General features: G+C 42.6%; 52 protein-coding genes and 1 riboswitch (2 of these 53 only partly in view). Of the genes, 18 read left to right on the plus strand and 34 right to left on the minus strand.

Going from position 1 to position 57,671, the window contains the following annotated elements:
- The 12 genes from BLR84_RS03820 to BLR84_RS03875 form a co-directional block, all read right to left on the minus strand.
- Positions 1-26: the 5' end (the start) of a helix-turn-helix domain-containing protein gene (locus BLR84_RS03820; protein ID WP_176851940.1), read on the minus strand. The gene continues 778 nt to the left of window position 1, outside the view; 26 of the gene's 804 nt are visible here — the first part of the coding sequence; its start codon is at positions 24-26; the stop codon falls past the left edge of the window.
- Between the two features lie 19 nt (positions 27-45).
- Positions 46-858 carry an oxidoreductase gene (locus BLR84_RS03825; RefSeq protein ID WP_090464539.1) on the minus strand — a complete coding sequence of 271 codons (813 nt, stop codon included), beginning with the start codon at positions 856-858 and terminating at the stop codon, positions 46-48.
- Positions 859-1,218: 360 nt separating this feature from the next.
- Positions 1,219-1,617 carry a response regulator gene (locus BLR84_RS03830; protein WP_090464542.1) on the minus strand — a complete coding sequence of 133 codons (399 nt, stop codon included), beginning with the start codon at positions 1,615-1,617 and terminating at the stop codon, positions 1,219-1,221.
- Between the two features lie 80 nt (positions 1,618-1,697).
- Entirely contained in the window at positions 1,698-2,306 is a 609-nt protein-coding gene (locus tag BLR84_RS03835; RefSeq protein ID WP_090464546.1) for a TetR/AcrR family transcriptional regulator, read from the minus strand.
- A 149-nt stretch (positions 2,307-2,455) separates the two neighbouring features.
- Entirely contained in the window at positions 2,456-3,202 is a 747-nt protein-coding gene (locus tag BLR84_RS03840) for an SDR family oxidoreductase (protein WP_090464549.1), read from the minus strand.
- A gap of 126 nt (positions 3,203-3,328) precedes the next feature.
- Entirely contained in the window at positions 3,329-3,994 is a 666-nt protein-coding gene (locus BLR84_RS03845) for a porin family protein (protein ID WP_090464551.1), read from the minus strand.
- Positions 3,995-4,052: 58 nt separating this feature from the next.
- Positions 4,053-4,646, minus strand: a complete 594-nt coding sequence (locus tag BLR84_RS03850) for a LutC/YkgG family protein (protein WP_176851941.1) — start codon at positions 4,644-4,646, stop codon at positions 4,053-4,055.
- Positions 4,643-6,028, minus strand: a complete 1,386-nt coding sequence (locus tag BLR84_RS03855; protein WP_090464557.1) for a lactate utilization protein B — start codon at positions 6,026-6,028, stop codon at positions 4,643-4,645. The genes BLR84_RS03850 and BLR84_RS03855 overlap by 4 nt, the downstream gene beginning before the upstream one ends.
- Positions 6,021-6,764, minus strand: a complete 744-nt coding sequence (locus BLR84_RS03860) for a (Fe-S)-binding protein (protein ID WP_090464559.1) — start codon at positions 6,762-6,764, stop codon at positions 6,021-6,023. The genes BLR84_RS03855 and BLR84_RS03860 overlap by 8 nt, the downstream gene beginning before the upstream one ends.
- Positions 6,765-6,989: 225 nt before the next feature.
- Positions 6,990-7,640: an START domain-containing protein gene (locus tag BLR84_RS03865; RefSeq protein WP_090464562.1), complete on the minus strand. Its 651-nt coding sequence runs from the start codon at positions 7,638-7,640 to the stop codon at positions 6,990-6,992.
- A gap of 131 nt (positions 7,641-7,771) precedes the next feature.
- Positions 7,772-10,450: an alpha-L-rhamnosidase gene (locus BLR84_RS03870; protein ID WP_090464565.1), complete on the minus strand. Its 2,679-nt coding sequence runs from the start codon at positions 10,448-10,450 to the stop codon at positions 7,772-7,774.
- A 471-nt stretch (positions 10,451-10,921) separates the two neighbouring features.
- The gene (locus BLR84_RS03875; protein WP_090464568.1) at positions 10,922-11,131 is read right to left on the minus strand and encodes a hypothetical protein; all 210 of its coding nucleotides are present in this window, start codon (positions 11,129-11,131) and stop codon (positions 10,922-10,924) included.
- A gap of 467 nt (positions 11,132-11,598) precedes the next feature.
- Here BLR84_RS03875 and BLR84_RS03880 point away from each other — a divergent pair, with 467 nt between their 5' ends.
- The 5 genes from BLR84_RS03880 (at position 11,599) to BLR84_RS03900 (ending at position 15,992) form a co-directional block, all read left to right on the plus strand.
- Positions 11,599-12,354 (plus strand): YdcF family protein, encoded by a 756-nt coding sequence (locus BLR84_RS03880; protein WP_090464571.1) that lies wholly within the window; start codon positions 11,599-11,601, stop codon positions 12,352-12,354.
- A 43-nt stretch (positions 12,355-12,397) separates the two neighbouring features.
- Positions 12,398-13,099, plus strand: a complete 702-nt coding sequence (locus BLR84_RS03885; RefSeq protein ID WP_090464574.1) for a response regulator transcription factor — start codon at positions 12,398-12,400, stop codon at positions 13,097-13,099.
- Positions 13,083-14,450: a HAMP domain-containing sensor histidine kinase gene (locus tag BLR84_RS03890; RefSeq protein WP_090464577.1), complete on the plus strand. Its 1,368-nt coding sequence runs from the start codon at positions 13,083-13,085 to the stop codon at positions 14,448-14,450. Before BLR84_RS03885 ends, BLR84_RS03890 begins: the two co-directional genes overlap by 17 nt.
- A 104-nt stretch (positions 14,451-14,554) precedes the next feature.
- Positions 14,555-15,034 carry a hypothetical protein gene (locus tag BLR84_RS03895; protein ID WP_090464580.1) on the plus strand — a complete coding sequence of 160 codons (480 nt, stop codon included), beginning with the start codon at positions 14,555-14,557 and terminating at the stop codon, positions 15,032-15,034.
- A 25-nt stretch (positions 15,035-15,059) separates the two neighbouring features.
- Positions 15,060-15,992, plus strand: coding sequence for a bestrophin family protein (locus tag BLR84_RS03900; protein ID WP_090464583.1), 933 nt, complete (start codon positions 15,060-15,062; stop codon positions 15,990-15,992).
- A gap of 164 nt (positions 15,993-16,156) precedes the next feature.
- On the opposite strand, the gene BLR84_RS03905 is transcribed toward BLR84_RS03900, so the two are convergent.
- A complete protein-coding gene (locus BLR84_RS03905) occupies positions 16,157-17,245 on the minus strand; it encodes an acyltransferase family protein (RefSeq protein ID WP_090464587.1) in 1,089 nt (362 codons plus the stop codon).
- A gap of 334 nt (positions 17,246-17,579) precedes the next feature.
- On the opposite strand from BLR84_RS03905, the gene BLR84_RS03910 reads away from it, so the two are divergent.
- The 6 genes from BLR84_RS03910 (at position 17,580) to BLR84_RS03935 (ending at position 24,272) form a co-directional block, all read left to right on the plus strand.
- On the plus strand, positions 17,580-18,431 hold the full coding sequence (locus BLR84_RS03910) for a proteasome-type protease (protein WP_255366846.1): 852 nt from the start codon (positions 17,580-17,582) through the stop codon (positions 18,429-18,431).
- 280 nt (positions 18,432-18,711) lie between these two features.
- On the plus strand, positions 18,712-19,560 hold the full coding sequence (locus BLR84_RS03915; RefSeq protein ID WP_090464590.1) for a transglutaminase-like domain-containing protein: 849 nt from the start codon (positions 18,712-18,714) through the stop codon (positions 19,558-19,560).
- A 240-nt stretch (positions 19,561-19,800) separates the two neighbouring features.
- On the plus strand, positions 19,801-21,222 hold the full coding sequence (locus BLR84_RS03920; RefSeq protein WP_090464593.1) for a DUF3943 domain-containing protein: 1,422 nt from the start codon (positions 19,801-19,803) through the stop codon (positions 21,220-21,222).
- Between the two features lie 141 nt (positions 21,223-21,363).
- A riboswitch (SAM riboswitch) is annotated at positions 21,364-21,472 on the minus strand.
- Positions 21,473-21,741: 269 nt separating this feature from the next.
- Complete coding sequence (argH, locus tag BLR84_RS03925) at positions 21,742-23,076, plus strand: argininosuccinate lyase (RefSeq protein ID WP_090464596.1); 1,335 nt, start codon at positions 21,742-21,744, stop codon at positions 23,074-23,076.
- Between the two features lie 150 nt (positions 23,077-23,226).
- Complete coding sequence (locus tag BLR84_RS03930) at positions 23,227-23,427, plus strand: YwbE family protein (protein ID WP_090464599.1); 201 nt, start codon at positions 23,227-23,229, stop codon at positions 23,425-23,427.
- Positions 23,428-23,576: 149 nt separating this feature from the next.
- Positions 23,577-24,272, plus strand: coding sequence for a DUF1345 domain-containing protein (locus BLR84_RS03935; protein WP_090464602.1), 696 nt, complete (start codon positions 23,577-23,579; stop codon positions 24,270-24,272).
- On the opposite strand, the gene BLR84_RS03940 is transcribed toward BLR84_RS03935, so the two are convergent.
- Positions 24,269-25,195 (minus strand): DUF72 domain-containing protein, encoded by a 927-nt coding sequence (locus BLR84_RS03940; protein ID WP_090464605.1) that lies wholly within the window; start codon positions 25,193-25,195, stop codon positions 24,269-24,271. The genes BLR84_RS03935 and BLR84_RS03940 overlap by 4 nt on opposite strands.
- A 302-nt stretch (positions 25,196-25,497) precedes the next feature.
- Here BLR84_RS03940 and BLR84_RS03945 point away from each other — a divergent pair, with 302 nt between their 5' ends.
- Positions 25,498-26,184 (plus strand): DUF6345 domain-containing protein, encoded by a 687-nt coding sequence (locus BLR84_RS03945; protein WP_143013822.1) that lies wholly within the window; start codon positions 25,498-25,500, stop codon positions 26,182-26,184.
- A gap of 90 nt (positions 26,185-26,274) precedes the next feature.
- Positions 26,275-27,342 carry a hypothetical protein gene (locus BLR84_RS03950; RefSeq protein ID WP_143013823.1) on the plus strand — a complete coding sequence of 356 codons (1,068 nt, stop codon included), beginning with the start codon at positions 26,275-26,277 and terminating at the stop codon, positions 27,340-27,342.
- Between the two features lie 238 nt (positions 27,343-27,580).
- Here BLR84_RS03950 and BLR84_RS03955 read toward each other — a convergent pair whose 3' ends face one another.
- The 7 genes from BLR84_RS03955 to BLR84_RS03985 form a co-directional block, all read right to left on the minus strand.
- On the minus strand, positions 27,581-28,339 hold the full coding sequence (locus BLR84_RS03955; protein ID WP_090464619.1) for an SDR family NAD(P)-dependent oxidoreductase: 759 nt from the start codon (positions 28,337-28,339) through the stop codon (positions 27,581-27,583).
- Between the two features lie 315 nt (positions 28,340-28,654).
- Entirely contained in the window at positions 28,655-29,059 is a 405-nt protein-coding gene (locus BLR84_RS03960) for a helix-turn-helix domain-containing protein (protein WP_090464622.1), read from the minus strand.
- 10 nt (positions 29,060-29,069) lie between these two features.
- A complete protein-coding gene (locus BLR84_RS03965; RefSeq protein WP_090464625.1) occupies positions 29,070-30,695 on the minus strand; it encodes an amidase in 1,626 nt (541 codons plus the stop codon).
- 136 nt (positions 30,696-30,831) lie between these two features.
- Positions 30,832-31,374, minus strand: a complete 543-nt coding sequence (locus BLR84_RS03970) for a YbhB/YbcL family Raf kinase inhibitor-like protein (protein ID WP_090464628.1) — start codon at positions 31,372-31,374, stop codon at positions 30,832-30,834.
- Positions 31,375-31,550: 176 nt separating this feature from the next.
- Complete coding sequence (locus BLR84_RS03975) at positions 31,551-32,396, minus strand: helix-turn-helix domain-containing protein (RefSeq protein WP_090464632.1); 846 nt, start codon at positions 32,394-32,396, stop codon at positions 31,551-31,553.
- An 18-nt stretch (positions 32,397-32,414) separates the two neighbouring features.
- Positions 32,415-33,683 (minus strand): alkaline phosphatase family protein, encoded by a 1,269-nt coding sequence (locus BLR84_RS03980; protein WP_090464636.1) that lies wholly within the window; start codon positions 33,681-33,683, stop codon positions 32,415-32,417.
- 102 nt (positions 33,684-33,785) lie between these two features.
- On the minus strand, positions 33,786-35,366 hold the full coding sequence (locus BLR84_RS03985) for a GDSL-type esterase/lipase family protein (RefSeq protein WP_090464639.1): 1,581 nt from the start codon (positions 35,364-35,366) through the stop codon (positions 33,786-33,788).
- A gap of 184 nt (positions 35,367-35,550) precedes the next feature.
- Between BLR84_RS03985 and BLR84_RS03990 the strand changes: the two genes are divergently transcribed.
- Positions 35,551-36,012 (plus strand): hypothetical protein, encoded by a 462-nt coding sequence (locus BLR84_RS03990; protein WP_090464641.1) that lies wholly within the window; start codon positions 35,551-35,553, stop codon positions 36,010-36,012.
- Between the two features lie 174 nt (positions 36,013-36,186).
- Here the strand turns inward: BLR84_RS03990 and BLR84_RS03995 are convergent, their stop codons facing one another.
- From BLR84_RS03995 to BLR84_RS04055, 13 genes are all read right to left on the minus strand, one after another.
- Positions 36,187-36,609: a BLUF domain-containing protein gene (locus BLR84_RS03995; protein ID WP_090464644.1), complete on the minus strand. Its 423-nt coding sequence runs from the start codon at positions 36,607-36,609 to the stop codon at positions 36,187-36,189.
- 146 nt (positions 36,610-36,755) lie between these two features.
- Positions 36,756-37,517: an MBL fold metallo-hydrolase gene (locus BLR84_RS04000; protein ID WP_090464646.1), complete on the minus strand. Its 762-nt coding sequence runs from the start codon at positions 37,515-37,517 to the stop codon at positions 36,756-36,758.
- The gene (locus BLR84_RS30330; protein ID WP_255366847.1) at positions 37,514-37,951 is read right to left on the minus strand and encodes a hypothetical protein; all 438 of its coding nucleotides are present in this window, start codon (positions 37,949-37,951) and stop codon (positions 37,514-37,516) included. Before BLR84_RS30330 ends, BLR84_RS04000 begins: the two co-directional genes overlap by 4 nt.
- Before the next feature lie 49 nt (positions 37,952-38,000).
- A complete protein-coding gene (locus BLR84_RS04010; RefSeq protein ID WP_090464649.1) occupies positions 38,001-38,567 on the minus strand; it encodes a CAP domain-containing protein in 567 nt (188 codons plus the stop codon).
- Positions 38,568-38,736: 169 nt separating this feature from the next.
- Positions 38,737-39,507 carry a hypothetical protein gene (locus BLR84_RS04015; protein ID WP_090464651.1) on the minus strand — a complete coding sequence of 257 codons (771 nt, stop codon included), beginning with the start codon at positions 39,505-39,507 and terminating at the stop codon, positions 38,737-38,739.
- A gap of 218 nt (positions 39,508-39,725) precedes the next feature.
- Positions 39,726-40,634 (minus strand): phosphatase PAP2 family protein, encoded by a 909-nt coding sequence (locus BLR84_RS04020; protein ID WP_090465804.1) that lies wholly within the window; start codon positions 40,632-40,634, stop codon positions 39,726-39,728.
- 29 nt (positions 40,635-40,663) lie between these two features.
- A complete protein-coding gene (locus BLR84_RS04025) occupies positions 40,664-41,290 on the minus strand; it encodes a sterol desaturase family protein (RefSeq protein WP_090464654.1) in 627 nt (208 codons plus the stop codon).
- A gap of 230 nt (positions 41,291-41,520) precedes the next feature.
- Positions 41,521-42,237: a CDP-alcohol phosphatidyltransferase family protein gene (locus BLR84_RS04030; RefSeq protein WP_076373710.1), complete on the minus strand. Its 717-nt coding sequence runs from the start codon at positions 42,235-42,237 to the stop codon at positions 41,521-41,523.
- A 29-nt stretch (positions 42,238-42,266) separates the two neighbouring features.
- Positions 42,267-44,828, minus strand: a complete 2,562-nt coding sequence (locus tag BLR84_RS04035) for a DUF5686 and carboxypeptidase-like regulatory domain-containing protein (RefSeq protein ID WP_090464657.1) — start codon at positions 44,826-44,828, stop codon at positions 42,267-42,269.
- A 652-nt stretch (positions 44,829-45,480) separates the two neighbouring features.
- A complete protein-coding gene (locus BLR84_RS04040) occupies positions 45,481-46,797 on the minus strand; it encodes an inositol-3-phosphate synthase (RefSeq protein WP_255366848.1) in 1,317 nt (438 codons plus the stop codon).
- A 244-nt stretch (positions 46,798-47,041) separates the two neighbouring features.
- Entirely contained in the window at positions 47,042-48,028 is a 987-nt protein-coding gene (locus BLR84_RS04045; RefSeq protein ID WP_090464664.1) for an NAD-dependent epimerase/dehydratase family protein, read from the minus strand.
- Complete coding sequence (locus BLR84_RS04050; RefSeq protein ID WP_090464667.1) at positions 48,025-49,143, minus strand: hypothetical protein; 1,119 nt, start codon at positions 49,141-49,143, stop codon at positions 48,025-48,027. The genes BLR84_RS04045 and BLR84_RS04050 overlap by 4 nt, the downstream gene beginning before the upstream one ends.
- 94 nt (positions 49,144-49,237) lie before the next feature.
- Positions 49,238-50,449: a serine palmitoyltransferase gene (locus BLR84_RS04055; protein WP_090464670.1), complete on the minus strand. Its 1,212-nt coding sequence runs from the start codon at positions 50,447-50,449 to the stop codon at positions 49,238-49,240.
- Positions 50,450-50,816: 367 nt separating this feature from the next.
- Between BLR84_RS04055 and BLR84_RS04060 the strand changes: the two genes are divergently transcribed.
- From BLR84_RS04060 to BLR84_RS04075, 4 genes are all read left to right on the plus strand, one after another.
- Entirely contained in the window at positions 50,817-52,169 is a 1,353-nt protein-coding gene (locus BLR84_RS04060) for a TolC family protein (protein ID WP_090464673.1), read from the plus strand.
- Positions 52,170-52,370: 201 nt separating this feature from the next.
- Positions 52,371-53,573 (plus strand): efflux RND transporter periplasmic adaptor subunit, encoded by a 1,203-nt coding sequence (locus BLR84_RS04065; protein ID WP_090464676.1) that lies wholly within the window; start codon positions 52,371-52,373, stop codon positions 53,571-53,573.
- Positions 53,574-53,600: 27 nt separating this feature from the next.
- Positions 53,601-56,780 (plus strand): efflux RND transporter permease subunit, encoded by a 3,180-nt coding sequence (locus BLR84_RS04070; RefSeq protein ID WP_090464679.1) that lies wholly within the window; start codon positions 53,601-53,603, stop codon positions 56,778-56,780.
- Positions 56,781-57,234: 454 nt separating this feature from the next.
- Positions 57,235-57,671, plus strand: the 5' portion of a protein-coding gene (locus BLR84_RS04075) for a hypothetical protein (RefSeq protein WP_143013824.1). It continues 115 nt past the right edge of the window; the window shows 437 of its 552 coding nt (coding positions 1-437); the start codon lies at positions 57,235-57,237; the stop codon falls past the right edge of the window.

Below are 57,671 nucleotides of genomic sequence, written 5' to 3' on the forward strand. Positions count from 1 at the left end.
AACAATACGTGGCTTTTATTTTCCATGGTCAATTTAAATATACAACTACTTCAGCTGAGCCAGTAGTATTTTATCAAATGTACGGTCGGATAGTATTTTGCGCATGAATAATATCAGGCCAGCCATATAGCCGCCATGATAACGGGTTTTAGGCTGTTTGGCGGCTATAGCTTTCCTCACCAGGTCAACAATAACTATCGGCTCAGCATTTTTTTCGCTAATTTTTATTACGCTATCGGAAAATTTTTGGGCTAAAGGACTATAGGGTGTATTTCCCGAAATTTTAAGCAGATTATCCATCGCGATGCTTCCCCATTCAGATTTTACGCCGCCAGGTTCAATTACCACCACGTCAATACCAAACCGCTTTACTTCATTGCGCAGGCTATCGCTCAGGGCCTCGAGCGCGAATTTGCTGGCATGATACCACCCACCAAGTGCCATAGCAAACTTACCACCAACAGATGATATATTAATGATTGTACCAGAGCCCTGTTTACGCATGTGCGGTAATACCAATTGGGTTAAATGTGCTGCGCCAAAAACATTTACTTCCATTTGGTAACGTGCATCGGCAATGGGTACATCCTCAATAGCTCCATATGAACCAAATCCGGCATTATTGATCAATACGTCAATACCGCCTTCGGCTTTTACTATAGTTTCAACACCGGCAATCATAGAAACTTCGTCAGTTACATCCATGGCCAATACCCTTACGCCAAACTGTTTAAGGTCGGCCATTTTCTCCACACGACGGGCTGCGCCATATACGATATGACCATCCTGTGCCAGGTGCCTGGCCATTTCTTTACCCATACCGGCAGATGCACCGGTTATTAATATGATCTTTTTCATTTTTCTTTGCTCTGTTAATTACAAAACAAAGATGGGTGTAAAAGCAGGGGCGCAGGTTTGCTGAGTAGCTCAACTTTACTTTGGTGTGAAGCTCAAAAAAGAGGCAAGAGCAAAGAAGTTTGATGTAAGGACCTGGATATTCAATAGATTATTTGTTCCCGGGGATATGACGTATTGCAGAAGCTGTATATAAAAACGGCCTGTCAGTCTGAGCTTGTCGAAGACTCGCGCGCAGAGGCCTGCCCACCATGGTTCGACGGGGCTCACCATGACACCCTGTTTTATCCTTAAGGATATTATTTTTCCTGTAGAGTTTCGTGGAATTTATCTCTCAGGGTGACAAATTATATAGTTGATCGGCTAAAAATCGCAATCGGCATGTTCTACGTCATTGCCGGCTTTAAGGAAACAAGTTTTGATGGTATCCGTTATATCGGAAAGATTGAAGGGTTTGGCTATAAAAGCATCGGAACCATAGTTTCCTAAGGACTCCAGTACCCTGGGATAGGCCGACACCATGATCACGGGTATATGGCATGTTTCGGATGTGGTTTTAAGCAGGTGGCAAAGTTCACCACCGTTTATTCCGAATAATATATAGTCCAGGATAACCATGTCGGCATTGAAACTGATAGCTGCCTTGCATATGTCATCGGTAAAGTTAATTCCCTGAACTTCGTAGCCCTCCATCTCGAGCGCTTCTTTCATCACGTCAAGTACATCCTCGCTATCATCAAGGATTAAGATTTTTTTAGGCATATTATTAAATTGGTACTCTTTATAACGTTGAGTTAACAACTTTTGTTTTTAGCCCTCAAATTATTGCTGTAATAATTAGGTTACAAGCTGGTTTTAAGCTGCGTGATGATAGCATCTACTGTTTTTAATATCTTATCCAGGCTGGCAGGGGTATTGGTTACCTTAGCTATCATGATGCCCCCTTCGATCAGGGCGATAATGGACAGGGCAGTTTGGGCAATGTCGATGCCTGGTTTAAATTCTCCCGCGGCTATACCTCCCTGTATCAGATCTTCAATTCTTTTCTTCCAGTTAATAACCACTTGGGCAGCTTTTTCCTTTAGCACCGGATTGGTATCGTCGGCATCAACAGCCGTATTTAAGATAGGGCAACCCCCTTCCGGGAAACTGATGGCGTTAAATCTATGGTAAACCTGGGCATATACCATCAACTTATCATGATAGGTAGATGCCTGATCAATAAGCTGCCTGGTTTGCTTGCGTACTTTTGCGGTGTTATACTCAAATGCAGCTACGGCAACTTCTTCTTTGTTTTTAAAATTACCGTATATACTACCCTTGGTAAGCCCCGTTGCTTCGGTAAGGTCCGATAACGAAGTACCCGCATATCCTTTTTTATTAAAGATACCCGCAGTTTTTTCTACAATAAACTGGCGTGTTCTTGCAGCTTTTGATAATTCCGTTTCCATTACACAAATGTACCAATTGGTATTTTAATATTATAATTTGATGAATGATGATGAGGTAAAGGGGGCTTTATTAAGGTTTGTAAAGAGGAACGAAGCAGAAGATCCGCCTCGTTCCCCGTAAAAATGACTCGCGTTTTTAGTTTTATGAATTAACTGGCCCGGCCATGTAATACTTTTAATGCTTCGGCAGGTGATGACAGGTATAGTTGGTAAAATTGCTCGGTACCGGCTACCCTGATCTCATAGTTGTCGGTTTCCAGCCCGGCTAAAAACTCATCAGCAACCTGCGATGGTTTGATGCCCAGATGACCGTTAATTTCTGTAGAGAATTCCGTATCAACTAATGGCGGCATCAATTCAAACACCTTAACGCTTGTGTCTTCTAATGCAACCCTTAAGGCCTGGGTATAAGAGTGCAACGCGGCTTTACTGGCAGAATAAGTAGCGGTTACCTTACCTGGTAAAAAAGCTACTATTGATGATACGTTTACGATAGCTGCCTCTGCTTGTTTTTTAAGTAATGGCAATAATTTTTCGTTAAGCCTGATAACAGACAAGTAGTTGGTATGCATTTCAACACTTGCTCTTTCAAAAGTATCTGTATTGTTAAGCAGATCACTTAAACCTGCCGCGGCACCTGCATTATTGATCACGATATTAAGCTTTGGAAAGTCGCTGAATAATTTGGCAACAAGCGATTCCACATCGGCAGCGTCTGATATATCAGCGCTGATAGCGGTAACATTTTGTAATTGGGCGGCAGCTTTTTGCAAACGCTCGGGGTTACGGCCAATAATAATAACGTGATTGTTTTTGGCTGATAGTTGTTTGGCTACTTCAAAGCCTATACCAGCGCTTCCGCCGGTTATGAGTACAGTGTTCTGTGAGGTTTTCATTTTGTTTTAATGTTGATGATTAATTTCAACAAGACAAAAATATACCAATTGGTATATTTTTACAATAGGCAAAACTCATCCTTGTGTCATCATTGTAAATGACACTGGTTTTAAGCTAAATAAGGCCTATAAAAATTCGTACCCCACAGAAATGCTGAGTACTTTGTTTTTAGCGGTTGCGCCCGAACGATAAAGGTTGGTGAAGCCAAAGCCATAACCCACATTGAATGATATGTTATTTTTAAGACGGAGGCCTAATAAGGTATTGATTCCATAATCCGGGTTTCTATAGCCACTTTTATCAAACCGGACATCTCCCTGTATTTCGCCCCCCTGGGTATTTTGCCCGGAGCTTATATAATAGTTTGATCGGTAACGGCCCGAAAGACCAAATGCAGCGTACGGCCCTCCGCCAACGAATATTTTACCCACACTCACCGGAATATTATACAGGATGTTTACCGGTATCTCCAGGTAGTTTAAGGTGGTTTTTTGATAATAACTTTGAGAACTGGAGGCTGTTGTTGCCTGGTATTTATTTTCGGCTCCTTTTTCTGTATAGAATACTCCGGGTTCTATCGAAAACCGACCAGCAGGTATTTCGGCAAATAACCCGGCATGGAATCTTGAAATATATGACGAATTACCTTTTACGGCAGTGCCATTATTCAAGAAGTTGATCTCGGAAAGCCTTGATTCATTTAATCCGGCCCTGATCCCTAAGTGAAATGATTGGGCAAAGGAGGTACTTATAAAACCTGATAAAAGTAATAGCAGCAGGAGTTTTTTCATGGTACGGTTAGGTTAATAATGGATAAATATATTGCAAAGATTAAACCTATACAATAATTTATACCAATATAAAAACCGACAAACTCCTTGGCCCATGCGCGCCAATCACTAATGATTGCTCAATATCTGCTGTTTTTGATGGCCCGGAAATGAACGCGCCATAACTATAATCCGCATTACCTATTTGAGCATAGGCTTGCGCCATGGTAGGTACAAGAGCATCTTTACTGATCACCACAGCCAGGTGCTGGCTAATGAAGGGCAGCACCCGTATATTCATCTGGCTTTCTGTAAGCCATAGTGCTCCATTTTCGGCAACACCCAGGTTTGATTGTAATATGGTTAACTCTGCATCGGCAAAACTGTGTGACGATTCCTCCAGTACATTGCCTGCATAAGTATATTCACCCAGCTCCTGGATGCCAGATATGATCTTTACACCGGGTTTAAATTCTTTGTGTAGTATGGTTTTTATGGCTTCCAGATCTTTTACCTCATAAACAAAACTGCCCCCGGCACTGGCTACACTGGTGTATTGCTGCACGAGGTCATCTCCGGTTGCTGTTAAGGTGCTTAGTATCTCCAGATCAGGTAGCGGGGCATGGGTAAATTGATTTTTTTTAACCGCGGCTAATATTTTTTCCCTGCTCATTTCTTTTCTTCCTTTCTTTTGCTGTACCATTCACCAAATGATTCTTCCGGTGCTTTGGGCATTTCGCGGTGTTTGTACCAGGGATTTAATCTATTGTTAACCGCAAACGGAGCGTATTTAAATACCAGCCGGCCCACTTTTCCCCCTGACCTGTACAAAGCAGGAGAGGATAGGGTAAAGGCCATCGCTTTCATAGCCATGGTTTTTGCTTTGGGGCTGTAGCCTTCTTTTACAATAACCTGGCGCCATTTATAAAGCTGGTCATGGATGTCAATTTTAACGGGGCATACGTTGCTGCAGGAGCCGCAAAGGGTGGAGGCAAAGGGCAGGTCGGCATATTTTTTCATGTCGAGATTAGGGGCCAGTATGGAGCCTATAGGACCCGCAACGGCGGTATGATAACTGTGACCGCCGCTTTTACGATATACAGGGCAAGTGTTCATACAGGCCCCGCAACGGATGCATTTTAATGAATTGCGAAAATCTTCGCGTCCCAATTGTATACTCCGGCCGTTATCCACTATAACGATATGGATCTCCGTACCCTGTTGTGGTTTTTTGAAATGACTGGAATAGGTGGTAATAGGCTGACCGGTAGCGCTGCGGGTGAGCAACCTTAAAAAAACGCCTAAATGTTTCCTTTCCGGGATGATCTTTTCTATTCCCATCGATGCAATATGGATCTCGGCCAGGTGAGCGCCCATATCGGCATTGCCCTCGTTGGTACATATCACAAACTCTCCGGTTTCGGCGATGGCAAAGTTAACGCCGGTAAGCGCCGCGCGGCGTGTCAGAAATACTTCACGCAAATGCTGTCGGGCGGTTTCGGTCAGGATCTTAGGATCCGATTCGCCTTTGGCTGAGCCTAAATGCTCATGAAAAATATCGCCTATCTCTTCTTTCTTTTTATGGATGCAAGGCAGCACGATGTGACTTGGCGGTTCACCAGCCAGCTGTACAATGCGCTCGCCCAGATCGGAGTCTATGACATCAATACCTTGTTCTTTGAGATATTCATTCAGATGGCACTCTTCGGTAAGCATGGATTTACTTTTAACCATGCGGTTGATGCCCCGCTCCTGTAATAGGCGGTGTACGATTTTGTTATGTTCTTCGGCATTAGCCGCCCAATGTACTATAATACCGTTGCTGATCGCGTTAGCCTCAAATTGCTCAAGGTATTCACTCAGATTTGATAATACGTTGTTCTTGATCTGCGAGGCGGTTTCTCTTAACAATTCCCACTCCGGCAGCTTATGAGCCTGTATATCGCGCTTTTGGCGTACCCACCATAAGGTTTCGTCATGCCAGTCAACCCGTGGTTCATCCTGGTTAAAGACGCTGGCTAACTCGGAGTGGCTTTTTGTTGCTACATTACTCATGGCTGTAGTGATTTAAAATTTCGGCCACATGAATTACTTTAACATCGCTTTTTTGCCGGCGTAAAATACCTTCCATATGCATGAGGCATGAAAGATCGGCCGAGGTAATGTATTGGGCACCGTGTTCGATATGGTCGTCTACACGGTCTTTCCCCATTTTGGAGGATACTGCTTCTTCGGCTACACAAAACGTGCCGCCAAAACCGCAGCAATCATCCTGCCGGGTTAAAGGTACCAGCTCCAATCCCTGTACCATATCTAACAATTGTGCGGGTTTGCTGAAAACCGGGGCAACCAGCTCGCTCATTTGCGATATCCGCAAACCGCGCAAACCGTGACAGCTTTGGTGTAAACCCACTTTATAAGGAAAATTGGCTTTTAATTCAGTTACGTTTAATACATCAACTAAAAATTCGGTAAGCTCGTAAACACGCTTGCGAATATCAACAGCCTGTTCTTCTTTCTCGGGTGAATGTAAATGCTCTTTGATATGCAGGGTACAACTGCCCGATGGGCATACGATATAATCATATCCCGAAAAGTTATCAATAAACAAATTATTACAGCCGGTAGTAAGGTGTTCATATCCGGAATTAGCCATGGGCTGTCCGCAGCAGGTTTGATTTTTAGGATAATGCACCTCAACGCCTAATTTTTCGAGCAATTCCAACGTGGCAATAGCTGCTTTAGGATAAAATTGATCTACATAGCAGGGCACAAATAAAGCTACCTTCATTTTATAGTGTTTACTTTAATTGGTTAAAGCAATATTAGCGGTAATAAATTATAAAACTGTCATCAGGCATCTGCAAGTATCACGGTAACAGCATCGACAATTACAGCTAAGCAACGAAATTACGCTTATAGCAGGCAACTGTTATCAGCTTTTTTTGCAAATGATTAATGGTAATTAGCGTAATGGGGATAGAATGGCGCTATGCCGTTTGGTTAACCCGTATGATCAATCAGTAATATAAGGGAGCTTGATATTTTTGTAGGTGGGTTTTTGCAATTGTACTTTTAGCTTTTTGAAGCTTTCTGTGGGCCCCTGTGTAATGAACATGTTGAGTAACCAGGCGGGTACGCTACCGCCTGCATCCAAATGCAGGGTATATTCAATTTTTACATGGTCGCTGTCTATCGGTGTGATTACCCATTTACCTACTGAGTGCTCAATACGTACAATACCATCTTTACGTGGCACCATATCTGCCAAACAAGGGGCATCAACCGTAACCACTTTGGTTTTAGGGTCCTGGGTAACTTTGATATGGGCAATAAAATCGCGGTTATGCAGGGGCCAGGGTATAGATACTTCGGAATAGTAATATAGTTCTGAAGGTGATACCTGTTTGATCATGTTAACAGACTTGGTGTGATATACCCAATCTATACTACCTTTTATATCCAGTAATACAGCAACCAGCTGAGCGGCAGAGGCATTAAATTCACATTCTACCTTAATGGCTTTTATTTTGGAATCAGGCACATGCCTCGTATAAACCTTAACACCTTCTTTGTTAGTACTTAAGGCCCAGGGCTCTTCGGCACGGGCTATGTTGATCAACGAAAATGCAAGCAGCAGCAGTAGTAAAGTGACTTTTTTGTACATGATATAGAGCCGATATAATGTAACAAAAGTATATACAAAACAAGCCGGTTGGTGAACCGGCTTGTCAGTAAAAGGTCATTTGGTGTTAAGTAAATGTAAATATGAAATATCTATGGCAATTGAAGTGACAATTATTTCACCTCAAAAACATAACTTCCTGCAACCGCCTGGTAAGGTCTTGAACCATTGATCAGTTTGCCGCCCAGGTAAGTTTTACCGGTTGGCAGGGTTATGGTAGCGGTTGAATTGGCCGGTACAGTAACCCTGTAAGTTATACCATGATCTGTACGTTGCCATGAGGATATTATTTTGCCGTACGGGCCATCATGAGTAGCGGTAAATTCATTAAGTCCGGCTACAAAGTGGGGTTGTAACAGGATGTTTTTAAAACCAGGGTGATCCTGATCTGTATGGATCCCCGCTATACCTTTGTATAACCAGGCGCCTATCTCCCCAAACATGATATGATTTAGCGAGATATCAGATTTGGCATCGATCTTCCAGTTTTCATACAGTGTAGTGGCCCCATTCACCATCCACCAACCCCAGGAAGGAAAAGTTTCCTGCGATGCTATTTTATAAGCCACATCGGGATAGCCATTATCGCTCAAGGCACTTAAAATGGCTTTGGCTCCCAGGATTCCCACATCCAGGTGGTAATTATCGGCGGCTACACGCTGTGCCAGGTTAGCGGCTACTTTGCTTTTCAGATTTTGCGGTACCACATCCCAGTAAAGCGGTACACTTAGTTCGGTTTGCAGACCTTTGCCATATATGCCGGTTTCGGTGTTCAGGTATTTGGCGTTGATGGCATTTTTGATCTTATTGGCCAGTGCCGAGTATTTTACAAAATCGGCTTGTTTGCCTAATATTTTTGCGGCTTTAGCCAGGATACTGGCATCGGCATAATAATAGACTGATGAAGTCAACTCAACCGGCGATACGGACTTCACCGGTACCCAATCGCCCAGGCCCCAGGTGGTTAGTCCCGTTGGATAGAGTTCATCAATATGATTTACGTACTTTTCAATACTGGTATAACTATCTGCCAGTAGTTTGCTATCGCCATAAAACAAATAAATGTTCCAGGGGATAATAGCGATGGTGCTTGTCCAGTCGGGGCCGTTACCCCATTCGTAACCCCAGCCACCGGTTGGGATGATGGATGGTAGCACACCATTAGGCTGCTGTTCGTCGCGATGGTCGGCCAGCCATTTTTCGTAAATGGTAATGGCATCAAAATTATACAGCCCGGTTTCGCTAGCGATGTGAGCGTCGCCCGTCCATCCGTTTTTTTCGCGTTGCGGACAATCGGTAGGATAACCAAACAAGTTGCTGAGGTAGGAGTTATTGGTAGCGCTCCAGATCTGGTTGATAGTTTTGTTTGACGATGTTACCGTACCTATGGGGGCCACATCGCTGTGCATAAAATAAGCTTTCAGGCTTTCTTTAGTTAGCTCTATAGGTTTGCTGCTGCTTACTTCTACATACTGGAAACCCTTATAGTTAAACTTAGGCATAAAGGTTTCTTCGCCTTTGCCGCTCAAAATAAAAATGTCGGTCTGGAAAGGGTCTTTATCATCCGTAGGGCGGTAGTGCAGGTCGATATTGGATTGGTCTACATGACCATTCTTGTTGAGCCGTTCGGCATGTTTTAAGCGGATCACGGTGCCAGAATCGCCTTTAATAGTGATCTTACTCACGCCGGATATATTCCTGCCGATATCAAATACCCACAGGTTATTATCAATTTTGGTGATACTTTTGGCAGCTATTTCTTCTACATTGCGGATAGGCTGTAGGCTTTGCGCCACAATGTTTTGCGATGGGGCCGAACGGTTGATCACATGTTTCCAGGCGGTATCTATAAAATTGGGCGTATTCCAACCCGGTTGTTCTTTGCGGGCATCGTAGTGTTCGGCAGTGTAAATGCTGTTAAAAACGATAGGACTTAGTGACGTTTTCCATTGTGTGTTGGACGACACGGTTTCGACAGAACCATCGGTATAAGTAATCCGCAGATCCATACAAAAGGTTGGGCGACCGCGCCAGGGCGCCTGGTGAAAGTACCACACGGCGGTACTCTGGTGATTATACCAGCCATTGCCCAGCAATACCCCAATGGCGTTTTTGCCGTTTTGCAGCTGCGCGGTAACATCGTAAGCTACATACAGGGTGCGCCTGTCAAACCGGGTGTACATCGGGTCGAGACGGTGATTGCCGATCTTTTGCCCGTTGATATATAATTCGTAAAGGCCAGCTACCGCGATATAAGCCCTTGCCGAGCGGACCTGCCGGGCTACCTTAAAGGTATGCCTAAAGTAGGGGGCGGGATTTACAGCGATACCTTTATTGTCACTTATCCAGGAGCCTTTCCAGTTACGCATATCCATCATCCCGGTTTCAAAACTGGCTATGGCAGATGGTACGAGTTTTTTACCTGCCTGACCCCATAGTTGTACCCGCCAGTAGTATTTGGTAAATGGTTGTAGCGGCTTGCCCTGGTAATTAACCAGGTTTGCTGAGGACGCCACCTGCCTGGTTTGCCAGCTATCGCCTTTCCCATTGATAACGCTCATGGAATCGGTGCCAACAATAAGCTGATAAGCAGTTTGGGCCGCGCCTTGTCTTTCATCGGCCATTAACCAACTTAAACGAGGGTGCCGGGAATCGATACCAATGGGATTAACGAGGTGTTCGGATTGTAAGCCCGCTGCTTTGCCGGGTGTGCCGGCGAAGCTTGTGTTAGCGATGAGAAAATTAAATAATAAAGCGATGTAAAGCGTGCGCCTACATAGAAATGGTTTCATATAATGCAATAAAGCGGTTTATAAAGGTAAGCAAGATAATTCAAGGGTCTTACAGCAATGTTAAGCTGATATTTTTGCTTGCGCAACCCTAACTGTCCTGAGGGGTTTGGGTAGGTATAAGGTGAAGACTCAGCCCGTCTGCGCTTCGCTGAAAAGAGGGTGACCTACTTGAATTAAAAACGCGTCATTGCGAGGTACGAAGCAATCTCTATGCTATACAGGGCGACCCTGCTAATTGGGGATTGCTTCGTACCTCGCAATGACGCGCGGGGAAAAACTTTCCAGGGGCCCCCGGCCGAGGTATCACCGCTAAGACCGCCATTAATTACATGATAAGGCAATTTATCTGCGTCTATTGTGTGCTGTACCAATGCCGGGGGCGATTCTGTTTTGGTATTTTTTGGCCATAACCTGCCGTAAGGCTATCGCCAAAAAAAGAATATGCTGCATAATAATGCTGCAACGGTTATTTTAGAACCTGTTGTTATCTCTGAAGTTTTGAGCGCGAACAGCTATTTGATCTAAAGTGAGTTCGCCGTATCTTTTTGCACGATCCATCCATTCAGGCCCGTTTTCGGTCAGGTCGTCAATGATCGACTTGCCATTTGGTCCCTTTTTGGTCACATAGTTTATGCCGTAAGCAACTGCTGCACCAACGACAAGAAGTTTTAGTAAGCCCATAATTTATTTTTTTATTGTTTGTATGACAATGATGATGCCAGTTTGTTACATATACGGGTTAAGAGTCAAGATGTTAGAATCAGGAATCAGGAAATAGTTTAATTACCCGATCAGGGAAAACGCCTCTGAATTTATTTTGAGCGGTTTTGCCCACTCAGGGTCTCTCGCAGAGGACCCTTAGTTATAGACTGGTCTTGGGCAACCTCCGGGTCTCCTGAAAGGGACCCGGAGGGGACAAAATGTTTTATTTATGGTTTACACTGTAAACCCACTTTATGATGAGTTTTTTATTTAATTATTTGATTATGAATTAATTATATAAGTGTAAACCATAAAAGTGTAAACCATGTAAACCCACTTTTTATGTACTAATTTAAACAAATGATTTTCCCGTTTTTTCTTGACCCCTGATTCTACTATCTTGACTCTAAATTTTAATTACTTTTACGGCTAAAGTATACCGGTATATGTTTTTTATCCTGTCAAAAATATTGGCGTTCTTGCTTTTTCCGCTATCATACGTGTTCGTTTTACTGCTGATGGCATTTTTTGCAAAAAATGTAAACCGTAAACGCCAATACCTGTTATGGGGCATTGGGCTGCTTTACTTTTTTTCTAATTCATTTCTGATCAATCGCCTGGCCAGGGCCTGGGATGTAGCGCCTGCTCAACTGGAAAAAAACAAAACATACAGTGCGGCTATTGTATTAGGCGGTTTCGCGTCAGATGATAGTGATGGTCACGGCATGTTTGGCCCATCTGCAGACAGGTTTATACAAGGGGTTTTGTTGCAAAAGACCGGCAGGGTAAAATATATTTTAATTTCAGGAGGTAACGGTAATTTAAACCCGACCGCTTTTAGGGAAGGGGCCTGGGCCAAATACCAACTGAAAGCTGCGCAGGTGCCGGATAGCTGCATACTGATAGAGGATCAGTCGCGCAATACTTTGGAAAACGCGTCTTTAACCAAAGCCTTGCTTCAAAAACACGGACAGCGTGGGCCATATTTATTGGTAACCTCCGCTTTTCATATGCGCCGGTCGGCAAGGATCTTTAAAAAAATGGGTGTTGATGTAATACCATACCCTTGTAATTATATTGCCGGAACCGGCGACTTTGGCATAGGTGAGTTAGTGCCCAGTGCCGATGCGCTGAATAAATGGAGCACTTATATAAAAGAAATAATTGGTCTTGTCGTTAACTATATCTCAGGGCGCGGTTAATACGCTATAGTTTTCTGCGATTAAAATTTATACAAATAATACTATGGGGATATTGTTGGTTGAGGATGAACCTAACGTGGTATCGGTAATAAAACGCGGGCTTGCAGAATTTGGCTACGAAGTGAGTGTAGCGGCTAATGGAGCAACTGGTCTGCAAATGGCGCTTGATCATGATTTTGACCTGGTGATACTGGATGTAATGCTACCCGTAATGGATGGTATACAAGTGTGTAAACTTATCAGGCAGCACAAGCAAACGATGCCTGTTATTATGCTTACCGCGCTTGACTCTACCGAAAACATCGTGAACGGCCTGGATAGCGGTGCCGATGATTACCTGGTAAAACCCTTTAAAATTGCCGAACTGGCTGCCCGCCTGCGTACCCTGTTGCGCCGTAAAAGCGGGGAGCAACAGCCTAAAAATAATACCTTTACAATTAACGATCTGGAGCTTAATGCCGAATCAAAAATAGCTTACCGTAATCAGGACCCCTTAAAACTTACAGCTACAGAGTACCGTTTGCTGGAGTATTTTGTGAAGAATCAGAAAAAAGTATTGTCACGGATCCAGATACTGGAAAGTGTGTGGGATATTGATTTTAACATGGGGACTAACGTGGTTGATGTGTATGTAAACTATCTGCGTAAAAAGCTGGAAAGGGGTGGTGGTACAAAGCTCATTCATACGGTTTTTGGTATGGGATATATTATGAAAGAGGAAGCGCCCGATGAAAATACAAAGTAAAATAACCCTGCTGTTCCTGTTACTTTCTGGTGTAATATTGTTATTGCTCAATATCACTATCTTTTACCTGGTATACCGGTTTGGCTTCGACGATTTTTTTAAACGGTTGGAGGCCCGCGTAAATATATCTGCGCAGGTGCACCTGTTCCCTGGTGCCAAAAGCCGGGCCTACCAGGAAGTAAGGAACCGCTATTTGGAGAAGCTGGAATCGGAAAAAGAATATTTTTTTAATACCGATACGGTCAATAAAATTAATATAACCGGCGGCGTAAATGTTAAAGGCAGCTTTATTAAAAGCATCCTAAAAGATAGTACTGCACGTTATAAGATGGATAACATTTTTTATGCAGGCAGAGTATTTACGAAGGATAATAGTAAATACATTGTTATCGTTTCGGCGTCGGATCCGTCGGGTTTCCAGGAGTTGAAGGATCTGCAGAGGATATTGATCTACGGCTTTCTGGCAGCTATGATATTGGTTTATTTTGTAGGTAAAATATTCTCCTTTTATACCTTTCAACCTATACGGCGTATCATTAATAATGTTAAAAATATAACCGCCAATAACCTGCATTTCAGGCTGGATGAGCTCAGCGGCAAGGATGAGGTAGCCGAACTATCCTATACTTTCAATGATATGCTTAACCGCCTGGAAACAGCTTTTGAAACACAGAATAACTTTGTAAGCAATGCCTCGCACGAGCTGCGTACACCCTTAACCATCATTAGCACTGAAGCCGAGCTGGCGCTGAGCAAAACTGATGCAAACTCCGAGCAGCGCGAGGTATTTGGCACCATTTATTCGGAAGCTGAGAAGCTGGGCCAGATACTAAATAGTTTATTAACCCTTGCCCAATCGGGTTTTGACGGTAAAAAACAGCGCTGGGAAAGCATCCGGATAGATGAGCTCCTGATGACAGCTTCCGAATCCATTAAAAAAATCAATACCGACAGTAATATCCAGATCGATCTGGAAGATATGCCAACCGACGAACGCCTGCTTTATGTAAGCGGTAACAGTAATTTACTGCGCCTGGCTATTACCAACATCATCAGCAACGCCTGCAAATATTCGGACAACCGTTTGGTAAAAATAAGGCTGCTGGCCGAAAACAATAAAGTGATCATCTCCATCACCGACCAGGGCATCGGTATCCCTGAAAGCGAACTGCAACACATTTTTGAACCTTTTTTCAGGGCTTCCAATACGCACAGTTATGAAGGACATGGCGTAGGCCTGCCTTTAACACTCAATATTATACGCTTGCACAGGGGGAGCATAGGGATCCGCTCAGATGTTGGTAAAGGAACCGAGATCAAGGTTTTTTTGCCTGTGGATGCATTGGCGTAAAACTCTAATCAAATTCTAATAACTTTCTTAGATCATCTTAATTATTGGGGGCTACACTTGTATCAAACAAAATTGTACAAGTTAAACCATTAATAATTACGACTATGAAAACGCTGTTCATCCCCACCGATTTTACCTACCAATCGCTTCAAAGTATCCCGAACATAGCCCAGCAATACTATCCGCAAAAAGTGGATATCAGGCTGGTGCACATGCTAAAAATTACCGACAATATAGGCGAACTGCTGATGCTTTCGCGCCGTTCGACAGAGTTCAGGCAGATCCCGGATAATTTTTATATCCGCTGCCGCGACATGGAGAAAGATTTCAGCCACCTGATCAACCGTATCCACATCGATATTTTTTATGGAAGTACCGTAGCTGTTTTTAATAACTACCTGGATGCCCATGAGGTAGATGCCATTGTGCCGCCGCATGATAATTATAAATTGCTTTTCAAAAATAGCATCGACCCCGAAGTGCTGATTGAAAAATGCGGGAAACGGGTACTTACCGTAGCCGAAACACCCGGCATTATGGCCGATATGGTTACCGAGGAGCCGGAATTAATTGAACAACAGTAATTAACCCCTTAATTATTAAAACATCATGCTGCTAAAAGAAAACATCCCGGTTACTTATGTATTCGGTAAAATAAAAAAAGAACTCATCCTGGTGGCCATTTATTCGTCGGCTATTTATTTGATGCACCAGTACTATAATTTTAAAGAGGTATCTATCCCCTTAACGGTGCCTACTATATTAGGTACTATCATATCCCTGCTGTTGGCTTTCCGGTCAAACCAAGCGTATGACCGCTGGTGGGAAGCCCGTATTTTATGGGGAGCTATCGTAAATGATTGCCGCACTTTTACCCGTCAGGTACTCACCTTTGTCGATAGTAGTTACGATGGCGAAGAAAAATGGGCCCTCAAAGAGCGGATAGTAAAACGGCAGATAGCCTGGTGCTACAGCCTGAGCCGCCACTTGCGCAAACAGGATGCTAAACAGCACCTGGAAGCCTTTTTGAGCGATGACGATATCAGGAATATTCGTGATATGGATCATGTGCCGCTGGCGCTGAATGAATTACAAGGCCATGACCTGCGCACCCTGTACAAATTAGGCTGGATTAACGAATACCAGCAGGTAACTATGGATGGTACCCTGACCGGTTTTACCAACTCTATGGGTGGTTGTGAGCGTATCAAAAATACGGTGTTCCCGGCTACTTATAGTGTGTATATACATTGGCTGGTACTGTTTTTTGTACTGCTGCTGCCTTTTAGCCTGATGGAATTTTTTGGCATATTGCAGGTGCCCCTGGTAATTGCGCTTTCGTCGGCATTTTTCCTGATCGAGAAAATGGCTATCCACTTGCAGGACCCTTTTGAGAACATGCCGACCGATACACCAACCACCGCCATCAGCCGGAAAATTGAGCAGGACCTGAAACAAATGCTAAAAGACGAAATGCCCCAGGTGACGGACATGGTGACCAACAACCAACAACAAAAACAGGCAGTGTTCTATATTTTATAATACCGGTTTGAAAAATAATAAGTAGTTAATAGTTAATTGATTGCTACTGAACGGTTGGTTTTTGGCTCTCCTGTTGCCTTAACCAAACAGCCCGGCGTCCTTGAAAAAAGGGCCGGGCTGTCGTTTGATATAAATATACGAAAAATTACGGAGAGGGTCAATATTTACCCTTGTTTCCTTTTGCTTGTCAGATATCTGCGTACCGGGATATCATAGATCACCATTACCAGGTAAGCTATTCCAACCAGCAGGATCGCCGATATCGAAATAATAAGCCCCAATTGACCCGGGCCGGGTTTGTGGGCGGCGTAGTAGTTGCCAAACATCCACATGACCGCGTAATGGGTCATGTACAGCGGGTATGATATTTTTCCGGAGAATACGCAAAGTTTCTTTATGCCTTGCGTTAGCACGGCTCCGGCACCTAAGGCTATCAGTAGCGGGAAGTAAAAGATCACCACCAGCGTTTCGCTAAGCCAGTTCCATTTATTGGAGAAAGGCATCAGGAAGGTTAAAGCCAGCAGCACTGCCAGGCCTAAAAAGCCCAGCTTGTTTTTGATGATCCAATTGAAGCGGTATACCAGCAAACCGGCTAAAAACGAATAACTGATGCGGGCGCCGCCGTCCCAAAAGTTGCCCTTACCCCAGCCACCCATCAGGTTGCCGGAGTGCTGCGCCACAAAACAAATACCCAGTGTCGCCAATATAGTGAGCACAAGCAGCACACGCTTATGAACACGGCAAAGCACAAGAGCATAAACAATATTGGCTATATACTCCCAAAACAGCGACCATGCGGGCGCGTTAAAACCGAACTGGTTAAAATAGCGGTCTGACATTACCGGGAAGGGAATAAGCAGTACAGACATTAAAAATAGCAGTATCAGTCTGCCCGCGCTGTACAGCTCAGGGTGACCGCCAAAGGGATCAAAAAGGAAAGCTAACAGGCCCAGCACCGAACCGAAAATAACCAGGGGATGCAGCCTGATGACCCTTGATTTAAAAAACTCCATGATCCCCATTTTGCCAATACGGTCATCATAAGCATACCCGATCACAAAGCCCGACAGGCAAAAGAAAAAGTCGACCGCCAGGAAACCATGCCCGATAAAGTTTTGACTGTAATCGGAATAAGCTATTTCCATAAAATGGAAGATCACCACGGCGAAAGCTGCTACTCCCCGCAGTCCGTCCAGAATTTCAAAGTGTTGTTTGGTTTTTAGTACCTCAGGATTAAGTTTGTGTTCGGTCATTGATGTTTTGTTTATTAGGTAAAAGCAGGTGCGCCGGGGTTATGCGCAAAAGTTCAAGAATACCGAATAATAACGATTTAGCCAACAAAAATTTAAATTGAATAGGATCGCATGCAGAATGCTCTGCGGAGAATTTAGGCTAAAGCCATTTTGTGTACTTGAATTTAAACCGTTGGCTGAAGCTGGAAGAAGAATTTAAAAAGCGGACGTCATGCCGAATTTATTTCGGCATCCCACTCGCAGGTAAGCACGGGATAAGTCTGCAACAGGCAAATCGCAGATCTGGCAAGAGTGAATATCCTGTGGGATGCCGAAATAAATTCGGCATGACAAGATGCATTTTTTTAAACGCGATTTCCAAAACCAATTTGCTCATTCTACACATAATCTCCCTTTATTTAATTACTTTGGTGGTTTCGGAATTTTTAACGCGTTACGTTTTTTTAAGATGACCTATTGTCTGGGAATTAAAGTTAAAGAGGGGTTGCTGGCTATTGCCGATACCCGCATTACTACAGGAACCGATACTACTGTAAAAAAGAAGATCACGATAGCACAAAAAGATCATTTTTCGCTTTTTATCATGACCAGCGGTTTGCGCTCGGTTCGGGATAAGGCCATTACTTACTTTACCGAACAGCTGGAAACCAGGGAGTTTAACAAGCTGTACAAAGCTGTAAATGCCTTTGGTGAAAAGGTGAAGCTGGCGGCCGTGGAAGACAAGGCGGCGTTGGAGCAGGCGGGTTTTAAGTTTGATCTGAATACCATTATTGGCGGACAGCTTCAGGATGATGATGAACACAAGTTGTTTTTGCTTTATCCCGAAGGTAACTGGGTGGAGCTGGGCGAGGGTTCGCCCTACGTGGTTATCGGCAACGCGGCGCATGGCAAGGCTATTTTAAACCGTACGCTTACCGAAAATTCGAGCCTGAAACTGGCTCTTAAGACTGGTTTTCTGTCGTTTGATTCAACCCGGGTAAGTGCCAATAACGTGGATTTTCCGATTGATGTGGTACTTTATAAGAAAGACAGCTTTGAGGTGGTGGAGCAGCGGTATGAGAAAAAGGACCTGGAATTTATATCGGCACAATGGGCCGAAGAGCTGAAGAACGCCCTTAACCATGTTTCGGAAGCCTGGATGGATCCGGCATTTGAAAAACTAAACGAAATTACAGCTAAGAGTTGATGAAAAGATTTTTAGAACAAGGATTTCTGAAGTAATATCATTAACTTAAGCAAACACCGTAGGTGTTAAAGGTCGGTAGTAGAAGATTGAAAGAGGGTATCCCGCGTACCGTTAGGTACGCTACATCTTCCTCTGATATACAACGCGGTGGTATCGTACCTGACGGCACGGGACTTTTGTTCCATTGTTTGCTACCGACCTTTGACCCCGATGGGGCCAGCTTCTTAAGTTAATGGCACCGGAGCAAGAAAAAAGTCACTAAATCAATAATTCAATAATTATGAAGTTCAATGTGTTTACCCAAATGGAGTATGTGGTACAGTCGCCCGGCACATTGATATTAAATATACATGCCCTGCGCACGCCTCACCAGGCCGTGCTGAACGAAGAATTTACCGTTGAACCCTATATTAAGGTAGAGGAGCTAGTATCAACACAGGCCGAAAACCGGCTGATCCGTTTTGAAGTGGCAGAACCGGGAACCATTAAAGTTACCTATAATGCTCTGGTTGATAATTACTACGAGGTAATTGATTATAGTCGGCAGGAAGAAACCTTGGTTGCCCAGCTAGATGTAAGCGTGCTGCCTTATCTGAACCCGAGCCGGTATTGCCAGTCGGACAAGTTATACCGCCTGGCGCATAACCTGTTTGGGCATATCGATAATCCGTTTGAGCAGGTGGTAACCCTTACCGACTGGATCCATAACAATGTGCAATACCTGAGCGGTTATAGCAATGCGCAAACATCAGCCTTTGATACCGTGACCGAGCAGGTAGGGGTATGCCGGGACTTTGCCCACCTGGGCATAGCCCTGTGCCGGGCGCTTACCATACCGGCGCGCTATTTTACTGGCTATGCTTATCACCTTAAACCTGCCGATTTTCATGCCTGCTTTGAGGCCTACCTGGGTGGCAACTGGGTGCTTTTTGATGCTACCAAACTGGTGCCGCTCAACGGCCTGATCAAAATAGCCACCGGCAGGGATGCTGCCGATACCGCCATAGCCAATATTTTTGGAGATGTAACTTTTACCACCATGCAGGTAAGTTGCGAACTGGCTGAGGCCGAAAACTTTGAACCGTTTTATTATGAAACGGGTGGTTTTAAAGGGCTGATGTACTTATAAGCATAGCTATTCCGGTCCTATTTTTTAGGCCAGACCCTGCGCATCCGCTTAGTCTGTTAATCCAAAGTTAAATTTTGGTAAATTTAATTAAGGGAGATCAAAAACAATTGTCCCGCTTATTTTCTTCTGAGTTATAGTTTATACAACTCTTTGACATCAACAAGATGCTGATATATCAGTCCTGATAACGATTTGTGGATACGGGCGGAGGGATACATCATCGTCATAACCTGTTTTTAGATGATGCATACCCATACCTGTTTCACTCACTTAAGGCCGCTGCTACTGCTTTATATCTTCATTATAAGTACCGGTGTGCTTTTTGCACAGGTGCCTTTTCACAGGCTTCCTGTTGTTCGGCATTCGGCACAGGATAGCTTTAAGGATACACTGATCAAGAAAAAATTTGGCCGTGCTGTAGGCGAACTCCTGATAGCTGAACTGACGCCCTGGATCTTTGACCGCTACGTGGCCCAAAAAGACTACGCCCGGATCTCCTGGAAAACGGTTGGTCATAACCTGAATCCCGGCAGCTGGACCTGGGATAATGATCCTTTTCAAACCAATCAGTTTGGTCACCCTTACCACGGCAGTTTGTTTTACAGTGCATTTCGCAGCAATGGATATACGTTTTGGCAATCGGCCCCGGCAGCTGTGGTGGGCAGCTACCTATGGGAAACCTTTGCCGAAAACCAGGCCCCGGCACCAAATGATCTTATCAATACCAGCTTCGGGGGTATTGTATTGGGCGAAATGACCTACCGCTTCTCCAACAAGATCGTGAACAACAGGCAACGCGGTTTTAAAAGACAGGCGAGAGAGGTGCTTGGGTTTATAGTAAATCCCATGAACGGGCTTAATCGCCTGTTGGATGGTAAATGGGGTAAGGTGTACGGAAGCCCAAAGGATCGCGACTCGACACGCATCAGCGCAGAGCTAGATTTGGGGCTGCGTAATGTAAATGAAAGCGGCAAAGGTTTACGCGCGGGCGGGCATTTTGGCTGGTACGGCCGGGCACGGATGTTGTATGGCGACCCTTCCGAAGATTTAAAAACGCCTTTCAGCAATATAGCCGTTACCGCCGAATTTGGGCAGGATGACAGTACCAATGTTAATGTGATCAGTGTGTACGGATCACTTGCCGGCTGGGATATTTCCATTAAGGATAATATCAGGAACCTGCTGATCCTATCGGCCAATTACGATTATATCCATAACCGGGCATTTTTTTATGGCGGGCAAAGTGTTAAGTTTAATATGCTGTCGGAGTACAGGTTTAATAAAAACCTCAAGATCAATACTTCATTTGGTGCAGGCCCCATATTGCTGGCCGCCATACCAGATCCTTATCTTTTTAAAGGTCGTAATTATGACTACGGGCCAGGTTTTGCTATCAACGGTGGGGGAACCATCAGCATTTTTAATAAAATATTCTACGGAATTAATTACCGGGGTGGATGGATGATAACGGTTAACGGCAATAATTCGCACTATTTTTTACATGCGGTTTCGAGCGAGCTGAGCTATATGTTCATTAAGGGGTTTTCTATTTGCGCTGAGCCGGGTTATTTCAGGCTGGAGGGTAATTACAAGGATCATCCGGATGTAGACAAAACCTATCCCTACCTCAGGGTTTCGACCAGGTATAGTGTAATTTTTTAAGGAAAAAAAGGAAAATTTGACGTCGCGGGCAGATTCGAACTGCCGTAGAAGGTTTTGCAGACCTTAACCTATCCTCTCGGTCACGCGACTTTTTAAAAAAAAACTATAAATCACTTATGGAAGATGGAAGGGTAAGATCTTTGTTTATCTTTCTCCTATACGGAGCAGGAATTAGCACCTTTTACATTATGCGGATGTACAGGTTGCTAAGACGTCTTTGGGCCTTTCCCTCAGTCTTTCTTGATAAGCGTCATAAAGAACTATTTGTCGTTGTTGACCCTGCAAATATAAAAACTATTTATATAATTCCTATAGATTTAGTAGAATATTTTAAATAAATTAATTTAACCTCAATATAGGTCATCCCGAACTTGTTTCGGGATCCCACAGGACAGGTAACCTTGCATAGTACACATTGCTGGTGAGATGCCGAAACAAGTTCGGCATGACGTAGCAAAGTAGCTTTGCTAATTCCAACAAACCAAATAGTAATTACACAATAATTCACATATTTGCACCATGAGTAAGTTATGGCAAAAAACTACCAACGTAAATGAACTGGTAGAGAGCTTTACTGTTGGCCGCGACAGGGAATTTGACGAGCAAATGGCAGCCTTTGATGTGTTAGGATCATTGGCCCATACCCGTATGCTGCAAAGCATAGGATTGATGGATACTGCCGATCTTGACCTGGTACAGCGCGAGTTAAAAGCCATATACGCCGATATTGAAAAAGGCGGTTTTATCATTGAGGATGGAGTAGAGGATGTACACTCGCAGGTAGAGATGCTGCTTACCCAACGCATAGGCGATGCCGGCAAGAAAATCCATAGCGGTCGCTCCCGTAACGACCAGGTGCTGGTTGATCTGAAATTGTTTTTCCGCCACCAGTTACAACAGGTGGTTGAAGAAACGGAAACGCTGTTTCGCCAGTTAATTACCCTCAGCGAAAAGCATAAGGATGTTTTACTGCCTGGCTATACGCATTTGCAGGTAGCCATGCCATCGTCATTTGGTTTGTGGTTTGGCGCCTATGCCGAAAGCCTGGCCGATGACCTGGAGCTTGTTTTGGCAGCTTATCGCATCACCAATAAAAATCCGCTGGGTTCGGCAGCGGGTTATGGCTCGTCGTTCCCGTTAAACCGTACTTTAACCACCCAGTTGCTGGGTTTTGATAGTTTAAATTACAACGTAGTATATGCGCAGATGGGGCGCGGTAAAACTGAGCGGATCATCGCACAGGCTTTATCGTCTGTAGCGGCCACGCTGGCTAAAATGGCAATGGATCAGGCGCTATACCTGAGCCAGAATTTTGCTTTTGTAAGCTATCCGGATACTTTAACTACAGGCAGCAGCATTATGCCGCATAAAAAGAATCCCGATGTTTGGGAAATTATGCGTGGCAAATGTAATCGCCTGCAGGCATTGCCGACCGATGTAGCCATGATGACCACCAACCTGCCATCGGGTTATCACCGCGAGCTTCAATTACTGAAAGAATTACTGTTCCCGGCTTTTGCTGACCTGAAAAGCTGCCTGCATATGGCTACCTTTATGCTGCAAAACATCAGTGTAAATGCCGATATTTTAAAAGACCCCAAGTATGCTTACCTGTTCAGTGTGGAGGAAGTGAACCGCATGGTATTAAACGGCACACCTTTCCGTGATGCCTACAAACAGGTAGGCCTGGCTATTGAACAGGGCGATTTTAACCCCGACAAAACCGTAAACCATACCCACGAAGGCAGTATAGGCAACCTGGGCAATGAACAAATTACGGCTGCCTTTGATAAATTGCTCACCAATTTTGATTTTGAAAAGGTTGATAAAGCGATAAAAGAACTGGTGAAATAAAAAAAATATCTACACGTCATTGCGAGGTACGAAGCAATCCCCGATAAGCAGGTTCGCTCTGTATAGTATAGAGATTGCTTCGTACCTCGCAATGACGACAATTGTACAAATCGGTGAAATCATAAAGTAATCAGTGTAATCACTAAACAAATGAACGGACAAAACAGAAGCGATATATACCCAGGCCTGGAGGTTGACATTATCCTAAAGAAAGATCAGCGTACAGGTACCCTTACACGTGGTTTTGTAAAAAGACTGTTAACCAGCTCGGCTTATCATTCTAGGGGTATCAAAGTGCAGTTAGATGACGGACAGGTTGGCCGTGTAGCCTGGATAGTGGAAGAAGAATAGAGTCAAGAACCAAGAATCAAGACAGAAAACAATCTTTTCTTAATTCTTGACTCTTGGTTCTTGACTCTATTACCTAAACTCTTGACTCTTTTTAAGTAATTCATTAATTCTACACAATTCATCACCATATTTACGGTATAAACTTTCTTATGCCTGCAAATAAAATAAAATCAAAGGTTTGGTTTCGGTTGGATGCTCATTACCGGGTGCTTATTTCATTAGTAATAAGTGGCATCGTTTTGCTTTTGTCCCTGGGGCATTGTAGTACGCCTGCGGTAATACTGGTCACCTGGATTGCCTTTGCATTGACCATTATCATTATGGATTGGGTAATCATCCTGTCCTCTCACCCCATGGAAGTGCGTAAAATAGCCCGGATCCAGGATTCCAGCCGTACGTTGATATTCCTGTTTGTGATCGTAGCTTCCATAGTGAGCACACTGGCTATATTTTTTCTGCTTAAATCATCCAAACACTTGTCGCCAGAAGCAGTAACCGAGCATGTTTTGCTGGGTATGGCATCAGTTATTGTTTCCTGGATTTTGGTGCATACCATATTTACGCTACGTTACGCGCATATGTATTATACCACTGATGTGGATGACGACGGTAAAAAGAAAACACTGGGCGGTCTTGAATTTCCGGGTGATGAAAAACAGCCGGATTATCTCGATTTTGTTTATTTCTCCTTTGTGATCGGCATGACCTTCCAGGTATCGGACGTGGAGATATCTTCCCGCCAGATCCGTCGCCTGGCCTGGATCCATGGAATGATCTCATTTGCTTTTAATACTGCTATAGTAGCCTTAAGTATTAACGTAATATCCGGCCTGGTATCTAACTAAAACAAGGTACTTTGTGCTTCGATGAATTTAGGGCGAAGCAATTGCGTACCTAATGCTTTGTTTAGCTCGTCAGTCACATAATCAGCCAGGATAGGTGAGTAGCGTTCATCGTGCTGGTGCATAAAAAACCATACCGATCTTAAGCCCTGTTGCTGCCATTGTTTAATGCGGACAATCCACTCATCTAAACGGGCCTTGTCCGAATCAAAATTATCCCCCACCAATCCATTACCCACAAAGCGGATAAACGCATGCGGCGTGGGTAGGTTCATGTGTACCACATCGCGCCTACCGGTAGCATCGGTAATTACCGCGCCGATGTTGAGGTCATGAAATAGCTTGAAAACCTTTTCGCTGTTCTCGGGCAGGGCAAACCATTCCTTATGCCGCAGCTCTACAAAAACAGGTACATCTTTGGGTAATTGCTCCAGGTATGCTTTTAGCTCCGGGAAGCTTTTTGGGGTATAGTTATCGCTCAGTTGCAAAAACATAGGTCCCAGTTTATCGCCAAAGGCCATAACACCTTCGTAATAGCTGGTGGTGATATCTTCGGCATTTTTTAGTCTGCGGATATGACTGATGCTTTGCGAAAATTTGGGGCAGAATTTAAAATCGGGATTGCTGTCGGCTTTGGCTTTCCATTTGGTAATAGTGTCGGGTCCATAAACATTGTAGAATGTGGCGTTGAGCTCAATACAGTCAAAGTGCTTTACGTATTCGTCCAAAAAATTGGCCTCTTTGGTTTTAAGCGGATAGATCTGGCCTACCCATTCCTTACGGCCCCATTTGGCACAACCCACGCGAACCTGTAATGGCTCCTTGCTTTTTGCAGCCGCCAAAGTGCTTAAAGTAAGCGCAGTGTCTGGGGGAAGGGTAAAATCTATAGTAGCTAATTCTTGCGGGGTAACGCGGCCAAATTCCATATCATCAGGTTGATTAAGTTTTATAAAAGTATGATTTATTTAAAAAGCCCGGTAGATTATTTAATGTCAGCCCCCTGATCTCTATTAAAATAAATAGCGTAAAAGTACTACCGCTAAACAGTAAAACTACTGGGTTTATTCCTTTTATATGTCTTTAGATTTACTAATAACAAATTGAAAAAGAGTTATTTATAAAAGAATCATCATCCATTAAAAGGAATAAAGCCGAAAATCCTGATAAAAGAGTAAGCCCCCGGTAAGCCGAAAACGGGATAAAAAGAATAGGCAAAAAATATACATCAATGAAAAAGGTGATTATAATAATGTCTGCAATTGTAATGATCGCAGCTTACAATTCAAAAGGAGCTGATAGAATGGAAGGCGGGTATGCCGGAACCAAAGATCAGGGCCATGATGAAGTAGTGTACAATTTTTTAAAGCACTTCAGCTATGAACAATATTACTGGGCCTATGATTTTCAATTTACCAGTATTAACAACAGTCGGGTTGACGCTATGGACTTTGCCATATTTGCCGGTCATGGCAATCAATGGTTTATCAGCACAACTTCGGGCGGTGTAAACCTGGCCACAGCGGGCAATACCTCTAATAAAGGTTATGGCGACTGGAATTGTGAGTTTATTGCTTTTGAATCATGCGATGTGGTACCAAGTCCACTGGAACAAGCCGACTGGTGGAGCAACTGGGTTAAGGATGGGGCCGTATTTGATGGTCTGCATCAAGCATGCGGTTTCCGGACCTTATCGTGGCAATCAACTGACCAGGATATTACAGATTATTACGGAAGTGCCATACATTCCGGTTACGGCGTTTGGCAATCTTGGTTTGATGCCATTAACAACGAAGGCAGAGGGGATGAATTGGGTGCATGTGTTATGAACCCAACATGTCAGTTTGATACACATGCTTCGTTCGTTGCCGATCCAGCACCTGGCGATCAAAGATTGCATATATGGTATCAGTACTAGTAATTAAATATTAAATTTTATGGAACTATCATGAGCCTTTATCACATTACTGCCCGGAATAGTTTCATCACCTTAAAACAAATCAGATCGATGAAAAAGTTCAATACTTCAAAAATGCTCCTGTTGGCTATACTTATTTTAGCAGTAACAGCCTGCCATAGAAAAGACAGGCCGGGCACTGAAAAAAACAAGATTACTTATGATCAGGCTGCCATTTTTCCGAATTATGAAAAAGTAACTTTAAATACCTATCAAATTAGTGAAACAAAGTTGGACCTGGTAGCCGCGCAAAAAATTATAACAGAATCACTTGCTTATGCCGGTGCCGCCGATAAGTTTAATTTGAAAGAACCGGTAAGAGAAAATGGAATGCTTTGGTACAAAAACCCCAGCGATCCATCAGCAGTGCTGAATATTAATTTGGAAAATGGCGATATCAGCTTAAATACCGGCATGAAAGCTTATGCAGGAAACGAATCTACCCGGGATCTTTTAACTAAAGATTCAGCCTCAACCATGGCATTAACTCATATAAGAAAGCTTGGGCTTTTGGGTAGCAGTCCTAATGACTACGTGGTATCGCACGTTGGCGGATTAAACGTAGGTGTTCATGATGAAAAGGGTAATACCAGCGTTTATAAAAAATTCACCACCGTACGGCTTGATCGCAAATTTGGTGACATCCCGGTTGAAGGACATTCACGCATTGTGATTCAAATGGCCGAAAAAGGCAGATTGACCGGGCTTACCAAACATTGGGCCTCGTTTAAGGCTGAACCGGTATCGGCAACCGCTATCGTAGCAACAGACGCCTTGAAAGCAGCCATTGAACAGCACATCCTAAGCGAAAATACAGGCGCTACCAGCATCCTGGTTAAAAAGATCACCCTGGTTTATTATGAGCAGGGGCATGGCTTAATAGAGCCTGCTATCCGTGCGGAATGCGAAACACGCTACCCCACAAGTAAAACAGATAGCGCCGAAAGAGTTTATCCTTACGATATTATTGAGCCTCTGCTTAAAGAGCCACGCCAAACCTACTCATTTATGCATGACAGGTTTAAAGGGCCAAAAACCCGAAATGATGATAGCAAAGATCAGAAAGCGATACCAAGAGGACAGGACGAACAAAGAAGAGATACCTCCCGAAAGCTTTAAAAAAGATTCGAAAACAGGATAAGATAAAGCGACTTAAAAATGTCATTTCGACGAACGCGAGTTGGGATTGAGTGTTGGGTGAGGAGAAATCTTCTGCGATATATCATAATGGATAAGCATGTAGCAGAAGATTTCTCCTCGTTCCTCGTCGAAATGACATTTTTTTATTGATTTATGGTGGTTAGTTCCTATCCCAAACTCATCTTAAATAAGGATTGAGGTATTTATTTATACCCCATTACAAGAACATACCGCCCGAAGCTTCAATACGCTGGGCGTTTATCCAGCGGGCTTCTTCGGTACATAAAAAGGCCACAATACCGCCAATGTCATCCGGCATGCCCGGGCGACCTAAAGCGGTGATGCCGGCTATTCTATCATGCATGCCTTCATGCGAAAATGCCTCTTTGGTAAAGTCGGTTTCAATGATGCCGGGTGCAACCACATTGACGGCAATACCACGTGGGCCAAGCTCTTTGGCCAGGTACTTGGTCAATACCTCAATAGCGCCCTTCACAGAAGCATAAGCAGCGTAACCCGGGGTCGAGAAACGGGCCAGCCCGCTTGAGAAATTGATGATACGGCCGCCATCAGCAATAACCGGCAGACTTTTTTGGGTTAAAAAGTAAACACCCTTAAAATGAATGTTCACGAGGTTATCAAAATCCTCTTCGGTGGTATCGGCAAATTTCGAGGCTGCATCAATACCCGCGTTGTTGATCAGGAAATCAAAAGTATTACGCCCCCATTTTTCTTGCAATACTGCGGTAAGCTGACTGATAAACCCATCAAATGATTTAACAATGCTGGTATCCAATTGTAGTGCGGCGGCTTTTTGACCGTTTTTTTCAATGGAGGCAACAACTTCTTCAGCTTCCTCTTTTTTACTGCGATAGGTAATGATCACATCAATTCCTTTTTTGGCCAGGTGCTGGGCCGCGTTTTTGCCTAAGCCACGGCTGCCGCCGGTAACAAGAGCTATTTTATTTGTACTCATTTTATTTTTGTTTATTGTTTATGATACAAAGTTGCAGCTAAATAGTGTTGTAATTATGGTGACTACTTCAGTTTAAATGGTAACTGTTTCAGATTAAATGGTGCTCATTTCGTGGTTTAGCTGTGTTGTCATACTAAGGTATAAAGAATATATAAAAAAGGCCTGTCAGTCTGAGCTTGTCGAAGACTCGCGGGTAGAGGCCTGCCTACCATGGTTCGACGGGCTCACCATGACACCCTGTTTTGTCTTTAAGAAAGATATTTCTCCTTCAGATTGCGGCGAAACCGTACTACTCAGGATGACGCATTGATGTTTTCAATGCACCTGCTCATATTGTTTGATCAATATCCCCTCACGGTATTGTTTTGGTGTTACCCCCTCAAAGCGCTTAAAAAATTTAGTAAAGTTGGATGGATCAAAAGTAAGCTGAGCGGCAATTTCGGCAACGGATACAGCGCTATTCCGGAGCATCTCTTTAGCTATCCGCATGATCTTTTCTTCAAAAAAGTAGCAGGGGGCATGGCCTGTGGTTAACTTGATGGTATTACTTAAATGTGTAGGGTGGATGTGCAGTTGATCGGCAAAATCGCGGATCTCCATCATATCCGTAACCTTGTGTTGCAACAGATCGTCCAGGTGCTGATCAAGGGCTTTCAAAAAGTCGCCGGTTATTTCATGCTGCCTGGCCAGTATCTTTTTAGGTATAGGGGTTGTTGCCATAATAACAAAGCTACGCAAACAGGTCTGGCTTAAAAACAGGCTCGGCCCTTTTTTTCGAGGCCTGTTCGTAGGCATAGGCCAGGGTGATGATGTCGGCTTCTTTATAAGCGGTGCTAAAAAACGAAAGGCCCACCGGCAACTCATGTACTTTACCCATAGGTACGGTGATATGCGGATAGCCGGCCTTAGCCGCCGGTCCTGAAAATGAAAAACCATTGTCATAATCGCCGTTGACCAGGTCGATACAGATAGCTGGCCCGTTGGTTGGGCCGATGATGGCATCCAGTTTATTGTCGGTCAGTATTTTATCAATGGCTTTGCGAGTGCCTTCACTGGTTTGTTTCAGGGCTTCCAGATATTCTTTGGTGTTCAGGTCGCCTTTACTTTGAGCCAGTTCCAGCGTTTCCTGTTTAAAAAAGGGCATGGCTTTGGCTTCGTTCTGCTTGTTAAAAGCTATCACATCGGCAAGGGTTTTTACTTTGCTGTTGGCCGTGCTCAGGTATTTATTGACACCATCTTTGAACTCATAGAGCAGTACGGTAAACTCACCCCTGCTAATGTCTTTCAGTGCTTTGTTCAGTTCTACTTCCACAATGGTTGCACCTTTGGCTTTCAGTGTGTTGATGGCATCCTTCACCAAAGCAACCATCGCCGGATTTCCCTCCAGCGCCGACTTCTCCACTCCAAGGCGTTTGCCTTTCAACCCATTCGCATCTAAAAATTTAGTATAATCTGCAGTAGCTTTTCCTTTACTGGTAAGGGTATAACTGTCCTGCGCATCGATACCGGCCAGTACACCTAAAACAATGGCGGCATCCTTAACGGTGCGGGCCATGGGGCCGGCGGTATCCTGCGTTTTGGATATGGGGATGATACCTGTACGGCTCCACAAGCCTACGGTAGGTTTAATGCCCACCAGACCATTTACCGATGATGGGGATACGATAGACCCATCAGTCTCGGTGCCAATGGCCACGGTACACAAATTGGCCGCTGCTGCCGATCCTGAACCGGCGCTTGAACCACTGGGATTACGATCCAATATATAAGGGCATTTGGTTTGCCCACCGCGACTGCTCCAGGCGCTGGTAGAGTGTGTGGAGCGGAAGTTGGCCCATTCGCTTAAATTAGTCTTGCCCAGGATTACAGCGCCGGCTTCACGCAGTTTGTGTACGATAAAGGCATCCTGCTTGGCAAAGTTATCAGCCAGTGCCAGCGCGCCGGCGGTAGTGTGCATATTGTCGGCGGTATTGATATTGTCTTTGATCAGCACGGGTATGCCATGCAAAGGGCCGCGCACTTTGCCTTGTGCGCGTTCTTTATCCATAGCGTCGGCCATGTTCAGGGCATCCTTATTGAGTTCAATGACGGAGTTGAGCTTTGGTCCGTTCTTGTCTATTTTGTCAATACGCTTCAGGTAAAGTTCGGTGATCAGGCGCGAGGTATACTCTTTAGCCTGCATTTTTTGCTGCAGGTAGGAGATAGTAACTTCTGATAGCTCAAACAGGTCGTCTTTGTTGTCGGCAGCATCATCGGTCTTTTTTTCTGCCGATGGCTGGCTGCATGACGCGGCCACTAAAGTTGATAAAGTTAAACCTGCTAATGAGCCTGTTTTCAGGAAGTTTCTTCTGTGCATAACCGGTGGGATTTTAAAGCTATTACAAATAACAAAATATTTGTCTAATTAAAAATAGCAAGCCCGATTATTGCCCATATGTATGTACAACGTTACATCCACCCCAATTTTTCGGATGGATGTAACTGAGATAGCCTTATCTTTTATAATATACCGCTAATGATGCTTTGGCTATCACATTTTGATTAAGCATAAAACCAGTTAAGGCCGCCGAAACTTTATTATCAACCCCAAGTTTTGCTGATTTTAGGGCATAAACCGTGATCACATAGCCGTGAGGCGCGTCATTTTCCGGCGGACATGGGCCTCCGTAACCGGTAACGCCAAAATCAGTAATTCCCTGTATGGTGCCCGCTGGTGCTATTCCTGCCGATGGGCTGCCTGCACCCTGTTTCAACTCATGTACGCTGGCCGGGATATCAAAAATAACCCAATGCCACCAACCACTACCGGTAGGTGCCTGCGGATCATAAATGGTTACCGCAAAGCTCTGTGTACCTGTCGGCGCGTTCTGCCATTCCAGCTGCGGCGATTTGTTGCTGCCGCTACAGCCAAAGGTATTAGCGATAAACTCATTGGTGAACTGGCCACCCAGGTCTTTGCTTTTAAGGGTAAAGGTTTGTGCATTTACGATGGAGCCAAGGCTTACAGCCAACACAAATAAGATGAATGTTTTCATGATCTTTTGGATAATATTTATTTATCCAAAATTGCGTCTGTTTAGCGCTTCGCAGTTATTGTTGCAGGCTCAAAAACTATTGAAAATGGCTCATAAAAAGAGACGCATGTAATGCGTCTCTACGTTTAAGGTTGCATTGTAGAGACACATCACATGTGTCTCCTTGTATGATATCTTTACTGTGAGCCGAGCTGGTATTGCTTAGGGCTTACACCGAATTTCTTTTTAAAGGCTGATGAAAAGTTCGACAGGTTATCATAACCCAGATCAAGGTATAAGGATGTGGCGTTCTTTCCTTGCGATAGTTCCTGCCGGGCTATTTCCAGTTTGCGTTCGCGGATGTATTTGCCGGGTGCGATGTGGTACGTTTTTTCAAAATCGCGCTTGAATGATGCCAGGCTTTTATGAGCCAGAAAAGCCAGCTCTTCGAGGGTAAGGTTATTGAAAAGATTGTTCTCCACTACATTTTTTAATTGCATGGCAGGTGAGGGGGCATTGCTTTGCAACAATGCGATCAATTGCGACCGATGACTTTGTAGTAAAACCAGCAATAGCTCTTCCACCTTGTTCACGGCTAATTCATAAGGTAAATTTTGGCCTTCATGTATCAAAGTCTGCAAGCTTTTAATATAGCCTGCCAAATAATTGGTCTGCCTGAATTTAATATAATCAGGTGTGACTGCAACTTTGGTGTTCAGCCGGTGTTTATTTAAAAAAGCAACAGCCACACTCGCCGGGAAAAACACCAGGATACTACTGTACTGATGTTCGTTAAGGGTATGCTCGGCCATAATGGAGTTACCTTCGGGTAACACAATGCCTTCGCCAGTATGTACCACCGTATTATCAGCCGGACGATAGACAGCCTTTTCGCCGTTGATCACAAAGCTAATGGCATAACAGTTAAATACCACCCGGATATTTTTAAAGCTATCCTGTTCCTGGTAATGCACAAACGAGATATTACCCGCAGTGATCTTGCTTTGGTTTTCGGTAGCTTCGGGTATATAAATATTGGTCATGCCTAACAGGTGATATTTTTACTTCTTTTTAATCAGGATGGTATGTGCCAGCTTATCTGTACCATCAACCTTGCCGGTATATTTTAGTCCTAATATACTTTTTACCAGGTTAAAAACCGCTACGTTCTCGAAGGATGGAATGGTAGCGTGTTTTTTAAAGGCGGGCCCCCAGGCCAGGAAGGTGGCGTGCATATCCTTAACCAGGGTCGGATCATAGCCGTGCCAACCCTTGTTTATCTTCTTGTTGTATAAGTTAAACACTTTAGGGTAATGAGGGATCAGTAGTATGTCGCCAATGCGGTTGTGCCAGTCATCAGCCTGCCCGTAGTGTAACCTGGCGGGGATATTGGTTTTAAGGTATGCCTCGTAATCAACCGCTTCCTGTTTTAACTGTTTGTAGGCTGCATCAATATCGGTTTTATTTTTCGCATACAATTCAACCAGGATACCATCGCCCGAAACCACAAATTTAGAGGTATCAATAGCTGCCGGGATGCCGATGGGGTGTTCTTTGTCAACATTAGTCATGCCGTGGTCTGATACAAAAATGAAATTGGCTTTAATCCCGGTTGTTTTTACAGCTTTATTCAGCTCATTAACTGCCGAATCCACAAAATGTACTTCACGGGTGGTTTCTGGCGCGTCGGGGCCATACACGTGCCCGGCATGATCAACCTGCGGAAAGTAGAAGGTGATCAAATGCGGACGTTCGGCCGGCGGTAGTTTTAACCATTTAACCACCGCATCGATGCGGTCATGGATGTCTATCTTTTCGTTATAGGTATAATAATAGGTTGGGCGAATGTTTTGTATAGCCGCCTCCGAAGCCACCCAGTAAAAACTGGCCGAAAGCATACGCTGCTGCTCGGCCAATACCCATAGTGGCGAGCCATAATACCAGGAACCCTCTGCTACTTTGGCTTTGGCGCCCATATAATAGGAATCATGACGGTTACGGTCATAAAAAGCGTTATTGACCAGGCCCGAATGCGAGGGGTACAAGCCGCTTACCAAAGCATAATGGTTAGGAAAAGTAACGGATGGGTAGGAAGGAATCATAGATGCGGCACTCACACCTCCCTTGCTTAAGGCAAGCAAATGGGTAGCCTGATATTTTTTAGCGTAATCATATCTAAAGCCATCGGCAGAAATAAGGATGACGTAAGGCTTATTTTGCTGTTTGACGCTGTTTTTGCGGTCGGGCGTAACTTTCTGAACCGTATCTGCCTGACCAAATGCAATTATAGCTTGTAAAAAGACCGCAATAAAGAGGATGATTTTTTTCATAGGTAACGATATGCGCAAATTTAGATAAATAGCATTATCGTTTTGATATGATTGGGTTAATTTACCTCCCTCACAATCAGGAGGGAGGTAGATTAATCCCTCTTATTTGCGTTTTAAAGCATCGGCAATCGCTTTTTCTGCCAGCGGTTCCATTGCTTTGTAACCGGCCAGGTTGGGGTGTACGCCATCACCTGATAATGATTTGGGCAAACCCTTCCGCTCATCGGCCATAGCCGAAAAATAATCAAGATATACCATGTGATTTTTGTCGGCAAAATCTTTGATCATGGCATTCAGTCGTACTACTTTTTCGGCAGGCTCCATCCCCGGGCGCCATGGGAAATCAAATGCTGGCAATACCGACGATAAGACTACTTTAATACCAGCTGCTTTAGCCAGCAGAGCCATGGATTGTATATTACCAAAAACATCTTCCAGCTTGATGGGTCCATTGTTTTCGGCAATATCATTAATGCCCGCCAGTATCACTACCACGCCTGGTTTTAAGTTGATCACATCATCACGGAAACGCACCAACATCTGTGTAGTAGTTTGCCCGCTGATGCCCCGGTCATACCAAGACTTACCTGCAAAAAATGTCGGGTCGTTATTGATCCAGAAATCGGTGATCGAATCGCCCATGTAAACCACACTTTTGGGGTTGGTTTCCTGTGCGGTTACTTTTTCATTATCAGCGGCATAGCGTTTAATGTTGGCCCAATCTTTATGCAACTGGTCATCATATTTTTTATGATTGGCCTCTGCCTGTTCTTGTTTTTCCTGCGGCGATTTAGCCTTTGGATCTATCGGCTTTAAAAAGCCTTTCAAACCCAGCCAGTCGTTAAAACGTTCTATCCAGGTATCTGTGGGGATATTTTGCTTACGCATGCCAAAGCCATGGCTGCCCCTGGCATATAAATGCAGTTCGGCGCTATGTTTTGAGGCCAGCCATTTAGAATACAGATCGACACTGTGCGGGGCGAGGTTCAGGTCATCATCTGTAGCCGCGGTTAGGAACAGGGGTGGTGCATCTTCCGGAATGGCAGATTGTAATGCCGGAGGAAAATAAGGATAGATCGGAGCCACAAAATCGGGCCGGTTGGCTGGTGTGTATTTATATGCTGTCGCAGCCGCCAAAGTACCGCCAGCCGAGAAACCCATAATGCCTATGCGCGATGGGGATAAGCCATATTCGGCAGCATGTTCACGTACATAACTTATGGCTTGCCTTGCATCAGCAATACATAAAGGGATTATTTTACTTATTTTTTGTTCAAAATCTTTTTTAGCCATGTTTGTGGCGAGCTCTTTCATCGGATCGTCAGTCAGGCTTTGTGTCAGTCTGTATTTTAATACAAAAGCGGCTACGCCATGCTGGTTAAGCCATTTGGCTACCTCATTACCCTCGCTGTTTATAGAGAGTACCTCGAAACCACCACCGGGACAGATAACAACGGCCGTGCCTGTGGCAATTGCCGGATCGGGCAAAAATACTTCCATCGATGGATGCACTACATTATACACTAACTTTACGTTATATACCTTATTTTCGGCTACACCTTCGGTCCAGTTCCATTTTTCAGAACCCGGAGCCGCACCGGGGTACAATTGGATAATTTTTTGCTGTGCTCTTGCTGCTGTCACAAAAAGCAACAGGCCCATAAACATTAATTTCAGTTTCATATAATTGGTATGATTGATAGCTAAATGTAGCGCTTAATTATAATATTATAAAAGCATTTAGCACAGATTGATCATATCCCCATCAAATCATATTTATTGTGTAATAATCAGGCTACTTAGCAGATATTGCTACTATACTGAAGATCTTTTCGTTATATTCATAAAACTGATTTTTTTTGATGTTATGGTATCCGGTAAAATAAGCAAGTTGTTCTTTCCTGCCATAATTCCGTTATTGTTGTTGTCATGCAGCAAACAGCCTAAGGTTTTTGAAAGTAATTGTAATGATGGGATAGTTTTTAAAAAAATTGAATTTACAGAATTGGTAAGCCATCTTAAAAGCTACAATGGTCAGTACGTAGAGGTTACCGGAAAGTATGTGGAAGGGGTTGAGCAGTCGGCTTTGTTGAATGATAGTCTTTTTGCCGATCACTCCTTAAAAAAAGCCTTATGGGTTGATTTTAGCCAGGAGTGCCCACTGTATTTAACGGGGACCCGGGTAGGGCTGTTTCAATATAACAATGGCACTTTTACCCAGATCAATAAGAGATTCATTACTATAAAAGGTAAAATTAATGTGCGTAATACCGGGCATTTAAATAAATACAAAGGCGCAATTGAAAAGGTGAGCTTTATTAAATTATAACCAGGCAGTAAATTTTATTAATTCTTGATAAATTAAATAACTAATTATAAATTTGTAAGCGATGTTTGTTAAATTATAATTAAAAAAAGTACTGTTTAAATAAAACATTAGCTAATAGTTATTGTTTTATTGTTAATAATACATCATAAAAGGGCTTTATTATAAAAGTGGAGGTTAAAAAGAAATATATAATTTATTGTAATCAACAAAGGTTTTAAGCATATTCACAGTGATATGTTCAGAATTGCGGGTTAAGTTTAAATCAGGTGAACTGAGAAATCCTTCAATTTCCTGTAGGGTTTCTGAGTTTACCGAGGCAAAACCCATTGACCAATCCGGAAAGTTTCTTTTTTCAATAATTCCGGAAGCCAGTTTAATGATGTTTTTGTGCCTGGTATCCAATTCAATAGCTTTGTAAATTAGTTCAACAGAACTTTTTTTGCCTTCCAGAACCTGCATAAATGTACCCTGGCAATATAGTAACATGCCTGTAACACTATACTTTTTATTTTTGGTGCGGGCAGTAGTCAATAAATCTAAAAGCTCGTCTTCAGTCAACAGCCTTTTGGCCGTGCTTACGTAAACAATATATTCCATCTAATAGGGGCTTGCTATCCGAATAAGTACATATTATGTACCCAAACGGATGCCTACAAATATTGTTTTTTTTTGTGCGAAAATTGTCTTATTTTCTACTTATTTTATTGCAAAATGTTAAACACCAGCGTTGTTCTTAGGCTGGATCAAATGATGAGTTTCAGACCGTCATAAGCCAGTTCAATATTCACTGGTAATTCTTTTGATACTTCGAAATGAGTACCCAAGCGATGGCTGATATGGGTAAGATAGGTTTTCTCGGCACCTACTTCATTCGCAAAATCTATAGCTTCATCAAGCGTGAAATGCGATATGTGACTTTGTTTTTGTAGCGCGTTAATCACCAGCGTTTTTGTCCCCTTTATCTTTTCTTTTTCTGTTTCCGGTATTGTTTTAGCATCGGTGATATAAGTAAAATCCTTTACTCTGAAGCCTAATATGGGTAGTTTATAATGTAGAACCTCGATGGGGGTAAAAATGGCATCGCCAATTGGAAAAGGACGCAGGTCTATAGGATGTATCATCACCTGCGGAATGCCCGGGTATCCCGTTCCGTCAAAAACATAAGGAAACTCGCGTACCAGGGCTTTTTGTACCCTTAGGTCTGCATAAATATCAATTGGACTGTTTTGTTTATAATTAAACGCCCTGATATCATCCATCCCGGCAATATGGTCTTTATGTTCGTGGGTAAATACAATGGCATCCAGGTGTTTTACACCTGCGCGTAACATTTGATATCTGAAATCGGGACCCGAATCAACTACTATGGTTTTATCTTCGGCCTCTATTAAAATAGAGGTACGCAATCGGTTATCACGTGCATCAGTTGATGTACATACCTCGCAGCCGCAGGCAATAACAGGCACACCCTGTGAAGTTCCGGTTCCTAAAAATGTTATGGTCACAGCTGCAGTTTAGTTTGTTTGATCTCCTGCAAAAACGCAACCTGTTTTTCGTCAAGCAGTTTGTAATCTACCTCAAGCTCACGCAACAATTCAACAATGGCCAATATTTTGCTTTCCAGGTTCGAGAAACGGTTAACAATCACCATACGACTGTTGAGCAATAAGCAGGATCCTGTTTTAAAATTACCTTTTTCATACCGCACCCTGTATCCGGCCGATTTAAGCAGCAGTTCCAGTTTTTCAAGTGTATGATTGGTAGCGGGTAGCATTAATTCCAAAATTAACAAAAGTAAGTGTAAATGCACTTTGAATTTAGGGAATTTTGAAAAGCTGACTTTAGGATTGCCGTGGATCGGCGCGGTGTATTTCTGTACTTTTGCACAGAAGGTTATGTAATGCAGGATAAAAGCCGGTAATACCGAATAAATCAACATTGCTATTCAATAATCTGCACATCTGTAATTTGCACATCCGCACATCGATCTAATCATGGCTGATTGAAGGTTGCTGCACCATGCGGTATTTACCCGATTTGATAAGCCTTTGCTGCTCGGGCGAAAATGACTCGCGCCCGCCAAAGTCCTGTACCCAGTAATTCCGGTACATAGCGACGCCTACTTCTTTAAAATCAGGGTTCATCAGGTTTTTGCAATGGCCTTCACTTTTAAACCAGCCATCCATTACTTCGGCAATACTCTGCTGTCCGGCCGCTATATTTTCGCCAATGGCAAAGCTTTTATAGCCTTTAAATTTGTAGCCAGCAGAAATGATACGGTCTTGCATACTGCGGCCGTCTTTACTGGTGTGATCAAAATAATTTTGCCGTGCCATGTCTTTTGCGTGCTCTTCGGCAGCATCTTGCAGTTTATCGTTCCAGGTTAAAGGTGGGGCAGGGGCATAATATTTTATACCACAATTACAGCCTTTTTGCCTGGTTAAGTTTATACGGTATAAAAACTCATTTTTAAATTGCCTGCTTTGTCCATAAACTGTGCAAAACGAAAGTAGAGCGGTAAAAATAAAAATGGTTTTAACAATCAATTTCCTCATATCTAACAGTATGACAATTTTCCCGGCAAAGGTTTAATTAAATACCCGGACGATATAAGCAACGTTTATGACCGTGGTTTTCTTATGCGTAACCGCCATTTACTGTGCCTGCGATGCCTGTAATAAATGATTACGGCTATAGAGATCAGCGCAAGCGATACAATAAGTACTATAATGAGGCTATGCGTTTGACGGAGCTTGTTTTGGAGGGCTTTTTCTTGTTGGAGGTGGACGCTTTTTTTTTGACGATGACTAAATCCCGTTTTTTGATCTGAACAGAGTCCTGGGTATTGATACGTGCTAAACGGTCAATTTCGGCCTGGTGCAGGCTGTCATCAATCTCCTCGTGCCGTTTTATGGCCAGCGAGGCTTTATCAAAATCCTTCATTTGCCGGTATAAGCCAGCGAAGCCAACCTGTACAGCCGACTCGTTTTTAGGATCTTTGTTTTTTATTGAAAGTGTCAGGGCTTCATTCAGATCGCGCATGGCCCATTTATAATCTTTCATATCAGCTTTGATAGCCGAAAGCTCAATTAAAGAAGTAATGATATTGGGCACATCCTTCTTTTGGCGGGATATGGCGTTTGATTGCAGGATGAACCACTTGGCCTGGATATATTTATACTGCTGACGGTAAATTTTTGATAAATTATTATAGCAGGCACGCAAACCTAATGTATCTGAGATGTTAGAGAAGTTATGCAGGGCCAGCATGGTATAGTTTAATGCTTCTACCTGGTTATAATATCTGAACCGCCGGCTGCTGATGGTATCATTCTTTAATAAATACTGGTTAGCTATCTCAACATATATAGGGCCTTTTAAAGAATCTTTAGTGACTTGTAGTTTTTGTTTAAGGCTATCCAGGTCACCTGCTGCCTGCGCTGATAATCGCAATCCGGCTAAGAGGATAAAAAGGCAGGTAAGCAGTTTCTTCATATAAGGGTTATCGTATCAACAGTTAATTTGAGTATATCCCGTCAAATAGTGTGCCTGTTTCCAATATATCAACCTAAATATTAATGATATTGAGCGATTTGTAAATTTTTATACTGAGAAGATATTTTCGTAATACAGTTAGGGCCTAAATATTTTCGGGAAAAAGGGATTCTCATTTCGTAAAACAGGGATGGTATAGTAAATAGTACAGTAATCTATCAGATAACCTGTTCGTACTTATTAATAGACACTTGCAGCCATTTTACCTTGTTTATTAAAAGGTTGAATAATGATATGCCTATTATAGCTGTGGTAATACCTGCCAGTACATCCAATACATAATGATGACTTGCGTATACAGCGGTAAACCAAATACCCAGCATCACAATAGCAAAGAAGATACTGGCAACCTTGTACCAATTCTTTATGCCGTAATACAAAACAATAACCGGGTAGGAGGAATGAAGCGAAGGCATAGCCGCGAATACATTAGACCCTTTGGTATAGATGGATTTAAAGATACCTGCATGAAAATACGCGTCGAACTTAGCTAGGCCAGCTACATTACCCGCGGTTAAGGGTGTAAAATGAAAGCCATAGTATTGAACATACCATGGCGGTGCAGCCGGAAATGTATAATAAATAACAAAGCCCAATAAGTTCACCAGTACAAAGGTGAACGAGAAATATAAAAACTGCCGTTTGTTTTTAAAGAATAAAAAGGCGGCAAAACCTAAAGGCACAGGTATCCAGCATAAGTAAAATAAGCCGGTTACTACATCCATAAACGTTGTGCCGTGAATGCGCCAGTATTCGTTAGGGGTTAGCAATTTACCATTGTCATGTATCCCGAAAATATGCTTTTCAAAATTGTACAGATCGGCTATATGAACGGCTGTATAATGGTAATTAGGGAATGCCTTCATATAGTCGAATATGATCCAGTATACAATGAATATACTAAAGCCTAATATGAACTTACGGGTAACTCCTGATAGGTAAAATAGCGAATTAAATATGGCTACGAGTATCAACTCTGATGAGTTATAGCCAATAAGAAAGTAGGAGATCAGTAAATAACCTATTGAAAGAAGTGAAACAGTTAATATACTTTTTGTATTAACCATTACGCTATGATGCCCGGTACTATCCACCCTTATTTTTTTAGAAAACCTGAACGGAATATTTTGTCCCACAGCGGAGAGCTCACACCGTAACCTTTTTCAGGATCCTGGTAATGATGTAGCATATGGTGCTGTTTTATTCTTTTGAAAAGGCCGCTTTTAAAGTTAAAATGATGCATGGCATAGTGCGATATATCATAGAACAGGTAGCCCAATATAAAACCCGGGAAAAAACCGAATATGTAGTTTACAGGCAGCAAAGCTTTAAACAAAAAGTAAAACCCTGTAGCCAGCGGAATACTTAATGACGGTGGCAATACCAAACGTTTGGCATCGCTTGGGTAATCATGGTGTACACCGTGCATAATAAAGTGTAGCCTTTGTGCCCACTTCCAATTTTCGTTTGGTTGATAGTGGAAAATAAAACGGTGCATAATGTACTCAACAATGGTCCAGATGAATAAACCGGCTATAAACAAACCGGCATATAGCAAAAAGCTCATTCCCGCTTCAAAAAAAGCTTCGTAAGTACATACTAAAATAACAGGTACAAAAATATACAAGGGTACGGTATAATGTACCTTTGATAAAAGTTCTAAAAAGTCGCTTTTAAACATTCTCACAGACTCCTGAGAATTGGAGACATAATTCTTTTTCATAGCATATCAGGTTTTAAAACTTTGATGATTTCTCTGCCTGTTATTGTCTTTTTAATAATATATAAGTCAGTAAAACCTAACTGGGTTCAATTTTAATAAAGATTTACTCATGTGTAAATACCTTTATTAAATTGTTACGAAGATATGATATTTAGCTTGGTTTTGAGTACCGAGTTTTGAGTTTTGGATTTTGAGAGCTCATCACTCAAAACTTCACCACTTAAAACTAATTATCTTTTCTCTGCTTCAATTAAAGCTCTTTTAGCTTCTCTTAACCTGTTAAACGCGGTAATATTAGTAAGCACGGCCAGTATCACCAATGGAATTGTGAATATAGATATGGTTTCAAACACATGAAACTTAATACCGGGTATAAATAATTTATAATTACCGCCAATGTACTGGGCCACTATGCCGCTTAAAGCAGCACATAAGCCAATGGTTACTACACGCTCGGGTCTTTGCATTAATCCACCTTTAACCTCAACACCTAAACCCTCGGCACGTGCCCTTACGTAACTAACCATCATAGAACCTATCAGCGCAATGAAAGCTGCTATTGAGCTTACAAAATAATGATGGGCAACCAGGTAATAACAGATCCCCAGGAACATGATCAGTTCGCTGTAACGGTCAAGCACCGAATCATACAAAGCGCCAAAGGTTGATTTCATGTTGCCCAAGCGAGCCACCTGTCCGTCGAGCATATCAAATAATCCCGCAAATAGAATTAAACCACCGGCCCAGCCCACATAACTCAGGTCGCCGCGGTTACCCTCTTCGGCGCCTAATATAAATATGGCGGCTACGCCTACATTTAACACAAAACCAATTGAAGTAACTGCATTTGGGGTTAACCCAACTTTGATAAGAATTTTTACAAAGGGATCAATAACCTTGTAAATACCTAGTTGTAGGTTTGTTCTTATTGATGTTTGCTGTTCCATTTTTTTTGTAATTATTTCGCTATACAAAATTAAAAATCAAATTTGACACGTACACGGATACCTGAACTCGGGACATCCGGGTGGTCTAAATAATTAAATCGTCTCACGTAATCAATCCGTATAAATTTAAATATATTTTCGACACCAACACTACCCTCTACGTAAGGTGTTTTGCCCAGGGCATAAGTGATCGGTAATCCATTAGCATCTATCGGTAACTGATATAATGAGGGATGGATGTTTGGATTATTTTTATCACTTAAACCACCATACAATACTTTTGCCGAAAAAGTCTCGCGCCATTTTAATCTTTTCAACAAAGGTATTTTATTGAAAAAGAAACCGCCGAAGTGATGGTCTATCCTGAAGCTCGCGTACTTATCGCTGGCAAATTCCAAAAAGTTCATCAGGTTATAAGAATCAATATCATAAGCATACGTTTGATTGGCCTGGTGTATGGTTAACAACGGGAACGGCACTTGTCCGAATATTTTACCAGCCGAGATGTTCAGGTCTGAATATCCCAATTGCGACAGGTATAAACGTTTGTCGATCCTGAAATCAAGTTTCTGGTAGTTATACTCGCCATTAAACAAACCTTTAACGCCTGAAGCATAATCAAGCTCCAATGTCGGATATTTATTAGGAATAGGTATACGATAGATCTTACCCTGATAAAATTCTTCATGGGGCGACCAGCGTATGCTGCCCGTTAGTTCGGTAGTGGTTAAAGAGTGTATCACATTAGGCTGTCCGTCCACCACATTATTAAAATATAGCGACCCGGCAGGCATTTGTTTCCAATTTTTAAACCCTGCTCCAAAGGATAAATGGCTCTCCAGCTCATGTACATAATCCAGGCGATAAAAATCATTGTACAGGTATTTATCATTGGTACCACGTTTAAATGATAACAAAAAGTTATCCTCCTGCACAAACTGAAGGTTTGCTCCCGGTATTTTAGTGTCTTTCTGGTAGCTTGCCCTGATATAATTTTGCGGGAATTTGTAGATGGATTTTTTGTTAAGCGAATAGGTAGCACTTAAAAAGTATTTCCACTTTTCGTCTTTAAAACCATAAGCGGCATACGTTTCAAAATAGTAGCGTTTGCTTAACTCCGGTGTGGTACGCCCACCAAGCCTCAAACGTAAGCCTTCAACCGGGTTAAAGCTGTAAAAAGTGTTTGCCGGGCCTATTTCAAATTTACCGAAACCTTTATAGCCGGCAAGAAGCAGTGTGGCAATATCCACAGTACGCTTGTATGATGGCATGTTGCGGAGGCTATCCACATTTTTGTAAACTTTGGATTCGGCGGTTGTTAAGGTATCCAGGCGGTTATGCGCCCAGAAATCGGCAGTCCTGGTTTTGGCCTCATCTGTTGATTCTTCCGATTGTTTGGTATAAGCAGTATCCGCAAGTGGGTGATTCACCACGTAGTTTTTATACGTAATAGTGCGCATACCCAGCAGCCCGCTTTTACCTTCCTTTTTGGTAGCCCCAAACTCGGCTATAGTATTACTGCGGCTCAGGTGATAACGATTATCCGGGTTTTGTTCAAAATCCAGATCAACCTCCATCGAGCGTATAAAGTTGATGTTAATGTGTTTATTGATTTTCAGTACCGCTTTTTGTACGGCATAATTACCATCGAGGGTAATATATATCATCCCCTCAAAAAGCACATCGTTACTATTACGGGGTGTAAAGCTTAACTCAACCAATTTTTGATTCTTGGCATCGGTAATGGTATCGGTTATGAAGAATTTATAATAGTTAGGAGAATTGTTGGATATCGGGCTTAAAAACTGACTGGTGATCAAAAATATATCATTATCATAAATATCCACATTGTTGTACAGGTGTTTAAAATATTGTTTAACACCTTCATTGTCAACTGCCGGACCGAAGTTTACACCACGCTGGCCCAAAACAATCTCGCGTTTCTTTTCGGGGTTTTTGCGGTAATAATTTTGTGATAATTTTTCGTCCAGATAAACCGGTAATATCGATTTTCCGGGTAAAATGGTACTGTCGCGATTATCGATGATGAACTTATATTTTTTGAAGAATTTCCTGTCTGAAAACGCGGCTGATACGTTGATAAACCCGAACATCATTTTGTCATATTCGCGGTATTCTACATAATCATAAGCTTCAGGACGGTTTTTAGGTTTGTTTTCGATAACCTGGCGTATCAGCTCAACAGCCGGATTGTCCTTATTGCGGTATTTAGGTTTTTTACCCGACTTTACCACTACCTCGTTCAATTGCTTGGCCGAAGGAAAAAGCTTTACGTTGATCACTTGTTCTTTACCGGGTTCCACAGCTAAAAAAGCATCTTTATAACCTAAAAAAGAAATTTTTATTTGTTTAAGTGTAGCGTTTGTGGTCGAAAGTCGGTATTTACCATTATTATCGGTAGCAACACCAGTAGAAGTACCCGGAAACGATACAACAACATAAGGAAGGGTTTGTCTGTTGCTGGCATCTGTAACTGTACCGGTTATGACAGTGGTTTGCGCAAATAATGATGATGCAGAAAAAAAGAGTATTAAAAAAAATAAACTTTTATAAAAATTTTTAAAATCCATGTACTTTATGCAATTATGCAAATACAAACTCTTTGTTTTATCTCCAATCCCTTATCATCTGTGGCAAACTATCTGTATCATTCATCATGATCACTTGACAGCTAATTATTATTTAAAGCACAAATCTTTGTAACTAATATCAATTAAATCAATATTACCTTACCTCCTGTGTAACGGCAGGAATAGTTTACCAAACGCTTATTTTGCATTGGCGTAGCTATCCCATTAGCTTGTAATTGCGCTTCAAAGGTAGAAAAATTTATTACAGACTAATGTGGTCAAAAAGTCAAATATTCCCTATGGAAAGCGTTTAAACCACGTTTATCTGCTAAATATTACCGTTAAATTATATTACACTGAAAACGGCGCTATGCCTTATATATTATGAGCTGTTGATGAGCTGTATTGTTTTATAATTTACGTAAAGTGTTGAATCTTAGATTGCTTTGAAACAGGCAAGTAATAGTTGTTGTCAGATTTAACAAAGTTTAACAACCTGAAAACAAATATTTTACACAATCAATAAATCAGGGCTTTACGTATTAGAGATAAGCGATCAGCTAACCGGGAGCAATTATAAGCAAAAAAATAACCAGTTGTATACCGCTTTGGCTGTAAAACAACTGGTTATATGAAATTAGTTCAGGGTATTTTATGCTTCGGCGTAAGCCTCTTCATAATAGTCTAAGCCCAGATGGGTTATCAGATCTTCGCCCATCATGTAACGTAAGGTATTTTCTAATTTGATGAGTTGTTTAAATATATCATTCTCAGGGCGAAGGCCTTCGGCTGTTTGAGGCGATTTCAGGTAGAATGACAACCATTCCTGGATACCGCTCATGTTAGCCCTTTTGGCCAGATCGCAAAATAAAGCCAGGTCAAGCGCGATAGGAGCGGCCAGGATAGAATCGCGGCAAAGGAAATTGATCTTGATCTGCATTTTGTAGCCCAACCAGCCAAAGATGTCAATATTGTCCCAGCTTTCTTTGTTATCGCCATGAGGAGGGTAGTAGTTGATCCGGATCTTGTGATAGATCTCGCCGTAAAGCTCCTGATTTTCTTCTGGTTTAAAAATATCTTCCAGAACACCTAATTTGGATACTTCTTTGGTTTTAAAGTTGTCCGGATCATCCAGTACCAAACCATCACGGTTACCTAATATATTGGTCGAGAACCAACCGTGTACGCCTAATGAACGTGCAGCCAGACCCGGGGCCAGGATGGTTTTCATTAAAGTTTGACCTGTTTTAAAATCTTTACCGGCAATTGGGCTTTGGGTTTCTTTTGAAAGCTCAATTAATGCCGGGATATCAACAGTTAGATTAGGGGCACCATTAGCGAAAGGTACACCTAATTTTAAAGCCGCGTAAGCGTAGATCATGCTCGGCGCTATTAATTTATCATCGTCAAGCAAAGCCTGCTCAAAAGCGGCCAGTGTTTGGTGTATGGCTGATGCCTCATAATAGATCTCGGTTGAACCGCACCAAACTAAAACAACCCTGTCTAATCCGTTTTGCTCTTTGAAGTTTTTGATATCCTCCATAACTTGCTGGGCAAGCTCATAACGTGTACCCTGTTTTACGTGTGTACCATTCAGGTTTTTGGCGTAGTTTTTATCAAAGGCAGCCTTCATTGGTTTGATGGATTCCAGCTCAGCCTTAACTGAGTTTAATAATGCTGGTTCCAAAACTTTTGCATTGGCTGCTGCTTCATATACGTTATCTTCATAAACATCCCATCCACCAAAAACTATGTCTCCCAGATGAGCAAGTGGCACAAAATCTTGAATCTTAGGATTGCGGTTCTCCGTTCTTTTGCCTAAACGGATATGCCCCATTTGGGTGAGTGAACCTATGGGTTGTGAGATACCTTTTTTAACTGCTTCAACACCGGCAATCAGTGTAGTGGCCACAGCTCCTAAACCTGGGATAAGGATACCCAGTTTGCCTTCGGCGGGTGAAATTTTCATTTTCATTGACTTATTTATTGTTGATTATTGGGTTAGGGCATTATTGGCCTTCCTCCGTGGTTTTTACTCTGTTTTGTTTATTAATTCTTCTTTTCGGTATTACTTAAACGTTTAAGTAATGCTAGAAGGCACTGATTTGCATTTTGTTAATTCCATGTTAAAAAATAACTTAAACGTTTAAGTTATGGAATAAAAACAAAGGAACTTTTAATTTCATTATTAATAAATTATTTAATTGTTGATATCAAAGCCATTTATTGGCCTTGTACCAGGTTAGTGTTTCGGCTAAACCCGTTTTTAAGTTATAAGCCGGATAAAAGCCCAGATCTGATTTTGCGCTTTCGTTGTCGCAGTACCAGTTTGCTGCCATTAGCTCATCTATCTTTTCAATATTTACTACAGCGGCTTTATTTCTCAAAGAACTTACTTTTTCTGATACAGCAGCTATTATTTTTACAAAATTTACAGGCAAATGAAATTTGAAGGTGGTGATACCCAATATTTCTTTGGTCAGATCGCCTAACTCGTACTTGCTGTAAAAGTTTCCGTCGCTCAGGTTATAGGTTTGATGATTGCCTCTGTATAAGGCCTTTATAGCTGCTTTGGCTACATCCTTTACATATATAAAGCTTAGTTTTTGTGAAGCTCTGCCAATATATGGTTCAAGGCCTTTTACTACCTGCTTAAAAAATATAAATATGCCGGTATCTCTTGGTCCATAAACGGCGGTAGGGCGTAGTATAGTATAGTTTAAGTTTTCAACCGTTCTTAACTGTTCTTCAGCCAAAAGTTTGCTGCGACCATAAGCAGTTACCGGGGCCGGAGGGGTGGCTTCGGTTATAATACCGGTTAATGTATTAAGCGGACCTATAGCAGCTAAACTACCTATCAATACAAACTTTTGCAAATGTGGACAGGCGTTAGCCGCTGCTGTTGCCAGGTTGTGTGTATAGGTAGCATTGATGTGATTGTATTCGGCTTGCGAGCGGGCTGAGGTAATGCCTGCTGCATGAATGATGTAATCGGGCTTAATATCGGCAAGCTGTTGTTTTAACGTTGGTTGATCTTTATAATCAAGTTGCACGTAATTGATAGCAAAGTGTTTTAGATGATCAATATTGCTGCTTTTGCGTACTGCAGCATAAACATCCAGATCATTTTGTAATGCTTCCTCAATTAAGTGATACCCAACAAAGCCACTCGCACCGGTTATTAAAACCCGTTGTTTCATATGGCCTTTTCGTATAACCTGTATTTTTTGTAAGGATCGCCATTGATGGCCTCTATGGCACGGTTTACCATATCGTTGTGTTCCAGGGTCCAGCCGGCTTCTGCCTGTTTCATGCCTTTGCGCCTGTATTCTTTAATAATGGTACCATACAAACAGGCTTCGATGCCCATTTTACGATAGCCATCAATAACACCCAATGCATATATACGCAGACTTTGTATTTTTTTACGACCGAAAAGCAATTTAAAAATACCTGTTGGCAATAAACGCCCGCGCTTAATTTTCTTAAAGATCTCGTTATAGTTGGGTAGGGCCAATCCAAAAGCCACTATTTTACCTTCCTGTTCGGCAACCAGTACAAAATCTTTATCAAGTATTAACTTCAGATCTTTGGCCAGGTAATCAAATTCATCATCTGTTAAAGGAACAAATCCTTCGTTATGATCCCAGGCCGAGTTATAAACTTCGCGGAGTTTGATGGATTCTTCTTTGAATTTTTTGAGGTTGATGGTACGGATAACAATATTATTGCGTTTTAAGCGCTCTTCCAATGCTGTTAATAAGCGTACCGATTTATCATCATAACTTTTATCGTCCCAGTGCCAGGCAATCAGATCGGCATTTTTAATAAAGCCAAATCCGTCTATCAGGTCGGCGTAATAAGGGGCGTTATAGGTTTGCATTAAAAAGGGCGGACTGTCAAAACCTTCTATCAACAAACCGCAAGGTTCGTTAGTTGAAAAGTTAACCGGGCCGATCAGTTTTTTATTTACGCCCTTTTGCTTAAGCCAATCGGTAACCGTGTTGAAAAGCGTTGTTGCTACCTCTTTATTATTAATGCAATCAAAAAAGCCAAAAAAACCATCGTTGGTATTGTTGAATTTGTTGTGTGCATTATTGAGTATTGCTGCAATGCGACCAACAATCTTATCACCATCATATGCTAAAAAAGTTTGCACGGTATTGTGCTTATGAAATGGGTGTATGGTTAAGAGGTCTCTTTGAGCTATGAACAATTCCGGGACGTAGTTTGGATCGTCCTGATACAAATCATGTGGAAAATCAATAAATGAAGCTAATTCTTTTTTCGAATTAACAGTTACAATTTTTATCATGAGTGGTTTTGTTTAAGCCAAAAGCGGAAAGCTTAAAGCAGAAAGCCAAAAATTTGGCTGCTTTTTAACTTTCCGCTTTTTGCTTTAAGCTTATTTAGATATTTTCTTTAACAGAAGCTGTAGATACACCAACTTCTTTAAACGCTTTTGAAAGTTTTTCAACAGCTTCGTCAATTTGAGCAAAGGTGTGGGTAGCCATTAATGAAAAACGCAGCAATGATGAATCTGAAGGTACGGCTGGCGAAACCACTGGGTTAACAAATACACCTGCAGCTTGCAGATATTTGGTTACCAGGAAGGTTTTTTCATTATCACGTACATAGATAGGTAATATCGGGCTTTCTGTAGGGCCAAGGTCAAAACCTTCATCCAACAGCAGTTTTTGTGCGTAGTTGGTATTATCCCAAAGTTTCTGGATACGCTCTGGCTCAGATTCAATAATATCTAATGCTGCAATTACACTCGCAACCGAACCAGGAGGCATACTTGCACTAAACATTAATGAACGTGCACGATGCTTGATATAATCAATAGTATCCTTATCAGCAGCAATAAAACCACCTAATGATGCCAATGATTTACTGAATGTGCCCATGATCAGGTCAACATCATCGGTAAGGTTAAAGTGTGATGCGGTACCAGCACCTTTATGACCAATAACACCTAAACTGTGCGCGTCGTCAACCATAATGTTGGCACCAAACTCGTCGGCCAGTTTAACTATCTCCGGCAATTTAACAATATCACCCTCCATGCTGAATATACCATCAACAGCGATAACCTTCACAGCCTCTTCAGGTAGTATGCTCAGTTTGCGCTGAAGATCGGCCATGTCATTATGGGCGTATTTAATCACTTTCGAAAATGAAAGTCTGCTGCCGTCAATGATAGAAGCGTGATCATATTCATCTAATATAAGATAATCATTACGGCCTGTAATGCATGAAAGCACACCCAGGTTAACCTGGTAACCGGTGCTGAGCAAAACTGTAGCTTCTTTGCCAACATAGCTGGCAAGCCTGTTCTCTAACTCGATATGAATATCAAGTGTACCATTCAAAAAACGTGAACCGGCACAACCTGTACCGTATTTGTCAATTGCCTTCTTTGAAGCTTCTTTAATCTTTGGGTGATTAGTTAGTCCTAAGTAGGAATTGGAACCAAACATTAACACCCTTTTGTTATCTATTATTACTTCAGTGTCCTGAGCAGACTCAATAGGCCTGAAATAAGGATACAATCCCTTCTCCCGGAGCATATTTGCAACCTGGAACTCGGCGATTTTCCCATGTAGTTTTTTAACCATGTATTAACCCTGCTTAAATTTTGTGTAAAAATACCATGAATAAGCATATAACCTATATGGTAAATGTAATTTTTTTAAAAAATGCTTCTCCTGAACTCAAAAAGGCCAGAAACATTCCATATTCTATCACGGCAAATTAATTAAATTTTTTATTTATTTCGCACCACAATTTTTCATTTTTTTGTAAAAAGGCCAAAAACATGTGATTTTGGCATGTTTTTATAAATTTTACGTAAAATTTTTGTTCTTGATTTTAATTTAGTAATATTAATCACATATTCGCACTTCCCCTGTGCAAATCAACAAAAACTATAAGCTTAACTTTTTGTTCTTTTTGCGGACAATGAACGTCACCTATAGCCACCTTATGAAAAAAAATAAGTATTTAGTATTTTTCATTTCCATCGCCTTAACATTAACTTTACATTCAACAACCTGGTCACAAACGGTTGCCGATAGCGTTAACGGCCCTGTTTCATTAAAGCAGTGTGTTGAGTTTGCACTGCGCAATCAGCCGGCGGTGCGCCAGGCCTCTATTGATGAGCAGATTAATGAAAAGGATATCCGGATAGGGCTTTCAGCATGGCTGCCTCAGATCACCGGATCAGGTATATATAATTATTATTTTAAGGGCACTCCGCAAGCCGGGGCATCCGGAGCTAACTTTCCGGCCAGTTCAGGGATACGCAACCTTTCTACACTTGGCTTGCAGGCCAGCCAGGTTATTTATAATAACGATGTGTTACTGGCGGCCAAAACAGCTAAATACTCCCGTCAGTATTATAAGCAAAACACCCTGAGCAGCCAGATCAATGTGGTATCTGATGTGAGCAAGGCATTTTTTGATGTGTTGCTTTCTCAAAAACAACTCAACATCACTAATGAAGATATCACCCGTTTGCAAAGAAGCTTGAAGGATGCCTATAACAGGTATCAGGCTGGGGTCTCAGATAAAACAGACTATAAACAAGCAACCATATCGCTCAACAATTCACTGGCCACACGCAAACAAACCGAAGAAGCCATTAAAAGTAAAACGGCTTATTTAAAACAGATCATGGGGATCAGTGCATCAAAAGACCTGTCGCTGGCTTATGATTCAACACGTTATGAACAGGCCGCCGTTATTGATACCAATCAGCAGTTGGATGTAAACAACCGTATTGAATACCGTTTGCTGCAAACCAGTAAAGTATTGCAAAACGTTAATGTGAATTATTACAGATATGGATTTTTACCATCCTTATCAGCAGTAGGGAGTTATAACAGGGCTTATTTCAGTCATGATTTTTCTGATCTGTATAATCAGGCATATCCAACAGGTTATGCGGGACTTACTTTAAGCCTTCCTATTTTCCAGGGCACAAAGCGCTTGCAAAACTTAAGCAAGGCAAAATTACAGGTTGAGCGTACTGATCTCGACCTGGAAAATAGCAAAAACACCATCAATACCGAATATGTGCAGGCGCTGGCTAGTTACAAAAGCAATTACACCAGTTACCAGTTGATCAGGCAAAATGTTGATCTGGCTAAAGACGTATACAAAGTGGTGAGCTTGCAATATCGCGAAGGTGTTAAAACTTATCTTGATGTTATTGTATCCCAATCAGACCTGCGAACCGCAGAGTTGAACTATTATAATGCATTGTTCCAATTGTTATCAAGCAAAATAGATCTGCAAAAAGCTTTGGGAACGCTTGGTGTAGATACTAATCAATAATTTAAATAGCAAAGCACTTGAACTCGCTTAAATAAACGAATAACTGCGCAGCACTCATGAGTACCGCTAAAGAAACAAACAACCAACGAATAATTGCGGAGCACTCATGAGTACCGTTAAGAAAACAAAGAACCAACGAATAACTGCGGAGCACTCATGAGTACCGTTAAGAAAACAAAGAACCAACGAATAATCACTAAGATGAAAAACAGATATATATACTGGTTAGCCCCTGCGGCCTTATTGGCATTAGCTTCTTGCAAAGGTAAAAGTGCACAAAATGCGCCATTGCCACCAACTCCTGTAAACTTAGTCGAAGCTAAAAAAGCCGAGGCCATCTATTACGATCAGTACCAGGGTACGATTGTTTCTATCAATACCACCGAGCTCAGGAGCCAGGTGCCCGGCTTTGTAACCGGTATATTATTTAAAGAGGGGGAAGTTGTGCAAAAGGGCAAAGTATTATATGAAATTGATAAACGTAAATACGTGGCTGCTTATCAACAGGCAGAAGCTAACGTGTTGAGCGCGCAGGCCAACCTGGTTAAAGCCCAAAAAGATATTGACCGTTATAATATGCTGCTGAAGAATGACGCGATCGCTCGCCAGACGGTTGATCAGGCCGCAGCTGCTTATGAAACCGGCAAAGCCAACGTAGCGGTAGCTAAGGCGGCTTTAGCGTCGGCGCATACCGATCTCTCTTACGCTACTATTACTGCTCCGTTTACCGGTCGTATCGGTATATCACAAGTAAGGCTGGGTACGCAGGTAACAGCAGGCACTACCTTATTGAATACCATATCTGCCGAACACCCGATGGGGGTTGACGTGGTGGTGAATGAGCAGGATATTCAACGTTTTTATAAATTACAACAGGCAAGCAGCGATACTACTTTTAAACTGCAGATGTCTGACGGAATAACTACCTATAACAAACCCGGTAAGGTTTTAGCCATTGACCGGGGTGTAAATAACCAAACCGGTACCATTAAAGTAAGGATACAGTTCCCGAATGAGGATGGTGTATTAAAAGATGGTATGAGCTGCGTGCTCAAGGTACTTAATAACCAATCTGGCGATAGGGTACAGATTCCTTATAAAGCCATTACCGAGCAAATGGGCGAGTTCTTTGTGTTTGTGAGCAAGGATACCACTTTTGTTGATACCACTAAAAACAATGAAAAAGTTGAGGCCCTTATTGCCAAACAGCATAAAGTTGTTTTAGGTCCGCGGGTGGGTTTCGATGTAGTTATCATGAGCGGTGTTGAACCTGGTGATAAAGTAGTTACCGAAGGTTTCCAGCGTTTACGCGATGGCGGCAAAATTGTACTGGGCGATCCGTCTAAAACAGCCGCCCCGGGGCAGGGAGCACCAGCACAGGGAAAACAACAAGGAAGCAAGTAACCGGTATTTTTATAAAACACAACCAGAATGATAGCAGATACCTTTATACGAAGACCAGTTACCGCTATAGTTATATCCTTAGTGATAGTAATTGTTGGTATCCTGGCAATAAGTAGCCTGGCCATAGGTCAGTATCCGGAAATTACACCGCCAACGGTAAACATCACCGGTACTTATACCGGTGCCGATGCGCTCACAGTTGAACAAACGGTTGCCACCCCTGTAGAAGTGCAGGTGAATGGTACACCAGGCATGACCTACCTGCAAAGTAACAGTACCAGCAATGGCGCTATGAGCATGACCGTTAACTTTGAGGTGGGTACTGATATTAATATAGCCGCTCTTGATGTGCAGAACCGTGTGGGGATTGCCACGCCAACATTGCCACAAGAGGTACAGCGCCTGGGTTTAACAGTGCGTAAACGTAACCCCAGTATTTTGATGCTGGTGGCTATGTACGCCCCGAAAGGCTCACATAATGTTACTTTTTTAGATAACTATACCAACGTTTTTGTTCGTGACGCGCTTTTACGCTCCAAAGGTGTGGGCGATGTGTTTACACGTGCCGATGACTTTAGTATGCGTATATGGCTTAAGCCTGATAAGATGGCCGCTTTAGGAATGACAGCGGGCGACGTAACCGCGGCCCTGGCCGAACAAAATGCGCAGGTAGCTGCAGGTTCAGTAGGTTCAACGCCGCAGGAGAACGGGCAGCCATTTGAATATACGGTTTTGGTTAAAGGGCGTTTAAGCAGCCAGGTCGAGTTTGAAAATATTATTGTACGTACACAGCCCGGTAACGGTGCTATTGTGCACCTGAAAGATGTGGCCCGCGTGGAATTAGGTAAGTTTAACTATGCCGGTAACTCCTTTGTTGATGGTAAACGTGCTTCCTATTTGCTGGTTTATCAGGCACCGGGCAGTAATGCCATTGAGACTGCAAATAATGTGTACTCCACCATGGAGCAGCTCAAAAAATCATTCCCTGCCGATGTGGACTATGTAGTACCTTTTGAATCGGTAACGGTAGTAAAAGTATCCGTGAGCGAGGTAATTGAAACGCTGGTCATCGCGCTGGTGCTGGTTATTGTGGTGGTATTCCTGTTTTTACAAAGCTGGCGCACTACGCTTATCCCGGTATTGGCTATCCCGGTATCTATCATTGGTACATTCATCTTCTTTATCCCGCTGGGTTTTACCATTAATACACTTACACTGTTCGGTTTCGTACTGGCCATCGGTATTGTGGTGGATGACGCCATTGTGGTGGTAGAATCGGTGCAGCACTATATGGACGAGGAGGGGATGTCGCCCAAAGAAGCTACGATACATGCCATGCGCGATATATCCGCACCGGTTATAGCCATAGCATTGATATTGGCGGCGGTGTTTGTTCCGGTAGGTTTTGTGCCGGGCATTGTTGGTCGGTTGTACCAACAGTTCGCTATTACTATCGCTATATCGGTATTGATATCGGCCTTTGTGGCACTTTCATTAACACCCGCGCTTTGTACGCTGATATTGAAACCTCGTAAACTGGATGAGCAGTCGAAAGGACTTGATAAGTTCTTCTTTAAATTCAATGCATGGTTTGAGCGGGTAACCGGCAGGTATCGTAACGGAGTTGATAAGAGTATTAAAAACTCCAAATTCATCATTATTATATTGGTATGTATCATTATAGGCACCATCCTGCTGTTCAGAGGTAAACCGAGCGGTTTTATCCCGACAGAGGATGATGGTCGTATTTACATTACCTATGATCTGCCCGAAGCCTCATCAACACAGCGTACCGTAAAAGTATTGCATGAAATGATGCGCACGTTGGATAGCGTCCCTGAGATTGGTCATTATGCGGCATTGGGTGGTTTGAACGCGGTAACCTTCGCAACCAAATCAAACAGTGCTACCATATTTGTGCAGTTAAAACCCTGGGATCAGCGTAAAGGCAAGCAACATACCATATTCCCTTTAGTGGCTATGCTGCAGAAAAAGCTTTCACGGTTTAAAGAAGCAAGCGTGGTTGTAATTCCGCCGCCGGCTATACCTGGTTTAGGTAACACCGCAGGTTTCTCGTTCATACTGGAAGAGAAGCAAGCCGGAGGGGATATCAAGTATTTTGAATCTGTAATGCGTAATTTTATAGCCGAATTAGGTAAACGCCGCGAAATTTCAAAAGCATTCTCGTTCTTCACCGCCCGTACGCCGGCTTATCAGCTTACCATCGACAGGGAAAAAACCAAAAGACTTGGTGTGGCGCTGTCTGATGTAAACGCGGCCCTGCAAACTTACATGGGTAGCTCCTACATCAACGATTTAACACTTTATGGCCGTACCTTCCGTGTGCTGGCCCAGGCCGATACCAACTATCGAACTAATATCCAGAATATAGGGCAGTATTTTGTACGTAACCAGGCCGGTACCATGGTACCGCTTAGCACATTGACTACTTATAAAGTAATTGAAAACGCCCCCTTAATATCGCATTATAACCTGTTCCGTTCTGCCGAGATTGATGGTAACCCCGCACAGGGCTACAGTAGCGGCGACGCGCTGAACGCCCTGGAAGAGGTGGCTGCTAAAACACTGCCGCAAGGTTATGGCTACGAGTTTTCGGGTCTGAGCCGTGAGGAAAAACTATCGGGATCAAAAACCATTTACATCTTTATGTTGTCCATAGGTTTCGTGTTCCTGTTCCTTGCTGCCCTGTATGAGAGCTGGTCGGTGCCATTCTCGGTACTGCTGGCCGTACCGCTGGGTGCATTTGGAGCTATCCTGTTCCTGACATTTAACCCAAGTTTGGATAACAACGTTTACGCGCAGATTGGTTTGATTACGCTGATCGGTTTGGCTGCCAAAAACGCCATCCTGATCGTAGAGTTTGCCAAAGAACGCGTGGATAGTGGTATGGAGCTGGAGAAAGCTACATTAGATGCTGTACGACTAAGGTTAAGGCCAATCATCATGACCTCCATGGCATTTATATTGGGTGTGGCGCCGCTGCTATTTGCAACGGGTGCAGGTGCGGTAGCCCGTCAAACCATCGGCTGGACGGTATTCGGTGGTATGCTTGCAGCAACTTCCCTGGCTATATTTATCGTACCGGTATTATTCTTTATTATCACCAGGTTTGCCTATGGTAAAGAGAAACTGGCCGAACTGGAAAAAAACTATGACCCGCATAAAGGGCATGAACCCGAGGTTTAGTACTTTCGGATTAAAACAAAAAAGGAGAGGCATTGCCTCTCCTTTTTTGTTTTAAAATAAATTGGATGGCATGCTGAGCGCCGTCGAAGCATGGTGAGGGGCTCTGCGCACGAGCCTTCGACAAGCTCAGACTGACAACCCTTTTTTGACTGTATTTAATAAAACCAAACAGAAATTCAGCGTTTACCTACACTTAAATATCCAGGCAGCGATCTTAGTTTTATGATTTTTTAATCTGAAATTAAGATTTGTAATCGAGAGTACTGATTTTTGGTTTGTAGTTGAAATGGTCTGATAGTCAGTTATTAAGGGCGGTTGAAGTCTGTTGACCATAATGAAGTAATCATGAAGGGCAGGGCACTGGCACATAAAACGGATGATAGTGGCAAAGTATTTGTTAAGATGGTGTTAATACAATAAGAATATTGTAGAGTTAGTACTAAAAAACACAGTTATGAAAACAATGACAAAAATTATAGCCGGAGCGTTTACCGCCTTAGCTATATTTATCGGAACAAATGTAAAAGCTCAAACAGTACCAAAAGACGCGTTGCGTTTGGGTATAGGTGTTGAAGGCTTATTGCCAACAGGTAACCTGCATGACATTTCCAATGTAGGTATTGGCGGTACAGCGCGTTTACAATACGGAATAGCCAATAACCTGGCATTAACCCTTACATCAGGTTACTACAACTTTTTTGGTAAAAAGATCGGAGATGGTACAGATGTAAAATACCCATCATTGGGTATGGTGCCAGTTAAAGCTGGTATCAAAGCCTTCTTTACCGATAATTTATATTTTGGTGCAGAAGTAGGTGCCGGTTTTGAAACCAAAGATTTTTATGCAAACGCCGATGGTTCAAAGAACACCAAGCTTATTCTTGCCCCAGG

Source organism: Mucilaginibacter sp. OK268 (assembly GCF_900103125.1).
Lineage (GTDB): Bacteria > Bacteroidota > Bacteroidia > Sphingobacteriales > Sphingobacteriaceae > Mucilaginibacter.

Bases quoted from the DNA above. Each gene is read 5' to 3' on its own strand.
- BLR84_RS03980 (WP_090464636.1), bottom strand. From the start codon at position 33,683: ATGAAAAAAATCATCCTCTTTATTGCGGTCTTTTTACAAGCTATAATT.
- BLR84_RS03965 (WP_090464625.1), bottom strand. From the start codon at position 30,695: ATGCACAGAAGAAACTTCCTGAAAACAGGCTCATTAGCAGGTTTAACT.
- BLR84_RS04015 (WP_090464651.1), bottom strand. From the start codon at position 39,507: ATGAAGAAACTGCTTACCTGCCTTTTTATCCTCTTAGCCGGATTGCGA.
- BLR84_RS03850 (WP_176851941.1), bottom strand. From the start codon at position 4,646: ATGAGCAGGGAAAAAATATTAGCCGCGGTTAAAAAAAATCAATTTACC.
- BLR84_RS03855 (WP_090464557.1), bottom strand. From the start codon at position 6,028: ATGAGTAATGTAGCAACAAAAAGCCACTCCGAGTTAGCCAGCGTCTTT.
- BLR84_RS03945 (WP_143013822.1), top strand. From the start codon at position 25,498: ATGAAAAAGGTGATTATAATAATGTCTGCAATTGTAATGATCGCAGCT.
- BLR84_RS04050 (WP_090464667.1), bottom strand. From the start codon at position 49,143: ATGATAAAAATTGTAACTGTTAATTCGAAAAAAGAATTAGCTTCATTT.
- BLR84_RS04060 (WP_090464673.1), top strand. From the start codon at position 50,817: ATGAAAAAAAATAAGTATTTAGTATTTTTCATTTCCATCGCCTTAACA.
- BLR84_RS03880 (WP_090464571.1), top strand. From the start codon at position 11,599: ATGTTTTTTATCCTGTCAAAAATATTGGCGTTCTTGCTTTTTCCGCTA.
- BLR84_RS03875 (WP_090464568.1), bottom strand. From the start codon at position 11,131: ATGGGCTTACTAAAACTTCTTGTCGTTGGTGCAGCAGTTGCTTACGGC.
- BLR84_RS03860 (WP_090464559.1), bottom strand. From the start codon at position 6,764: ATGAAGGTAGCTTTATTTGTGCCCTGCTATGTAGATCAATTTTATCCT.
- BLR84_RS30330 (WP_255366847.1), bottom strand. From the start codon at position 37,951: ATGTTGATTTATTCGGTATTACCGGCTTTTATCCTGCATTACATAACC.
- BLR84_RS03830 (WP_090464542.1), bottom strand. From the start codon at position 1,617: ATGCCTAAAAAAATCTTAATCCTTGATGATAGCGAGGATGTACTTGAC.
- BLR84_RS03970 (WP_090464628.1), bottom strand. From the start codon at position 31,374: ATGAAAACATTCATCTTATTTGTGTTGGCTGTAAGCCTTGGCTCCATC.
- BLR84_RS03845 (WP_090464551.1), bottom strand. From the start codon at position 3,994: ATGAAAAAACTCCTGCTGCTATTACTTTTATCAGGTTTTATAAGTACC.
- BLR84_RS03900 (WP_090464583.1), top strand. From the start codon at position 15,060: ATGCTGCTAAAAGAAAACATCCCGGTTACTTATGTATTCGGTAAAATA.
- BLR84_RS03940 (WP_090464605.1), bottom strand. From the start codon at position 25,195: ATGGAATTTGGCCGCGTTACCCCGCAAGAATTAGCTACTATAGATTTT.
- BLR84_RS03840 (WP_090464549.1), bottom strand. From the start codon at position 3,202: ATGAAAACCTCACAGAACACTGTACTCATAACCGGCGGAAGCGCTGGT.
- BLR84_RS04035 (WP_090464657.1), bottom strand. From the start codon at position 44,828: ATGGATTTTAAAAATTTTTATAAAAGTTTATTTTTTTTAATACTCTTT.
- BLR84_RS03915 (WP_090464590.1), top strand. From the start codon at position 18,712: ATGAAGTTCAATGTGTTTACCCAAATGGAGTATGTGGTACAGTCGCCC.
- BLR84_RS03985 (WP_090464639.1), bottom strand. From the start codon at position 35,366: ATGAAACTGAAATTAATGTTTATGGGCCTGTTGCTTTTTGTGACAGCA.
- BLR84_RS04025 (WP_090464654.1), bottom strand. From the start codon at position 41,290: ATGAAAAAGAATTATGTCTCCAATTCTCAGGAGTCTGTGAGAATGTTT.
- BLR84_RS03865 (WP_090464562.1), bottom strand. From the start codon at position 7,640: ATGTACAAAAAAGTCACTTTACTACTGCTGCTGCTTGCATTTTCGTTG.
- BLR84_RS03950 (WP_143013823.1), top strand. From the start codon at position 26,275: ATGAAAAAGTTCAATACTTCAAAAATGCTCCTGTTGGCTATACTTATT.
- BLR84_RS03930 (WP_090464599.1), top strand. From the start codon at position 23,227: ATGAACGGACAAAACAGAAGCGATATATACCCAGGCCTGGAGGTTGAC.
- BLR84_RS03835 (WP_090464546.1), bottom strand. From the start codon at position 2,306: ATGGAAACGGAATTATCAAAAGCTGCAAGAACACGCCAGTTTATTGTA.
- BLR84_RS03910 (WP_255366846.1), top strand. From the start codon at position 17,580: ATGCATTTTTTTAAACGCGATTTCCAAAACCAATTTGCTCATTCTACA.
- BLR84_RS04055 (WP_090464670.1), bottom strand. From the start codon at position 50,449: ATGGTTAAAAAACTACATGGGAAAATCGCCGAGTTCCAGGTTGCAAAT.
- BLR84_RS03920 (WP_090464593.1), top strand. From the start codon at position 19,801: ATGATGCATACCCATACCTGTTTCACTCACTTAAGGCCGCTGCTACTG.
- BLR84_RS03990 (WP_090464641.1), top strand. From the start codon at position 35,551: ATGGTATCCGGTAAAATAAGCAAGTTGTTCTTTCCTGCCATAATTCCG.
- BLR84_RS03825 (WP_090464539.1), bottom strand. From the start codon at position 858: ATGAAAAAGATCATATTAATAACCGGTGCATCTGCCGGTATGGGTAAA.
- BLR84_RS03895 (WP_090464580.1), top strand. From the start codon at position 14,555: ATGAAAACGCTGTTCATCCCCACCGATTTTACCTACCAATCGCTTCAA.
- BLR84_RS04070 (WP_090464679.1), top strand. From the start codon at position 53,601: ATGATAGCAGATACCTTTATACGAAGACCAGTTACCGCTATAGTTATA.
- BLR84_RS03870 (WP_090464565.1), bottom strand. From the start codon at position 10,450: ATGAAACCATTTCTATGTAGGCGCACGCTTTACATCGCTTTATTATTT.
- BLR84_RS03975 (WP_090464632.1), bottom strand. From the start codon at position 32,396: ATGACCAATATTTATATACCCGAAGCTACCGAAAACCAAAGCAAGATC.
- BLR84_RS03890 (WP_090464577.1), top strand. From the start codon at position 13,083: ATGAAAATACAAAGTAAAATAACCCTGCTGTTCCTGTTACTTTCTGGT.
- BLR84_RS03995 (WP_090464644.1), bottom strand. From the start codon at position 36,609: ATGGAATATATTGTTTACGTAAGCACGGCCAAAAGGCTGTTGACTGAA.
- BLR84_RS04065 (WP_090464676.1), top strand. From the start codon at position 52,371: ATGAAAAACAGATATATATACTGGTTAGCCCCTGCGGCCTTATTGGCA.
- BLR84_RS04045 (WP_090464664.1), bottom strand. From the start codon at position 48,028: ATGAAACAACGGGTTTTAATAACCGGTGCGAGTGGCTTTGTTGGGTAT.
- BLR84_RS03955 (WP_090464619.1), bottom strand. From the start codon at position 28,339: ATGAGTACAAATAAAATAGCTCTTGTTACCGGCGGCAGCCGTGGCTTA.
- BLR84_RS03935 (WP_090464602.1), top strand. From the start codon at position 23,577: ATGCCTGCAAATAAAATAAAATCAAAGGTTTGGTTTCGGTTGGATGCT.
- BLR84_RS03905 (WP_090464587.1), bottom strand. From the start codon at position 17,245: ATGACCGAACACAAACTTAATCCTGAGGTACTAAAAACCAAACAACAC.
- BLR84_RS04010 (WP_090464649.1), bottom strand. From the start codon at position 38,567: ATGAGGAAATTGATTGTTAAAACCATTTTTATTTTTACCGCTCTACTT.
- BLR84_RS03960 (WP_090464622.1), bottom strand. From the start codon at position 29,059: ATGGCAACAACCCCTATACCTAAAAAGATACTGGCCAGGCAGCATGAA.
- argH (WP_090464596.1), top strand. From the start codon at position 21,742: ATGAGTAAGTTATGGCAAAAAACTACCAACGTAAATGAACTGGTAGAG.
- BLR84_RS03885 (WP_090464574.1), top strand. From the start codon at position 12,398: ATGGGGATATTGTTGGTTGAGGATGAACCTAACGTGGTATCGGTAATA.
- BLR84_RS04040 (WP_255366848.1), bottom strand. From the start codon at position 46,797: ATGAAAATTTCACCCGCCGAAGGCAAACTGGGTATCCTTATCCCAGGT.
- BLR84_RS04030 (WP_076373710.1), bottom strand. From the start codon at position 42,237: ATGGAACAGCAAACATCAATAAGAACAAACCTACAACTAGGTATTTAC.
- BLR84_RS04020 (WP_090465804.1), bottom strand. From the start codon at position 40,634: ATGGTTAATACAAAAAGTATATTAACTGTTTCACTTCTTTCAATAGGT.